This window comes from Stenotrophomonas sp. Marseille-Q4652 (genome assembly GCF_916618915.1).
In the GTDB taxonomy this organism is placed as follows: domain Bacteria; phylum Pseudomonadota; class Gammaproteobacteria; order Xanthomonadales; family Xanthomonadaceae; genus Stenotrophomonas.
Window position 1 is genome coordinate 1 of record NZ_CAKAKE010000001.1, and the last position, 56,348, is coordinate 56,348.

52 protein-coding genes and 1 tRNA gene (1 of these 53 running past the window's edge) are annotated in these 56,348 nt (G+C 66.6%); 30 read left to right on the plus strand and 23 right to left on the minus strand.

The features are described from left to right. On the minus strand, positions 1-518 hold a 518-nt coding region (locus LG380_RS00005), incomplete at its 3' end, for a pyridoxal-phosphate dependent enzyme (protein ID WP_225763009.1). Positions 519-815: 297 nt separating this feature from the next. Here LG380_RS00005 and LG380_RS00010 point away from each other — a divergent pair. The 8 genes from LG380_RS00010 (at position 816) to LG380_RS00045 (ending at position 12,083) form a co-directional block, all read left to right on the plus strand. After that, entirely contained in the window at positions 816-1,799 is a 984-nt protein-coding gene (locus LG380_RS00010) for a LysR family transcriptional regulator (protein ID WP_225763010.1), read from the plus strand. Positions 1,800-1,881: 82 nt separating this feature from the next. Continuing rightward, on the plus strand, positions 1,882-2,319 hold the full coding sequence (locus tag LG380_RS00015; protein WP_225763011.1) for a BLUF domain-containing protein: 438 nt from the start codon (positions 1,882-1,884) through the stop codon (positions 2,317-2,319). Between the two features lie 115 nt (positions 2,320-2,434). Then, on the plus strand, positions 2,435-3,346 hold the full coding sequence (gene cysD / locus LG380_RS00020) for a sulfate adenylyltransferase subunit CysD (RefSeq protein ID WP_225763012.1): 912 nt from the start codon (positions 2,435-2,437) through the stop codon (positions 3,344-3,346). A gap of 14 nt (positions 3,347-3,360) precedes the next feature. After that, a complete protein-coding gene (gene cysN, locus LG380_RS00025; protein ID WP_318780071.1) occupies positions 3,361-5,286 on the plus strand; it encodes a sulfate adenylyltransferase subunit CysN in 1,926 nt (641 codons plus the stop codon). Positions 5,287-5,374: 88 nt separating this feature from the next. After that, positions 5,375-6,463, plus strand: coding sequence for an efflux RND transporter periplasmic adaptor subunit (locus LG380_RS00030; RefSeq protein WP_225763014.1), 1,089 nt, complete (start codon positions 5,375-5,377; stop codon positions 6,461-6,463). Beyond that, a complete protein-coding gene (locus tag LG380_RS00035; RefSeq protein ID WP_225763015.1) occupies positions 6,460-9,585 on the plus strand; it encodes an efflux RND transporter permease subunit in 3,126 nt (1,041 codons plus the stop codon). The genes LG380_RS00030 and LG380_RS00035 overlap by 4 nt, the downstream gene beginning before the upstream one ends. Positions 9,586-9,733: 148 nt before the next feature. Beyond that, entirely contained in the window at positions 9,734-11,251 is a 1,518-nt protein-coding gene (locus LG380_RS00040; RefSeq protein WP_225763016.1) for an alanine/glycine:cation symporter family protein, read from the plus strand. Then, positions 11,244-12,083 (plus strand): TrmH family RNA methyltransferase, encoded by an 840-nt coding sequence (locus LG380_RS00045; RefSeq protein ID WP_225763017.1) that lies wholly within the window; start codon positions 11,244-11,246, stop codon positions 12,081-12,083. The genes LG380_RS00040 and LG380_RS00045 overlap by 8 nt, the downstream gene beginning before the upstream one ends. A gap of 76 nt (positions 12,084-12,159) precedes the next feature. Here the strand turns inward: LG380_RS00045 and LG380_RS00050 are convergent, their stop codons facing one another. The 4 genes from LG380_RS00050 to LG380_RS00065 form a co-directional block, all read right to left on the minus strand. Further along, positions 12,160-13,581: a M28 family peptidase gene (locus LG380_RS00050; RefSeq protein ID WP_225763018.1), complete on the minus strand. Its 1,422-nt coding sequence runs from the start codon at positions 13,579-13,581 to the stop codon at positions 12,160-12,162. A 138-nt stretch (positions 13,582-13,719) separates the two neighbouring features. Beyond that, positions 13,720-14,133: a large-conductance mechanosensitive channel protein MscL gene (gene mscL / locus LG380_RS00055; protein WP_225763019.1), complete on the minus strand. Its 414-nt coding sequence runs from the start codon at positions 14,131-14,133 to the stop codon at positions 13,720-13,722. 51 nt (positions 14,134-14,184) lie between these two features. Then, positions 14,185-14,895 carry a fumarylacetoacetate hydrolase family protein gene (locus tag LG380_RS00060; protein WP_225763020.1) on the minus strand — a complete coding sequence of 237 codons (711 nt, stop codon included), beginning with the start codon at positions 14,893-14,895 and terminating at the stop codon, positions 14,185-14,187. 53 nt (positions 14,896-14,948) lie between these two features. Then, positions 14,949-15,227, minus strand: a complete 279-nt coding sequence (locus tag LG380_RS00065) for a hypothetical protein (protein ID WP_225763021.1) — start codon at positions 15,225-15,227, stop codon at positions 14,949-14,951. 174 nt (positions 15,228-15,401) lie between these two features. Between LG380_RS00065 and LG380_RS00070 the strand changes: the two genes are divergently transcribed. Continuing rightward, on the plus strand, positions 15,402-15,749 hold the full coding sequence (locus LG380_RS00070) for a Rieske (2Fe-2S) protein (RefSeq protein WP_225763022.1): 348 nt from the start codon (positions 15,402-15,404) through the stop codon (positions 15,747-15,749). Between the two features lie 21 nt (positions 15,750-15,770). On the opposite strand, the gene LG380_RS00075 is transcribed toward LG380_RS00070, so the two are convergent. Genes LG380_RS00075 through thiS form a run of 4 tightly spaced genes read right to left on the minus strand, consistent with a single transcriptional unit; the run spans position 15,771 to position 19,414 of the window. Beyond that, entirely contained in the window at positions 15,771-17,618 is a 1,848-nt protein-coding gene (locus LG380_RS00075; protein ID WP_225763023.1) for an SLC13 family permease, read from the minus strand. A gap of 10 nt (positions 17,619-17,628) precedes the next feature. Then, positions 17,629-18,363 (minus strand): tRNA (guanosine(46)-N7)-methyltransferase TrmB, encoded by a 735-nt coding sequence (gene trmB, locus LG380_RS00080; protein ID WP_225763024.1) that lies wholly within the window; start codon positions 18,361-18,363, stop codon positions 17,629-17,631. Beyond that, positions 18,363-19,157, minus strand: a complete 795-nt coding sequence (locus LG380_RS00085; protein WP_225763025.1) for a thiazole synthase — start codon at positions 19,155-19,157, stop codon at positions 18,363-18,365. The genes trmB and LG380_RS00085 overlap by 1 nt, the downstream gene beginning before the upstream one ends. A 56-nt stretch (positions 19,158-19,213) precedes the next feature. After that, positions 19,214-19,414 (minus strand): sulfur carrier protein ThiS, encoded by a 201-nt coding sequence (gene thiS / locus LG380_RS00090; protein WP_225763026.1) that lies wholly within the window; start codon positions 19,412-19,414, stop codon positions 19,214-19,216. 142 nt (positions 19,415-19,556) lie between these two features. On the opposite strand from thiS, the gene LG380_RS00095 reads away from it, so the two are divergent. The 6 genes from LG380_RS00095 to LG380_RS00120 all read left to right on the plus strand — a co-directional run bounded on the left by LG380_RS00095 (position 19,557) and on the right by LG380_RS00120 (position 25,501). Next, the gene (locus LG380_RS00095; RefSeq protein ID WP_225763027.1) at positions 19,557-21,380 is read left to right on the plus strand and encodes an autotransporter domain-containing protein; all 1,824 of its coding nucleotides are present in this window, start codon (positions 19,557-19,559) and stop codon (positions 21,378-21,380) included. A gap of 95 nt (positions 21,381-21,475) precedes the next feature. Further along, positions 21,476-21,549, plus strand: a tRNA-Gly gene (locus tag LG380_RS00100). A 157-nt stretch (positions 21,550-21,706) separates the two neighbouring features. After that, on the plus strand, positions 21,707-22,597 hold the full coding sequence (rimK, locus tag LG380_RS00105; protein ID WP_225763028.1) for a 30S ribosomal protein S6--L-glutamate ligase: 891 nt from the start codon (positions 21,707-21,709) through the stop codon (positions 22,595-22,597). Between the two features lie 220 nt (positions 22,598-22,817). Next, entirely contained in the window at positions 22,818-23,276 is a 459-nt protein-coding gene (locus LG380_RS00110; RefSeq protein WP_225763029.1) for a hypothetical protein, read from the plus strand. Positions 23,277-23,496: 220 nt separating this feature from the next. Next, entirely contained in the window at positions 23,497-24,174 is a 678-nt protein-coding gene (locus tag LG380_RS00115) for a response regulator transcription factor (protein ID WP_225763030.1), read from the plus strand. After that, on the plus strand, positions 24,167-25,501 hold the full coding sequence (locus LG380_RS00120) for a HAMP domain-containing sensor histidine kinase (protein ID WP_225763031.1): 1,335 nt from the start codon (positions 24,167-24,169) through the stop codon (positions 25,499-25,501). Before LG380_RS00115 ends, LG380_RS00120 begins: the two co-directional genes overlap by 8 nt. Before the next feature lie 98 nt (positions 25,502-25,599). Here the strand turns inward: LG380_RS00120 and coaE are convergent, their stop codons facing one another. Genes coaE through LG380_RS00135 form a run of 3 tightly spaced genes read right to left on the minus strand, consistent with a single transcriptional unit; the run spans position 25,600 to position 28,358 of the window. Then, the gene (gene coaE / locus LG380_RS00125) at positions 25,600-26,223 is read right to left on the minus strand and encodes a dephospho-CoA kinase (RefSeq protein ID WP_225763032.1); all 624 of its coding nucleotides are present in this window, start codon (positions 26,221-26,223) and stop codon (positions 25,600-25,602) included. Between the two features lie 7 nt (positions 26,224-26,230). After that, the gene (locus LG380_RS00130) at positions 26,231-27,094 is read right to left on the minus strand and encodes an A24 family peptidase (RefSeq protein ID WP_225763033.1); all 864 of its coding nucleotides are present in this window, start codon (positions 27,092-27,094) and stop codon (positions 26,231-26,233) included. 7 nt (positions 27,095-27,101) lie between these two features. Next, complete coding sequence (locus LG380_RS00135; RefSeq protein ID WP_225763034.1) at positions 27,102-28,358, minus strand: type II secretion system F family protein; 1,257 nt, start codon at positions 28,356-28,358, stop codon at positions 27,102-27,104. Between the two features lie 341 nt (positions 28,359-28,699). Between LG380_RS00135 and LG380_RS00140 the strand changes: the two genes are divergently transcribed. The 6 genes from LG380_RS00140 (at position 28,700) to LG380_RS00165 (ending at position 34,526) form a co-directional block, all read left to right on the plus strand. Continuing rightward, positions 28,700-29,131, plus strand: a complete 432-nt coding sequence (locus tag LG380_RS00140; protein ID WP_225763035.1) for a pilin — start codon at positions 28,700-28,702, stop codon at positions 29,129-29,131. A 66-nt stretch (positions 29,132-29,197) separates the two neighbouring features. Beyond that, on the plus strand, positions 29,198-31,114 hold the full coding sequence (locus tag LG380_RS00145) for a hypothetical protein (RefSeq protein WP_225763036.1): 1,917 nt from the start codon (positions 29,198-29,200) through the stop codon (positions 31,112-31,114). Between the two features lie 17 nt (positions 31,115-31,131). Continuing rightward, positions 31,132-31,551: a pilin gene (locus tag LG380_RS00150; RefSeq protein WP_225763037.1), complete on the plus strand. Its 420-nt coding sequence runs from the start codon at positions 31,132-31,134 to the stop codon at positions 31,549-31,551. A 177-nt stretch (positions 31,552-31,728) separates the two neighbouring features. Next, positions 31,729-32,865: a glycosyltransferase gene (locus tag LG380_RS00155; protein WP_263973770.1), complete on the plus strand. Its 1,137-nt coding sequence runs from the start codon at positions 31,729-31,731 to the stop codon at positions 32,863-32,865. 18 nt (positions 32,866-32,883) lie between these two features. Then, positions 32,884-33,510, plus strand: a complete 627-nt coding sequence (locus tag LG380_RS00160; protein WP_225763038.1) for a class I SAM-dependent methyltransferase — start codon at positions 32,884-32,886, stop codon at positions 33,508-33,510. Between the two features lie 5 nt (positions 33,511-33,515). Then, entirely contained in the window at positions 33,516-34,526 is a 1,011-nt protein-coding gene (locus LG380_RS00165; RefSeq protein ID WP_225763039.1) for a glycosyltransferase, read from the plus strand. A 3-nt stretch (positions 34,527-34,529) separates the two neighbouring features. Here the strand turns inward: LG380_RS00165 and LG380_RS00170 are convergent, their stop codons facing one another. From LG380_RS00170 to LG380_RS00180, 3 genes are read right to left on the minus strand one after another with little or no spacing between them, the layout of a single operon-like run. Then, positions 34,530-35,306: a class I SAM-dependent methyltransferase gene (locus LG380_RS00170; RefSeq protein WP_225763040.1), complete on the minus strand. Its 777-nt coding sequence runs from the start codon at positions 35,304-35,306 to the stop codon at positions 34,530-34,532. A gap of 12 nt (positions 35,307-35,318) precedes the next feature. Continuing rightward, the gene (locus LG380_RS00175) at positions 35,319-36,332 is read right to left on the minus strand and encodes a glycosyltransferase (protein WP_225763041.1); all 1,014 of its coding nucleotides are present in this window, start codon (positions 36,330-36,332) and stop codon (positions 35,319-35,321) included. Further along, positions 36,333-37,769, minus strand: coding sequence for a lipopolysaccharide biosynthesis protein (locus tag LG380_RS00180; RefSeq protein ID WP_225763042.1), 1,437 nt, complete (start codon positions 37,767-37,769; stop codon positions 36,333-36,335). A 58-nt stretch (positions 37,770-37,827) separates the two neighbouring features. Here LG380_RS00180 and LG380_RS00185 point away from each other — a divergent pair, with 58 nt between their 5' ends. Beyond that, entirely contained in the window at positions 37,828-38,910 is a 1,083-nt protein-coding gene (locus LG380_RS00185) for an FkbM family methyltransferase (RefSeq protein ID WP_225763043.1), read from the plus strand. A gap of 13 nt (positions 38,911-38,923) precedes the next feature. Here the strand turns inward: LG380_RS00185 and LG380_RS00190 are convergent, their stop codons facing one another. The 4 genes from LG380_RS00190 to LG380_RS00205 are packed head-to-tail and all read right to left on the minus strand — an operon-like array spanning position 38,924 to position 43,212. Continuing rightward, complete coding sequence (locus tag LG380_RS00190) at positions 38,924-40,087, minus strand: ATP-grasp domain-containing protein (RefSeq protein ID WP_225763044.1); 1,164 nt, start codon at positions 40,085-40,087, stop codon at positions 38,924-38,926. Between the two features lie 10 nt (positions 40,088-40,097). Continuing rightward, positions 40,098-41,144, minus strand: a complete 1,047-nt coding sequence (locus LG380_RS00195) for a Gfo/Idh/MocA family oxidoreductase (protein ID WP_225763045.1) — start codon at positions 41,142-41,144, stop codon at positions 40,098-40,100. Continuing rightward, complete coding sequence (locus tag LG380_RS00200; protein WP_225763046.1) at positions 41,141-42,349, minus strand: DegT/DnrJ/EryC1/StrS family aminotransferase; 1,209 nt, start codon at positions 42,347-42,349, stop codon at positions 41,141-41,143. Before LG380_RS00200 ends, LG380_RS00195 begins: the two co-directional genes overlap by 4 nt. 5 nt (positions 42,350-42,354) lie before the next feature. After that, entirely contained in the window at positions 42,355-43,212 is an 858-nt protein-coding gene (locus LG380_RS00205; RefSeq protein ID WP_225763047.1) for a glycosyltransferase family 2 protein, read from the minus strand. A 156-nt stretch (positions 43,213-43,368) separates the two neighbouring features. Between LG380_RS00205 and pilB the strand changes: the two genes are divergently transcribed. Next, complete coding sequence (gene pilB / locus LG380_RS00210; protein ID WP_225763048.1) at positions 43,369-45,096, plus strand: type IV-A pilus assembly ATPase PilB; 1,728 nt, start codon at positions 43,369-43,371, stop codon at positions 45,094-45,096. Between the two features lie 66 nt (positions 45,097-45,162). Here the strand turns inward: pilB and LG380_RS00215 are convergent, their stop codons facing one another. Together LG380_RS00215 and LG380_RS00220 are read right to left on the minus strand one after the other, a co-directional pair. Continuing rightward, positions 45,163-46,554 carry a sigma-54 dependent transcriptional regulator gene (locus LG380_RS00215; RefSeq protein WP_225763049.1) on the minus strand — a complete coding sequence of 464 codons (1,392 nt, stop codon included), beginning with the start codon at positions 46,552-46,554 and terminating at the stop codon, positions 45,163-45,165. 63 nt (positions 46,555-46,617) lie between these two features. Further along, positions 46,618-48,231 (minus strand): ATP-binding protein, encoded by a 1,614-nt coding sequence (locus LG380_RS00220; RefSeq protein ID WP_225763050.1) that lies wholly within the window; start codon positions 48,229-48,231, stop codon positions 46,618-46,620. 306 nt (positions 48,232-48,537) lie between these two features. Between LG380_RS00220 and sucC the strand changes: the two genes are divergently transcribed. The 3 genes from sucC to LG380_RS00235 all read left to right on the plus strand — a co-directional run bounded on the left by sucC (position 48,538) and on the right by LG380_RS00235 (position 52,498). Further along, the gene (gene sucC / locus LG380_RS00225; RefSeq protein WP_225763051.1) at positions 48,538-49,707 is read left to right on the plus strand and encodes an ADP-forming succinate--CoA ligase subunit beta; all 1,170 of its coding nucleotides are present in this window, start codon (positions 48,538-48,540) and stop codon (positions 49,705-49,707) included. Between the two features lie 27 nt (positions 49,708-49,734). Beyond that, complete coding sequence (sucD, locus tag LG380_RS00230) at positions 49,735-50,610, plus strand: succinate--CoA ligase subunit alpha (protein ID WP_225763052.1); 876 nt, start codon at positions 49,735-49,737, stop codon at positions 50,608-50,610. A 250-nt stretch (positions 50,611-50,860) separates the two neighbouring features. Then, positions 50,861-52,498: an NAD+ synthase gene (locus LG380_RS00235; RefSeq protein WP_225763053.1), complete on the plus strand. Its 1,638-nt coding sequence runs from the start codon at positions 50,861-50,863 to the stop codon at positions 52,496-52,498. A 78-nt stretch (positions 52,499-52,576) separates the two neighbouring features. On the opposite strand, the gene LG380_RS00240 is transcribed toward LG380_RS00235, so the two are convergent. Next, positions 52,577-53,461 (minus strand): outer membrane protein assembly factor BamD, encoded by an 885-nt coding sequence (locus tag LG380_RS00240; RefSeq protein ID WP_225763054.1) that lies wholly within the window; start codon positions 53,459-53,461, stop codon positions 52,577-52,579. Positions 53,462-53,570: 109 nt separating this feature from the next. On the opposite strand from LG380_RS00240, the gene rluD reads away from it, so the two are divergent. The 4 genes from rluD to LG380_RS00260 are packed head-to-tail and all read left to right on the plus strand — an operon-like array spanning position 53,571 to position 56,272. After that, complete coding sequence (gene rluD, locus LG380_RS00245) at positions 53,571-54,560, plus strand: 23S rRNA pseudouridine(1911/1915/1917) synthase RluD (protein WP_225763055.1); 990 nt, start codon at positions 53,571-53,573, stop codon at positions 54,558-54,560. Then, on the plus strand, positions 54,557-55,336 hold the full coding sequence (pgeF, locus tag LG380_RS00250) for a peptidoglycan editing factor PgeF (protein WP_225763056.1): 780 nt from the start codon (positions 54,557-54,559) through the stop codon (positions 55,334-55,336). The genes rluD and pgeF overlap by 4 nt, the downstream gene beginning before the upstream one ends. Further along, positions 55,321-55,863 carry a DUF4166 domain-containing protein gene (locus LG380_RS00255; RefSeq protein ID WP_225763057.1) on the plus strand — a complete coding sequence of 181 codons (543 nt, stop codon included), beginning with the start codon at positions 55,321-55,323 and terminating at the stop codon, positions 55,861-55,863. The genes pgeF and LG380_RS00255 overlap by 16 nt, the downstream gene beginning before the upstream one ends. After that, on the plus strand, positions 55,850-56,272 hold the full coding sequence (locus LG380_RS00260) for a thiol-disulfide oxidoreductase DCC family protein (RefSeq protein ID WP_225763058.1): 423 nt from the start codon (positions 55,850-55,852) through the stop codon (positions 56,270-56,272). Before LG380_RS00255 ends, LG380_RS00260 begins: the two co-directional genes overlap by 14 nt. A 21-nt stretch (positions 56,273-56,293) precedes the next feature. Here LG380_RS00260 and otsA read toward each other — a convergent pair whose 3' ends face one another. Beyond that, positions 56,294-56,348 carry the end of an alpha,alpha-trehalose-phosphate synthase (UDP-forming) gene (otsA, locus tag LG380_RS00265; RefSeq protein ID WP_225763059.1) on the minus strand. The gene runs 1,310 nt beyond the window's last position, so the window shows 55 of its 1,365 coding nt (coding positions 1,311-1,365); the start codon falls outside the window, past its right edge; it ends in the stop codon at positions 56,294-56,296.

A 56,348-nucleotide genomic window follows, 5' to 3' on the forward strand; every position in this document is an offset into this window, starting at 1 on the left:
ACGAAGGCATCGAGCCGGCGCCCGGCGAAATCGCGCAGGATCTCGGCGGCGGTGGTGTTGCGGTGGTAGGCCGGGTTGGCCGGGTTGGCGAACTGGCTGGCCAGGAACCAGCCGTGTTCCCCGGCCAGTTCCCGGGCCTTGCGCACCATGCCGCTGCCCCGCTCGGCGGCGGGGGTCAGGATCACCTTGGCGCCGTAGGCGCGCATCAGCTTGCGGCGCTCTACCGAGAAGGTCTCCACCATGGTCGCGACGAACTTGTAGCCGCGTGCGGCGGCGACCATGGCCAGGGCCACGCCGGTGTTGCCCGAGGTCGCCTCGACGATGGTGTCGCCGGGCTTGAGCACGCCGCGCCGCTCGGCGTCGAGGATGATCGCCAGCGCCAGGCGGTCCTTCACCGAGCCACCGGGGTTGAAGGATTCGACCTTGGCGTAGACGGTGCGTCCGGCCGGGGCGATGCGGTTGAGCCGCACCACCGGGGTATTGCCGATGGTGTCGAGGATGCTGTCGTAGATGGGCATGGGGGTCTCCGGATGGAAGCAGCAGGAGCGATTGTGGAAAGCCGGGCTTCGGACCAGGTGAAGGCGGGCAGCCGGGACGCGGGCCTTGGTGCGGCTGGGCGGTCGCCCGGTGGCGCCTGTGCGCGCGTGCGGGTCGGCGCGAGGGTCGGGCCTGCGTGGAAACATTGACCGTAGACCTGGCAATGGGAGGTGTGAAATGACCTGGGGGACTCGGCTGATCGCTTTCGGTTATAAGTTGGAGCCAGGGCCCGGCCCTAGAGTCATTCCTTTCGCGCGTAAGCCAACGCCTGCCCCACGATGACCCTGACCCAACTGCGCTACCTGGTTGCCATTGCCGACGCCGAGCTCAACATCACGCTGGCGGCCACGCGCGTGCACGCCACCCAGCCCGGCCTGTCCAAGCAGCTCAAGCAGCTGGAGGACGAGCTGGGATTCCTGCTGTTCGTGCGCAAGGGCCGCAGCCTGGAGTCAGTGACCCCGGCCGGCGTGGAAGTCATTGCCCGTGCCCGCGCGGTGCTGGCCGAGGCCAACAACATCCGCACCTATGCGGCCAACCAGCGCCGTGAGAGCCAGGGCCAGCTGGTGCTCACCACCACCCACACCCAGGCCCGCTTCGTGTTGCCGCCGGCGGTGGCGCGGATCAAGCAGGCCTATCCTCAGGTCAGCGTGCACCTGCAGCAGGCCGCCGAAAGCGATGCGCTGGACCTGCTCAGCCAGGGCGATGCCGACATCGCGGTGGTCAGCACCGCCGGCAGCGAGCCCGGCGCCGGCATCGCCATCCCGCTGTACCGCTGGCGCCGGCTGGTGCTGGTACCGAAGGGCCATCCGCTGGACCAGGCCGGCCGCGCGCCGGACCTGGCCGCGCTGGCGGCCTGTCCGTTGATCAGCTACGAGTCCTCGACCCGACCCGGTTCCTCGCTGCAGCGCGCCTTCGCCGACGCCGGACTGGTGCCGGACCTGTCGCTCACTGCGCTTGATGCGGACCTGATCAAGACCTACGTGCGTACCGGGCTGGGCGTGGGCCTGCTGGCGGAAATGGCGGTCAACGCCGCCGACAGCGACCTGCGGGCGTGGCCGGCGCCGGGCGGAATCGCCCACTGCACTGCGTGGGCGGTACTGCCCCGCGAGCGGGTGCTGCGTGACTACGCGCTGGAGCTGGTACATGTGCTGGCCCCGCAGATCGACAAGCGCGACCTGCGCCGGGTGCTCGACGGCAACCAGGCGCCGGACTGGCCCGAGCCGCCCACCTGGGAATCGCTGACCCAGACCATCACCAGCTGATGCCACTGCCGGGATGGGCCGTCCCGGCAGGGGCCGGGACGTTTGTGGCATCCTCCGGCCCTTTCATGGATCGGAACCGCGCATGACCCTTACTGCAGTGGCCTACACCAGCACCGCCGTCGCTGGCCTTTCAGCCATCGATCTCGACCGCCTGCTGGTCGATGCACGGGCCCACAACAAGCTGGTCGGCGTGACCGGTGTGCTGCTCTACGACGGGTTCCGCTTCTTCCAGTACTTCGAAGGCCCGACCGAAGGCGTGGAACGCATCTATGGCCGCATCCGCTCCTCGCGCATGCATGCCGAGATCAAGGAGCTGTACCACGCGCCGGTGGAGCGCACCTGGTTCGGCCAGTGGCACATGGCCTGTCGCCAGACCGGCGGCAGCGTGCTGCAGGAACTGAGCAACGCGCAGTGGAAGCGCGAGGCCGCCTACCTGAGCGAGGACGTCCGGCAGGCCGGTGATTCGGCGGGCATGCGCGCGCTGCTCGAGTTCTGGGAGCGACAGGCGCAGGACGCCTGACTGCGGCGGGCGGGTCGCTGAACCCGCTGGCCACGACCGCTTTCCCCAACCTGCGTCGGACTGTGTGGACGGGGGCGCTGCTATCCTTGCGTGATCCCGTAACGAAGACCCTGCAATGAGCGCCGTGGCCCACTTGTCGCACCTTGACCGGCTGGAAGCCGAGAGCATCCACATCATGCGCGAGGTGGCGGCCGGGTTCGAGAATCCGGTGCTGCTGTATTCGGTGGGCAAGGACAGTTCGGTGCTGCTGCACCTGCTGCTCAAGGCGTTCGCACCGGCGATGCCGTCGATCCCGCTGCTGCACGTGGATACCCGCTGGAAGTTCCGCGAGATGATCGCCTTCCGCGACCGCCGCGCGGCCGAAACCGGCGTGGACCTGCGCGTGCACATCAATCCCGAGGGCGTGGCGCGCGACATCAGCCCGGTCACGCATGGCGCCTCGGTGCATACCGACGTGATGAAGACCCAGGGCCTGAAGCAGGCGCTGGACAAGTGGAAGTTCGATGCCGCCATCGGTGGCGCGCGCCGCGACGAGGAAAAGTCGCGCGCCAAGGAGCGGGTGTTCTCCTTCCGCAACGACAAGCACCGCTGGGACCCCAAGAACCAGCGCCCGGAACTGTGGAACCTGTACAACCCGCGCATCCACCCGGGCGAGAGCGTGCGCGTGTTCCCGCTGTCCAACTGGACCGAGCTGGACATCTGGCTCTACATCTACCGCGAGAAGATCCCGGTGGTGCCACTGTACTTTGCCGCCGAACGCCCGGTGGTCGAACGTGGCGGCACGCTGATCATGGTCGATGACGACCGCCTGCCGCTGGAGCCCGGCGAGGTGCCGCAGATGCGCAAGGTGCGCTTCCGCACGCTGGGCTGCTACCCGCTGACCGGTGCGATCGAATCCGAAGCCGATACCCTGGAAAAGATCATCGCCGAGATGCTGGTCTCCACCAGCTCCGAGCGCCAGGGTCGACTGATCGACCACGACCAGTCCGCCTCGATGGAAAAGAAGAAAGTGGAAGGTTATTTCTGATGGAGCCGGAGCAGATGGCAGACACCACCCCGCAGGCGGCGCCGGCCCCGACCGAAAGCAGCCGTGGCGCCGATCCGGCCGAAGTGGCCGCATACCTGCGCCAGCACGAATCCAAGCCCTTGCTGCGCTTCATCACCTGCGGCAGCGTGGACGATGGCAAGAGCACGCTGATCGGCCGCCTGCTGTTCGAGAGCAAGCGCCTGTTCGATGACCAGCTCAAGGCGCTGGAGGCCGACAGCCGTCGCCACGGCACCCAGGGCGACCGCATCGACTACGCGCTGCTGCTCGATGGCCTGGCCGCCGAGCGCGAGCAGGGCATCACCATCGACGTGGCCTACCGCTACTTCGATACCGAACGCCGCAAGTACATCGTCGCCGACTGCCCCGGGCACGAGCAGTACACCCGCAACATGGCCACCGGGGCCTCCACTGCCGACCTGGCGGTGGTGCTGGTGGATGCACGCAAGGGGCTGCTGCCGCAGACGCGCCGCCACAGCTACATCATTTCGCTGCTCGGCATCCGCCACGTGGTGCTGGCGGTCAACAAGATGGACCTGGTGGATTACGACCAGCAGGTGTTCGAGCGCATCGCCGGCGAATACGCCGCGCTCGCCGCGCAGCTGGGCATCGAGCAGGTGCAGGCGATCCCGCTGTCCGCGCTGGAAGGCCAGAACCTGTCGGCCCGGTCGGTGCACACGCCCTGGTACCCGGGGCCGAGCCTGATCGAGCATCTGGACACGGTGGTCCCGGCCGCGCATGACACCGGCACCGAGTTCCGCATGCCGGTGCAGTGGGTCAACCGGCCCAACCAGGATTTCCGTGGCTTTGCCGGCACCGTGGCCGCCGGGCAGGTGCGCGTCGGTGACGAGGTCGTGGTACTGCCCTCCGGGCGTCGCTCCACGGTCACCCAGGTGCTGGGCCCGAACGGTCCGGTCGACCGCGCGGTCATCGGCCAGGCGATCACGCTGACCCTGGCCGACGAGGTGGACATCAGCCGGGGCGACGTCATCGCCATGGCCAAGGCGCCGCCGGAAGTGGCCGACCAGTTCGTCGCCCACGTGCTGTGGATGGACGACGCCGGCCTGCTGCCGGGCCGCCCCTACCGCATGCAGATCGGCACCCGCACCGTCATCGCCAGCGTCACCGAGATCAAGCACCGGGTCGACGTGAACACCCAGGAGCACCTGGCCGCCAAGCGCCTGGAGCTCAACGAGGTTGGCTACTGCAACCTGTCGCTGGACGCGCCGATCGCCTTCGAGTCCTACGCGCGCAACCGCGCCCTGGGCGGCTTCATCCTGATCGACCGCCAGACCAATGCCACCGTCGCCGCCGGCACCCTGGACTTCGCCCTGCGCCGTGCCGGCAACGTGCACTGGCAGCACCTGGACGTGGACAAGGCCGCGCGCGCCCGGATCAAGGGCCAGACCCCGCGCGTGGTGTGGTTCACCGGCCTGTCCGGCGCCGGCAAGTCCACCATCGCCAACCTGGTCGAGAAGCGCCTGCTGGCCAGTGGCCACCACACCTTCCTGCTCGACGGCGACAACGTGCGCCATGGCCTGAACCGCGACCTGGGCTTCACCGACGAGGACCGGGTGGAGAACATCCGTCGCGTGGCCGAGGTTGCCAGGCTGATGACCGAGGCCGGGCTGATCGTGCTGGTCAGCTTCATCTCGCCGTTCCGCGCCGAGCGGCGGATGGCACGCGAGCGCTTCGCGCCCGGCGAGTTCGTCGAGGTCTTCGTCGACGCCCCGCTGGCCGTGGCCGAGGCCCGCGATGTGAAGGGCCTGTACCGCAAGGCCCGCGCCGGCCTGATTCCCAATTTCACCGGCATCGATTCGCCCTACGAGCCGCCGGAGGCGCCCGAAGTCCATCTTCACGCCGACCGAGGGGATGCCGGGCAACTGGCCGCGCAGGTGCTCAGGGCGCTGGGGCTGGAATAAACGCCCGGCCCCGACCCACCAATGGCACATACGGTCGTCATGTGGCGCCGGCTAGACTCCGGGGTCAACGATTTCACCGGGATTGTTCATGTTGGGACGTACTGCCGCGACCTTCACCGCGGGCATCGCTTTGGCACTGTTGCTGACGGCATGCGCGAAGGAAGGCGGCGGACGGCCGCAGGGCGGCGGACCGGTGGCGGTGACCACCCAGGTCGTGCAGCCAACGGCATGGAACGACACCCTGCAGACGCTGGGTACGGCCAAGGCGCGTGAGTCGGTCACGGTGACCGCCAAGGTCAGCGAGATCATCGAGAAGGTGCACTTCGAGAGCGGCCAGGAAGTGGCTGCCGGTGCCCCATTGGTGACCCTGCGCGGCGATGCCCAGCAGGCCGCGCTGTCCTCGGCGCAGGCCACCTTTGCCGAGGCCGACCGCCTGTATCGCCGCCAGCGCGAGCTGGCCGCCCAGCAGCTGGTGGCGTCCTCCACCCTGGATACGCAGAAGGCCGTGCGCGATGCCGCCGAGGCCCGGGTCCGGGAAATGCAGTCGGACATCGGCGATCGCCGCGTGCGCGCGCCGTTCGCCGGCGTGCTGGGCATCCGCCAGGTCAGCCCCGGTTCGCTGGTCACCCCGACCACCGCCATCGCCACGCTCGACGACATCGCCCGCATGCACGTGGACTTCCAGGTACCCGAGGCCGAGCTTGCCAAGGTGGCACCGGGCAACAAGGTCAGCGGCACCAGCGTCGCCTGGCCGGGCCGCACCTTCGAGGGCGTGGTCACCACGGTCGATGCCCGCGTCGATGAGTCCACCCGCGCGGTCACCGTGCGCGCCGACTTCCCCAATCCCGACCGCGCGCTGCGCCCGGGCATGCTGCTGGACGTGCGCATCTTCCGCCCCGAACGCCAGGCGCTGGTGATCCCGGAGATCGCGGTGGTGCAGGTCGGCCGCGAGTCCTTCGTCTATCGGGTCAAGGACGACGACAGCGTCGAGCGCGTCGACGTGGTCACCGGTGCCCGCCGCGCCGGCGTGGTCGAGATCACCGAGGGCGTGGCCGCCGGCGACCGCATCGTGGTCGACGGTACCGGCAAGCTGCGGCCCGGGGCGAAGATTACCGCCGCCGGGGACGATCGCGATGAGGTTGCCGGTGCTACGAAGCCCGGAGCCGCTGCACGATGAAGCTGTCCGACATCTCGATCAAGCGGCCGGTATTTGCCGCGGTGATGAGCCTGCTGCTGGTGGTGCTGGGCGTGATGTCGTTCACCCGCCTGACCCTGCGGGAACTGCCGGCGATCGACCCCCCCATCGTCTCGGTGTCGGTGGAATACACCGGCGCTTCGGCCGCCGTCATCGAGAGCCGCATCACCCAGGTGCTGGAAGACGCGCTGGCCGGTATCGAGGGCATCGACACCATCAACGCGCGCAGCAACAACGGCCGTGCGCAGGTGAGCATCGAGTTCACATCCAACCGTGACATCGAGGCGGCGGCCAATGATGTGCGCGATGCGGTCAGCCGCGTCGCCGACCGCCTGCCCGAGGAGGCGCGCCCGCCGGAAGTGGCCAAGGTCGAGAGCGACGCCGACCCGATCATCTGGTTCAACATGACGTCCTCGACCATGGACACGCTGGCGTTGAGCGACTACGCCGACCGTTACGTGGTCGACCGCTTCTCCAGCCTGGATGGCGTGGCCCAGGTCCGCATCGGCGGCCGCCAGCGCTATGCGATGCGCATCTGGCTGGACCGCGACCAGCTGGCCGCGCGCGGCATGACCGTCGGCGATGTCGAAAGCGCGCTGCGCAGCGAGAACGTCGAGCTTCCGGCCGGCCGCATCGAGTCGGCCGAGCGCGACTTCACCCTGCGCGTGGAGCGCAACTACGTCGAACCGTCCGACTTCGCCACCATCCCGCTGGGCAAGGGCATTGATGGCTACGTCGTGCGCCTGGGCGACGTGGCGAAGATCGAGCTCGATTCCTCCGAGCGCCGGGCTTACTACCGCAGCAACGGTGAGCCGGGCATCGGCCTGGGCATCGTCAAGACCTCCACCGCCAACGCGCTGGACGTGGCCCGCGGGGCACGCGCGGAGGCCGAGCGCATCGGCGCCACCCTGCCCGAAGGCACCCATATCTTCGTCGCCTTCGACAACACCACCTTCATCGAGGCCGCGGTCGAGCGCGTCTACGCCACGTTGTTCGAGGCGATGGCACTGGTGCTGGTTGTGATCTGGCTGTTCCTGGGCAGCTTCCGCGCCGCGTTGATCCCGGCGGTGACGGTGCCGGTGTGCCTGGTGGCCGCCTTCATCGCGCTGTACGCCTTCGGCTTCTCGATCAACCTGCTGACCCTGCTTGCCCTGGTGCTGTGCATCGGACTGGTGGTGGATGACGCGATCGTGGTGGTGGAGAACGTGCAGCGCCGCATCGACCTGGGCGAGCCGCCGCTGGTGGCTTCCCGGCGCGGCACCCACCAGGTCGCCTTCGCGGTGATCGCCACCACCGCGGTGCTGGTGGCGGTGTTCCTGCCGGTCGGATTCCTCGAGGGCAATACCGGGCGCCTGTTCCGCGAACTGGCGGTGGCCCTGGCCGCGGCGGTGGCGATCTCCGCCTTCGTTGCATTGACCCTCACCCCGATGATGGCCTCCAAGCTGCTCAAGCCGCACAGCGGGCAGCCGCCGAAGGGCATCAACGGCTTCATCAATCGTCACCTGGACCGGCTGTCCGCCAGCTACGGCCGGGTGCTGGATCGCCACGTGCACCGCAGCTGGCTGTTCGCGGTGGTGATGGTGGCGGCGCTGCTGGCCAGCTGGCTGCTGATGCGCGCCCTGCCTAGCGAACTGGCGCCGGCCGAGGACCGCGGTTCGTTCCAGGTCATGATCGATGGCCCGGAAGGCGCCGGCTATGACTACACCGTCAGGCAGGTCCAGGAAGTGGAGGCGATCGTGGGCCGCTTCGTCGGGGACGACAAGCCGATCGCGCGCGCCAATCCGCGCGTGCCCGGCGGCTTTGGTGCGAGCGAGGAAATGCACACCGGCCGCATCAGCGTGTTCCTGCAGCCATGGCGGCAGCGCGACGTCCCGACGGGCAAGGTCGCCGAGTCGCTGCAGAAGGAACTGAACGGCCTGGCCGGCGTGCGCGTGCGCACCCAGGTCGGCGGTGGCCTGGTGCGCAGCTTCGGCCAGCCGCTGCAGATCGTGCTCGGCGGCCCCGAATACGAGGAAATCGCGCAGTGGCGCGACCGCCTGCTCGCACGCATGGCCGACAACCCCGGCCTGGTCGGCGCTGATTCGGACTACAAGGAAACCCGGCCGCAGATGCGGGTCAACATCGACCGCCAACGCGCTGCCGACCTTGGCGTGTCGGTCACCGTGATTGGTTCGGCGCTGGAAACGATGATGGGCTCGCGCCGCGTGACCACCTTCGTCGACGCCGGCGAGGAATACGACGTGCTGGTGCAGGCCGGCCGCGAGGGTCGCGCGAGTCCCGCCGACCTGGCTGCGATCCGCGTGCGTTCGGCCAGCGGCGGGCTGGTGCCGCTGGCCAACCTGGTCACGCTCAGCGAAGTGGCCGAGCCCGGCTCGCTCAACCGCTTCAACCGCCTGCGCGCGATCACCATCAATGCCGGCCTGGCCCCGGGTTACACCCTGGGCGAGGCGATCAGCTGGGTGGAGCAGGTTGTGCAGGAAGAACTGCCCGAATACGCGCAGATCGACTGGAAGGGCGAGTCGCGCGAGTACCAGAAGTCCGGCAGCGCGGTGCTGCTGACCTTCGCCATGGCGCTGCTGGTGGTCTACCTGGTGCTGGCCGCGCAGTTCGAGAGCTTCATCCATCCGCTGGTGATCATGCTCACCGTGCCGCTGGGCGTGCTCGGCGCGTTGCTCGGCCTGTACGTCAGCGGCGGCACGCTCAACCTGTTCAGCCAGATCGGCATCGTGATGCTGGTCGGCCTGGCGGCCAAGAACGGCATCCTGATCGTGGAGTTCGCCAACCAGCTGCGCGACGAGGGCCGCAACGTGCACCAGGCCATCGTGGAGTCGGCACGGGTGCGCCTGCGCCCGATCCTGATGACCTCGCTGGCCACCGTGTTCGGCGCGATCCCGCTGGTGGTTGCCGGCGGCCCGGGCTCGGCCAGCCGCGGCACCATCGGCGTGGTGGTGATCTTCGGCGTCACCCTGTCCACCTTCCTGTCGCTGTTCGTGGTGCCGGCGTTCTATGCGCTGCTGGCGCCGTACACCAAGTCGCCCGAGTCGGTGGCCAACGAACTGGAGCGGCTGGAGAAGCAGACCCCCTCGGTCGGCGGGCACGCCTGACCAACGCCGCTGCTCCGCCGGACCGGCGGGGCAGCGGCAACCGGGTTGGATTTCCCCTTCGCAGCCTGCTGCGGATCGTGGAGAATCAACCGGTCCTCCCGGCCGACGGGAACGATCTTTTCTGATTTCCGCCGACTGGAGAGAGCGCGTGGAAGAATTCGTTACTGCGATCAACGACATCATCTGGAGCAATGCGCTCATCTTCATGTGCCTGGGTGCGGGCCTGTGGTTCACCCTGCGCACGCGGGTGATGCAGATCCGCGGCTTTGCCGAGATGTGCCGCCTCACCGTGGGTGGCAAGAAGTCCGATGCCGGCGTGTCCTCGTTCCAGGCGCTGGCCATTTCCATGGCCGGACGCATGGGTATCGGCAACATCGCCGGCGTGGCCACCGCCATCGCCTACGGCGGCCCCGGCGCGATCTTCTGGATGTGGGTGATGGGCTTCCTCGGCGCGTCGACCTCCTACGTAGAGTCGACCCTGGCCCAGATCTACAAGACCAAGGATGCCGAAGGCCGCTACCGCGGTGGCCCGGCCTACTACATCGAAAAGGCGATGGGGCTGAAGTGGTACGCGCTGGTGTTCGCGTTCGCCACCATCGTCGCCACCGGCCTGCTGCTGCCGGGCGTGCAGGCCAACGCCATCGCCGACAGCGCCAGCAACGTGCTGTGCAGTGCCGCCGGCAGTTGCGATGCGTTTGGTGGCGTGGGCGGCGTGAAGCTGGCCATCGGCATTGCCGTGGCGCTGCTGCTTGCGGCGATCATCTTTGGCGGCATCAAGCGCATCGCCACCTTCGCCGAGGTCGTGGTCCCGTTCATGGCGCTGGCCTTCATCGTCATGGCGATCGTGGTGATGATGCTCAACGCCTCGAAGGTGCCGACGATGTTCGCCGACATCTTCTCCAGCGCCTTCGGTGCGCATGCGGCGTTCGGCGGCATCATCGGCCAGGCCATCGCATGGGGCGTCAAGCGCGGCATCTACGCCAACGAGGCCGGCCAGGGCACCGGCCCGCACGCCGCCGCCGCCGCCGAGGTCTCGCACCCGGCCAAGCAGGGTTACGTGCAGGCCTTCGCGATCTACTTCGACACCATGCTGGTGTGCACCTCCACCGCGTTCCTGGTGCTGTCCACCGGCATGTACAACACCTTCCGCACGGTCAGGGAGAACGGCAAGGAAGCGCTGGAAGCGATCTACACCGGCGTGCCGGGGCTGCAGCCGTCCGAAGGCGCCCAGTTCACCCAGGCCGCGGTGGAGTCGGTGATGCCGGGCTGGGGCGCGGGCTTTGTCGCCATCGCGCTGTTCTTCTTCGCCTTCACCACGATCATGGCCTATTACTACATGGCCGAAACCAACCTGACCTACGTCGCCGGTACCCGCCGCACCCATCCGCTGGCGACCCTGCTGCTGCGCCTGGGCATCGTCGGCATGGTAGTGTTCGGCGCCTTCCACAACGCCAAGATGGCCTGGGCGCTGGGTGACATCGGCGTCGGCCTGATGGCCTGGCTCAACGTCGTCGCCATCCTGATCCTGCAGAAGCCGGCGATGCTGGCGCTGCGCGACTACGAGCGGCAGAAGAAGCTCGGCGTCGATCCGGTGTTCGATCCGGAGGCGCTGGGCATCCGCAACGCCGACTTCTGGGTCCAGCGCAAGGCGAACAACGGTGGTTGATCCCTGGAAATCCGCGCGCCGTCCGTCGGCGCGTCCGCCGCGCGCCACGCCGCTGCCGCCTGCGACCGGTGGTAGTGGCGGTGGCAGCGTGCGCGGCAACGGCGAGATGCGGCTGTACGGCGTCAATGCGGTGCTGGCGATGTTTGCCGTGCGTCCGCAGGCGCTGCGCAAGCTGTACCTGGCCGAGGCACTGATCCCGCGGATGCAGCCGCTGCTGAAGTGGTGCGTGGCCAACCGCGTCGGTTACCGCGTGGTGGAGGAGGGCGACCTCAACAAGCTTGCCGCCACCACCCACCACGAGGGCGTGGTCGCGGACGTGCTGCGGGCCGAGCCGCTGGCGCTGGATGCGTGGCTGGCCGGATTGAAGGACGGCGCGGTGCTGGCGCTGTGGCTCGATGGCGTGGGCAACCCGCACAACCTCGGCGCGATCCTGCGCTCGGCCGCGCATTTCGGCGTGGCCGGACTGCTGCTTCCCGCCAACTCCTCGCTGGCCCTGTCCGGCGCGGCCGCGCGCGTGGCCGAGGGCGGGGCCGAGGCGGTGCCGCTGGTGCGGCTGCCGCCGGCCGAACAGGCCCTGCCGCAACTGCGCGAGGCCGGCTTCCAGCTGGCCGCCACCCTGGTGCAGGGCGGCGACGACCTGTTCGCCGCGCGCCTGCCGCAGCGGCTGGTGTACGTGATGGGCGCCGAGGGCGAGGGCATGGACCGCAGCTTCGCCCAGCAGTGCGAAATGCGCCTTTCCATCCCCGGTACCGGCGCGGTGGAAAGCCTCAACGTGGCCTCGGCCACCGCGGTGTTCCTGGCCATCGGTGCAAGCCGCGCTGCCGGCAGCTGAAGACGCCGGCATTCCGGTCGCCAGGAAAAAACAAAGGCGCCTCCGGGTGCCTTTGTCGTTCACGGCATCTCCCGCCTCATTCCGAGGGCGGGGTGACGTCCTTCGCCTCGCTGCCGAAGTTGCCATCGGCCTCGGCCGCCAGCCACGCGAACACGGTGTAGGCGGCCACGTTCTGCGCCAGTGCCGCGGGATCGATCTTGTCCAGGGTGTCATCGGCGGTGTGGTGCAGGTCGAAGTAATCGCTGCCGTCCTGCGCCAGCCACGCCCAGGCGCCGCCCTTGGCCGCCAGCGGGCTCACATCCGGGCCCGGGCCGCCGTCGTTGGGGGCGTACTCGATGCCCAGCGGCTTGAGGGCCTCGGCGATCTGCCGGGTAGCCTCGCGCGAATCCGCCGGATTCGGCGAGCCGGTGTTGAAGGCATAGATCCGGCCGGCACCGAAATCGCTCTCGGCGGCGATCTGGGTCAGCGCGACCTCGCCGGCCGCGGCGCGCGCATTGGCGTAGGCCTTGCCACCGTGGAGGCCCTGCTCTTCGTTGGCGAAGGCGATCACGCGGATGGTGCGCCTGGGCGCCTGCTTGAGCTTGCCGATCAGGTGGCCGGCGGCCATGGTGATGCCGACGCCGGCGGCGTCGTCGATCGCGCCGGTGCCCAGGTCCCAGGAATCCAGGTGACCGCCGATCACGACCACTTCCTTCGGCAGGGTGCGCCCGGTGATCTCGCCGATCACGTTCTGCGAGGTGTATTCGCCGTTCCAGCCGCAATCCAGGGCCAGGCGGATGCGGGTGCTGCCGCGTGCGACCAGTCGCGCCAGCTGGTTGGCATCGGGCACCGACAGCGCCGCCGACGGGACCGGGGTCAGGCCTTCATCGAAGCGGGTGATGCCGGTGTGCGGGACGCGGTGCGAGTCGGTGCCGGCCGAGCGCATGACAAAGCCGACCGCGCCCTTGCGGATGGCTTCGGACGGGCCCTTGCTGCGCACGGCGCCGCCGTTGCCGTAGTCGCGGCCATCGCGCGATGCCGTCATCTGGTAGTCGACGAAGGCGATCTTGCCCTTCAGCGAGCCTTCCGGCGCGGCCTGCAGCGCGGCCAGGTCGGCAAAGCGCACCACCTCGCCCTCGACCGTGCCACCCGGGCTGCCGCCGAGCGCAGTGATGGTCAGCGGCTGCGCATGCGCCCCCAGCACCTCGGCGCGCTCGCTGCGGCGCTCCCACTTGGGGAAGGTCACCGGCTCGGTCCATACCTTGTCAAAGCCCAGCTGCTTGAACTTGGCCTTGGCCCATTCCACCGCGCGGGCATCGGCTTCGCTGCCGGCCACGCGTGGGCCAACCTCGGTGGTCAGCGATTCCACCACCTTCCAGCCGGTGTCATCGGCCAGCGCCTGTTCGCGCAGCTGTGCGGCGGTGGCCAGCGAGGCCGGCGGCAGCGTGGTGGGCGCGGCGAAGGCCGGGCTGGCCAGCAGGGCGAGGGTGGAGGCGAAGGCAAGGACACGACGACGCATGACGGCTCCGGCTTGGTGGAATTCCCTGACTCTAGCAGCCTGCAGCGCGCGCGCATGGGCGCAAGGTCATGCGGCCCGCAGATGAAAAAAACAAAGGCCCCGGATGTCCGGGGCCTTTGTTTAGTAATGCGGGAATCCTTACTTGCGCAGGTTGTCGCGGATCTCGCGCAGCAGCAGCACTTCCTCGCTCGGGGCCGGTGCGGCCTCCGGCTCGGCGGCCTTCTTGCGGCTTAGGCGGTTGACCACCTTGACCAGCATGAAGATCGCGAAGGCCACGATCAGGAACTGGATGACGGTGTTGATGAAGTCGCCGTAGCCGATCACCACCGCCGGGATTTCGGTGCCGTCGGCGGCCACCTTGGCCGGGGCCAGGGTCCACGCCAGGTCGGAGAAATCCACGTTGCCGATCAGCCAGCCGATCGGCGGCATGATCACCTTCTCCACCAGCGAGGTGACGATCTTGCCGAACGCCGCGCCGATGACCACACCGACCGCCAGGTCGATGACGTTGCCACGCATGGCAAATTCCTTGAACTCGCTGATGATGCTCATTGTTTCTCCTTGGATGGGTCTTGGACCGGCAGCAGCGTAACCCGGGCAGGCTCAGCCGGCGATGCTGCCGTGGCGTTCGGCGACGTTTTCCAGGCGCGCGCTGAAGCGGTCGCCGGGCCTGAGCGCGGACACGCCGGCCGGCGTGCCCATGAACACCAGGTCGCCGGCGCGCAGGGCGAACAGCTTAGAAAGCTCGTGCAGGATCTCCGGCACGTTCCAGATCATCTGGTCCAGCAGCGCCTGCTGGCGCACTTCGCCGTTGACTTCCAGTGACAGGTTCAGCGCGGCCAGGTCCCCAACTTCGGCGGCCGGCACCAGCGCGCTGACCGGCGCGGAATGGTCGAAGCCCTTGGCGATGTCCCACGGACCCCCCTTGGCCTTGGCCGCGGCCTGCAGGTCGCGGCGGGTCAGGTCCAGGCCCACGCCGTAGGCCAGCACCAGCGATCCGGCGGTCTCCACTGGCAGCTCGCCGGCCGGCGCGTCGCGGCCGATCGCCACGACCAGCTCGACCTCGTGGTGCAGGTCGGCGGTGGCGGGTGGGTAGGGGATCTGGTCGTCATGGCCGACGACGATGGCGTCGGCCGGCTTCATGAATAACATCGGGCGGCCGCGTTCGGCGGCCGAGGCCGGGGCGCTGGCACCCATCTCGCGGGCATGGTCGGCGAAGTTGCGGCCAACGCAGTAGATGCGGCGTACCGGGAAGGTGCCGCCGCCCGCCACCGGGATCCGGGGGATGGCGGGGGTGGGAATCAGGTCGGTCATGCGCGCGTCCTCGGTACGGGACGCGCCAGTTTAAAGGATGCGGGCGCGGGTGCTCAGCGCGACATCGGCAGCGCGGCCTTGCGCACCACCTGGTACTCGGCGTCCACCACGCGGTCGCGGCGCTGGGCCGGGGTACGCTTGCGCGAGGACAGCAGCTTCCATGCAACACCGGTGAGGATCATCGCCGCACCGACAAAAACGCCCACGAACACGAGCACGGCCAGGATTGCCAGTCCCAGCAGGCCAACGACAACACGGACGAGCGGATTGCGCGGCTTGCGCGGCTCGAACAGGTTGCGGAGATTGCCGAATTGGAAATATCGCGTCTGCATTGACGGTTCTTTGACAGCGGTAATGGCGGGCAGTATCGGTGCAGGTGCCCGCCATTGAGTGAAAAAACCGTTAACACCTGACCCTTTGCCCATATATTCAATGACTTGCAGGGTCACGAGTTGCCGCGGTGCGACATGCGACAATGCCCCGTCCTCTCCTGCTTCTGGCTGCCCATGTCCGACGTCGCGATCCCGTCCTCCCCGCTTGCCCGCCTTGCCGACATTCCGTCGGAGGGGTTTGCCGAAGCCGAGGTCGTGCTCGATGGCGACGCCGAATCGCTGGTGCTGTACCGCGACGGCGAGGAGGTGCGGGCCTGGCTGAACATCTGTCCGCATGCGGGGCGCCGGCTGGACTGGGCGCCGGGCCAGTTCCTCAAGAGCCGCGAAGGCCATCTGGTGTGCGCCGCCCATGGCGCGTCGTTCGCCCTGTCCGACGGGACCTGCGTGGCCGGTCCGTGCCGCGGCGACACCCTGCGTGCGGTGGCGGTGCAGGTGCGCGACGGCGAGGTCTACCTCGCCTGATCGTGCCGGCCCGGGCCGGACTCAGAACATCAGGTTGACCACCGCCACGATCACCGCGGTGTAGATCAGCGACAGGGGCCCGCCGACGCGCCACAGCACGCGCGGCTGGTAATTGGCCGGGCCGGTGATCATCGAGATGATCGGGTTGGAAGGCGTCATCAGGTTGTTGGATGCCGACAGCGCCACGATCAGCGCAAACGCTGTCGGGTTGCCACCGGCGGCCAGCGCCAGGCTGACCGCCACGGGCACCATCACGATGGTCGCGCCGACATGGCTGATCACCAGCGAAAACGCCGTGGTCAGCAGCGCCAGCGCGAGTTCCAGGCTCCACAACGGGATGCCGCTGGGCAGCTTGTCGATGGTGTGGCCGGCGATCCACGCCGCCGCGCCGCTGGAGTCCATCGCCCAGCCCAGCGGGATCAGCCCGGCCATCATGAAAACGGTCTTCCAGTTGATCGAGGCGTAGGCCTCGTCCATGCGCAGCACGCCGGTCAGCAGCATGCCGGCCACGCCGGTCATCAGGGTCAGCGCCACCGGGATCTTGGACGAGAGCGCCAGCAGGATGGTCAGGGCGAAGATCACCATGGCGATCTTGAACTTTTGCGGCCGCTGCTCGCCCTTGGGGTAGTCGGTCACCACCACGAAGTCGCGGCTCTTGGCGGCCTGCGCCAGGTCGGTCCAGATGCTGTGGAAGACCAGCATGTCGCCCGGACGCAGCTTGACGTTGCGCACGTCCTCGCGGATCACCTTGTTGTCGCGGTTGATCGCCAGCAGGCTCATGCCGCGCTCCTTGCGCAAGCGCAGCTCGGCGGCGCTCTTGCCGATCACGTTGGAGGTTGGCGGCACCACCGCCTCGGAAATGCCGGCGCGGGCCGGGTTGAACAGGTCCCCCAGGTTCTTCAGCCGCGAGGAAAGGCGCAGGAAGTGGTTCTGCGCGAAGTCGGCCACCTGCTGGCGGCTGCCCATCACCCCGAGCACGCTGCCGACCCAGATGCGCATTTCCGCCGGCGGCGCCAGGCGGGTGTCGTTGCCGGTCTTCAGGGCCAGCAGCAACGGCGCGTCGTGCATGGTTTCCGCCTCGCCCAGGGTCATGCCGACCAGCGGGCTTTCGGCGGTGACGGTCAGCTCGAAGACGTCGCCTTCGATGCCGTAGGTGCGGGAGAAGTAGCTGTCGGTACGCGAGGGCGTGACGCCGTCGTTGGCCTGGGCCTCCTCCTCGCGCAGCAGGCGATCGCCACGGAAGCGGAAGTACAGCAGCGAGGCCACCAGCAGGGCCACGCCGATGGGCAGCGGGGCGAACATGCGCAGCGGCTCGATCGTGGCCATGCCCGAGGGCAGGTTGTTGTTGGCCGACACCAGCAGGTCGTTTAGCAGGATCAGCGGCGAGTTGCCGACCATGGTCAGCGCGCCACCCATGACGATGGCCGCGGCAATCGGCAGCAGCAGGCGCTGCAGGGTCAGGCTGGTGCGGCCGGCCAGGCGCGAGGCCACCGGCAGGTACAGCGCCATCACCGACGGGTTCTGCATGAAGGAGGAGTTGAGCCCGGCGATGGCCGTGGTCATCAGCAGCAGGCGCTGCTCCAGCCCGTGCGAACGTCGCAGCAGCCATGAGGCCAGCCGGTTCAGCGCCCCGGTGCGGTCCAGGCCCGCGCCGAGGATGGTGGTGGCGATGATGCTCATCACCGCGTTGCCGGAGAAGCCGCCGAAGATTTCCTCCGGCGCGATCAGCCCGGTCAGGCCCAGCACCACCAGCACCACCAGTGCCACCACGTCGGCGCGGATGCGCTCGAACAGGAACATCGCCATCGTGAAGCCGACCAGCCCGAGAACGAGCTTCATGTCAGTGGTCAGCGTCAGCGCGGTATCCATGGCGGTGCGGTCAGCTGCGGTCGTACAGCAGGTCCCAGACGCCGTGGCCGAGCTTCTGGCCGCGGGTCTCGAAGTGGGTCTGCGGCCGCCACTCCGGCCTCGGCACCGCGCCCCGTGGACCGGCCCGGTTGACCAGACCTTCGGTGGCATCGAGCACGTCCCACATGTGCTCGGCGTACGGTTCCCAGTCGGTGGCCAGGTGCAGCCGCCCGCCGGGGCGGATCTTGCGCACCAGCAGGCTGGCGAACTCCGGCTGCACCAGGCGGCGCTTGTTGTGGCGCTTCTTGTGCCACGGGTCGGGGAAGAAGATGCGCACCTCGTCGAGGAAGCCGTCGGGCACCTCGTTCTTGAGCACCTCCACCGCATCGTGGTGGTAGACCCTGGCGTTGGTCGCGCCATCGGCCCTGAGGTCGTTGAGCAGGCGGCCGACGCCGGGCGCATGCACTTCCAGGCCGATGTAGTCGCGGCTGGTGTCAAAGCCGGCGGCAAAGCGCAGCGCGGCGCCATTGCCGGTGCCGATTTCCATCACCTTGGGGGCGTCGCGGCCGAACATCGCGTTGTAGTCGCGCAGCTGGCCGGTGTAGTCGATGCCGAAATGCGGCCACGCTTCGTCGAAGGCGCGCTGCTGGGCCGGGGTGAAGCGGCCCTGGCGCAGCACGAAGCTGCGCACGGCGCGGTGGCCTTCCTCGACGGTGAACGGCTTGGGCGGCGCCTTGGCGCCGGCGCTGTCGAACGGATTGGTCATCAGCCGATCAGTCCATCCACCGGCGAGGAGGCGCTGGCGTAGCGCTTGCGCGGGATGCGGCCGGCCAGGAACGCCTCGCGGCCGGCTTCCACGGCCTTGCGCATGGCGCTGGCCATCAGCACCGGATTGCGTGCGCCGGCGATGGCGGTGTTCATCAGTACGCCGTCGCAGCCGAGTTCCATCGCGATCGCGGCATCCGACGCGGTGCCGACGCCGGCGTCGACGATGATCGGCACCTTGGCGCTTTCGATGATCTCGATCAGGTTGTACTTGTTCTGGATGCCAAGGCCCGAGCCGATCGGCGCAGCCAGCGGCATCACCGCAGCGCAGCCGATTTCCTCCAGGCGCTTGGCCAGGATCGGGTCATCGGAGGTGTAGACCATGACGTCGAAGCCATCCTTGACCAGGATCTCGGCGGCCTTGAGGGTCTGCAGCACGTCCGGATACAGGGTCTTCTGGTCGCCCAGCACCTCGAGCTTGGTCAGGTTGTGGCCGTCGAGCAGCTCACGCGCCAGGCGGCAGGTGCGCACCGCGTCCTCGGCGGTGTAGCAGCCGGCGGTGTTGGGCAGGATGGTGAAGCGCTCCGGCGGCAGCACGTCCAGCAGGTTGGGCTCGCCCGGGTTCTGGCCGATGTTGGTGCGGCGGATCGCCACGGTGACGATCTGCGCGCCGGCGGCCTCGGTAGCCAGGCGGGTTTCTTCCAGGTCCTTGAACTTGCCGGTGCCGGTCAGCAGCCGGGACGAATAGGTCTTGCCGGCGATGACCAGCGCGTCGTTGGGGGCAGGAGTGTTCATCCGCCGATTATCGCCGATCACGCCGGGCCTTGCCGATGAAACCGGCTGCGACCGGCTCAGCCGCCGCCGAGCGCGTGCACGATCTCTACCACGTCGCCGTCGGCCAGCGGATGCTGGGCGTGGCGGGTACGCGGAACGATCTCGCCGTTGACCTCGACCGCGACGCGGCGCGCGCCCAGGCCCTCGAGTTCGAGCAGGGTGGTGATGGTGGTGGCTTCGGGAATGTGGCGGGCTTCGCCGTTGAGGGTGATGTCCATGCGCGCATTCTCGCATCGCCCGCGGCGGTATTGCCGCGATGCGGCAGCGCAGCGTGAACACGGTCGCCGGCAATGAAACCATTCCGCTCCGTGCGGCCGCGTATGCGCAGGCTGCGGACAGCATCCCTACCAGGAGTCATTGATGGCTTTCCGTCCCACCCGTTCCATGCTCGCACTTGCCCTGGCCCTGGCGGCCGCCCCCGCCCTGGCCCAGTCCCCGTACTCCAAGACCGTGTTCTTCGGTGACAGCCTCACCGATTCGGGCCATTTCCGCCCGGTGCTGGTGCGGCTGGATCCCAATGCCACCCTGGTCGGCCGCTTCACCACCAACCCGGGCTGGATCTGGGCCGAGCACCTGGCCGAGTACTACGGCACCAATGCCCAGGCCAACGGCAACGGGCAGGGCGGTGACAACTACGCCGTGGGCGGCGCCCGTGCCGGCGTGGGCACGGTCGGCGCACTCGGTGCCACGCCGTCGATGAAGACCCAGGCCGCCACCTACCTGGCCGCCAATGGCGGCAAGGCCGACGCCAATGCCCTGTACACCGTGTGGGGCGGTGCCAACGACCTGTTCGCGGTGCAGGCCAATCCGGCCCAGGCCCAGGCGATCATCGGTGCGGCGGTGACCGACCAGATCGGTGTCGTCGGTACGCTGGCCAATGCCGGTGCCCGCTACATCCTGGTGCCGAACCTGCCGGACATCGGCCTGACCCCGGCCTCGCGCGCCGGCGGTGCGATGGCCATGGCGCAGGGCACCGCGCTGGCCAATGCCTACAACACCGCGCTGTACGGCGGCCTGGCGCAGGCCGGACTGAAGGTCATCCCGCTGGATACCTTCACCGTGCTGCAGGAAATCGTCGCCAATCCGGGCGTGTACGGCTTCAGCAATGTCTCCGGTACCGCCTGCCAGCCGCAGGTCACCGCGCAGTCGATCACCTGCAACCCGACCACCTACGTGCGTCCGGATGCAGCCAACACCTACGTGTTCGCCGATGGCGTGCACCCCAGCACCGCTGCGCACAAGATCCTGGGCGACTACGCGGTATCGGTGCTCGAGGCCCCGCGCCTGCAGCAGGTGGTCACCAACTCGCTGCAGAACACCGGTATCGCGCGTGCCGACCAGGTCAGCGGCCACCTGTCCGGTGCCGAACAGGACGGCAGCTACTGGTGGGGCAACGTGCGTGGCGACATGCAGCGCTACGACCATGCCGACCTGTACGACGGCATGGCCCCGGCCGGGCTGTTCGGCATGGACTGGGTGCGTGACGGCGTGGTGCTGGGCGGCTTTGCCGGCTACGGCCGCATGAATGCCGACTTCGGCAACAGCGGTGGCGAATTCAAGCATGCCGAGACCACCCTGGGCCTGTTCGCCGGCTGGTACGGCGAGCGCGCCTGGATCAACGGCCAGGCCAGCTATACCTGGGTGGACGCCGACATCCACCGCCAGGTCAACCTGGGTCCGGCCCGGCGCATCCACAGCGGCTCGGTGGACGGCAGCAACGTCACCGTCGCGCTCGATGCCGGCTACGAGTTCGGTGCCGAAGGCGGCCTGCGCCATGGCCCGGTAGCCGGCGTGACCTGGCAGAAGATCAAGCTCGACGGCTACGCCGAAAGCAACCCGTCGGCCACCGCGCTGGAATATGACGCCCAGGACGTGGATTCGACCGTCGGCCGCATCGGCTGGCAGGTGCGCCTGGACGGCGCAGGGGTGCAGCCGTACGCGCAGCTGACCCTCGACCACGAGTTCGAGAAGGGCGGCGAAGCCACCGCGCGCCTGCAGACCGTGCCGGGCATTGGCAGCTACGCAGTACCGGGCCTGGAGTTCGACCGTGACTACGCCACCGTGGTGCTGGGCGCACGCATCCCGCTGGGCCGCTTCAGCACCAACATCGGCCTGAGCACCACCACCGCACAGAAGGACGCGAGCGACGCCACGCTGTTTGCCACCTTCGGCGGCAGCTTCTGATCCAGCTCCTGCTGGATTGACGCGATGGGCGCCCCGCTTGCCGGCGGCGCCCATTGCCTTGGCGGGTAGCGGCGCATAGACTGCACCTCCGCCGCGCGGGCGTAGCTCAATGGTAGAGCTGTAGCTTCCCAAGCTACTGACGTGGGTTCGATTCCCATCGCCCGCTCCATCCCGGCCTTCCTTCTTCCCCTCATTCGACGAATGCCGGAACGCTGCTCCGCGGCTTGCGCGTGCCCGCCAGTGGGGTGTGGGGCGCCAACGCAGTGCGGGCAGGTTGGTGCCGCGCAGTGCGCGCTATCCTGTGCCGTCCTTTCCGGCATGCCGACATGAAGCTGGCCATCCTCTCGCGCAACAGCAAGCTGTACTCCACCCGCCGGCTGGTCGAAGCCGGGCGCGAACGGGGCCACACGGTCCGGGTGCTGGATCCGCTGCGCTGTTACATGCGCATCGCCGCCGACGGTTTCAGCATGCACTACAAGGGCCGGCCGCTCACCGGCGTGGACGTGGTGATCCCGCGCATCGGCGCATCGATCACCCGCTACGGCACCGCGGTGCTGCGGCAGTTCGAGATGATGGGGGCCTACAGCCCCAATCCTTCCGATGCGATCCTGCGCGCGCGCGACAAGCTGCGTGCCCACCAGATCCTGGCGGCCAAGGGCATCGACATGCCGGTGACCGTGTTCGGCGACAACCCCGACGACACCGATGACCTGCTGTCGATGCTAGGCCCGGCCCCGCACGTGCTGAAGTTGAACGAGGGCACCCAGGGCAGGGGCGTGATCCTGACCGAGAAGACCAGCGCCTCGCGCGGCATCGTCGAGGCCCTGCGCGGGCTGTACGCCAACTTCCTGATGCAGGAATTCATCGGCGAGGCCCAGGGCGCCGACCTGCGTTGCCTGGTGGTCGGCGACCACGTGGTGGCGAGTATGCGCCGGCAGGCGCCGGAGGGGGACTTCCGCTCCAACCTGCATGCCGGAGGCACTGCGTCACCGGCCCAGGCCTCGCGCGCCGAACAGCAGGTGGCCGTGCGCTCGGCCAAGGCGCTGGGGCTGGGCGTGGCCGGCGTGGACCTGATCCGCTCCGACCGCGGCCCGCTGGTGCTGGAGGTCAATTCCACCCCCGGCCTGGAAGGGGTGGAGGCAGTTTGCGGGCAGGACATCGCCGGGCGGATCATCGACCATGTCGTGGCCCGCCGGGCGCGTATGAAGGCCGCGTGAAACAGGTTTCCCGTTCCTTTCTTCCTTTTTAACAATCGCTTAATCGCGCCGGGGGTAAGTTGTCGCCTACCGCAGCTCTGCCCTCCTCAGCAGGAACGGTAATCGGGATGTCGTGACTGGCCTGGGCACTGCCCAGGCCTTTTTTATTCCGTGGGCCGTGCTTGCCAGCCGGGGCCCGAGCTGCCTAGATTGCGACATCACACACGGAGGGGAGGAGCGCATGTTGGGGAAATGGATCGTGGGAACCAGCCTGGCCATGTTGTTGGCGACGGCGGCCATGGCGGCCGAGATCAATGCACAGCAGCCGTTCGCCGAACAGCGTGCGCAGATCGAGAAGGACCTGGGCGGGGATACCTATAGGGAGATTTCTGCCGAGGACCGCGCCAAGGTGATTGCCGCGCTGGAGCGCATGTCCCAGCGGCTCGGGGACGGGAAGCAGCCGCAGGACCTGAAAGGAGCCGACCAGGTCAGCTGGTTCAATGACCAGGAGTTGGTCAACAGCCTGCTGACGCAGGCGCGCGAGGACAGCCGGCTGGTCTGCGAGCGTTACCGTCCGACCGGCAGCAAGATGCCGCAGAACGTCTGCCTGACCGTGGCCCAGCGCCGTGCCACTCGCGAGGAAGCGGTTGACGAAATCCGGCAGATCCGCCGTTCGGGGGGCGAGACCCCCAGTCGTTGACCGGGACTTTTGGACCTCGCGTGGCCTGGTCGCGACGCGGCCGCGTATGACAGGGCCTGTGGGTTGAACGGGTTTTTGACATTCCCTGCAGGCCCACGCCCTCTAATATGTCCACATGAACGCGCGGATGGTCCGCGCTTGCTCGGGGTCAACTCATCGCCTCGCGGTGTGGTCAGTACGACGCATCGCCATGCGACCCCCGACATCCCAAGAGGTCAATGTGCGCATACTCGTAATCGAAGACAACCGGGACATCGCCGCCAACCTGGGGGACTACCTCGAGGACCGCGGCCATACCGTGGACTTTGCCGCCGACGGCATCACCGGCCTGCACCTGGCCGTGGTCCACGAGTTCGACGCGATCGTGCTGGACCTCAACCTGCCCGGCATGGACGGCATCGAGGTCTGCCGCAAGCTGCGCAACGAAGCGCGCAAGCAGACCCCGGTACTGATGCTCACCGCCCGTGATTCGCTGGACAACAAACTGGCCGGCTTTGATTCCGGCGCCGACGACTACCTGATCAAGCCGTTCGCGCTGCAGGAAGTCGAGGTCCGGCTCAACGCCCTGGCCCGTCGAGGCAAGGGCATGCATACCCGGGTGCTGGAGACCGGTGACCTGGAATACAACCTGGACACCCTCGAGGTCCGGCGCCAGGGCAAGCTGCTGCAGCTCAACCCGACCGCGCTGAAGATCCTGCAGGCATTGATGGAGGCATCCCCGGCGGTGGTTACCCGCCAGGAGCTGGAAACCCGCGTCTGGGGCGAGGAGCTGCCCGATTCGGACTCGCTGCGCGTCCACATCCACGGCCTGCGCGCGGTGGTGGACAAGCCCTTCGACGTACCCATGATCCAGACGCGCCATGGCATTGGATACCGCATCGCCGCACCCGATGCCTGAAGCCGCTCCCTCCAGGCGCGCCCGCAGGCGCGGCCGCTACCGCCGCCGCCTGCGCAGTCGAATCATCCTTTCCTTTGTGCTGTTGGGCTTCTGCCTGACGGCACTTTTTGCGTTTGCGACCAACTGGGCGCGGGCACGCGTCGAGAACCAGCTGGTCGAGGACGTGATGAACCGCAACATCGACGAGTTCGCGCGGCGCTACTACACCGACCCCTCGCGAAACCCCGACCTGCCGGTACAGCAGATGTTCGGCCGCGTGGTGAAGAGCGACAAGTTCGAGAGCCTGCGCAGCGAGGAGCCGGACTGGTACGACCTGTCCGACGGTATCCACACCATCCACGGCAAGGACGAGCAGGGCGCGCCCTTCTCCTACAAGCTGGCGGTGCGCAAGACGCCCAACGAGTGGTTCTTCCTCGCCTACGACATGACCCAGACGCTGCGCGGCGAAAGCCAGCTCAAGCGCTCGCTGTACCTGTCGGTGCTGGTGTTCAGTGGCCTGTCGCTGGTGATCGGCTGGTGGTCGGCATCGCGGGTGATGCGCCCGGTGTCGGACCTGGCGGCGCGCCTGCGCGCCTATCGCGGTGGTACCAGTGAGCCGGAACCGCTGGCACCGCGCTTCCCGGACGACGAGGTCGGCCAGCTGGCCGAGGCGCTGGATGACTACTCGGCGCGGCTGACCCAGGTCGTGCAGCGCGACCGCGAATTCAACGCCGACGTCAGCCACGAGCTGCGCACGCCGCTGGCGGTCATCCGCGGCGCGACCGAACTGCTGCTGGCCCGTCCGGGCATGGATGAGAAGGTGGTGCAGCGGCTGCAGCGCATCCAGCGTGCCGAACAGCAGTGCAGTGATCTCATCGGCTCGCTGCTGCTGCTCTCGCGCAACGAGCGCGGGCACGGCTCCAGCAACGTGGCGCGGGTGGCCGAGCAGCTGCTGGACGCCCATCGCGCCCAGCTTGGCGGCAAGCCGCTGGAACTGCGACTGGAAGGCGAGCGCAACCTGGTGGTGGATGCGCCCGAGGCGGCGCTTTCTGTGGCGCTGGGCAACCTGATCGGCAACGCGGTGAAGTACTCGGCCGAAGGTCTGGTGCTGGTGCGGGTGCTGCAGGACGCGGTCGAGGTGATCGACAACGGCCCGGGCCTGAGCGAGGAGGACGCGGCCAACCTGTTCCAGCGCGGTTATCGCGGCACCCATGCCGGGTACTCGCAGGGCGGTGGCATTGGCCTGTCGATCGTCAGCCGGCTGTGCACCCTGTACGGCTGGCAGGTCAGCGTGCGCCCGGGCGAGAACGGTGGCGTGGTGGCGCGGTTGACCTTCAACCCGGCCTGAGCGGGAGCGCCTGGCGCGATGCAGCCGGGCGGTGCGTGTCCATCAGGTCGCTTGCGAGCTGGAGGTGCGGGTCGCCTGCGGGCGGGCCGCGTTTCCGGTCAGGCCGAGTGTTTTGCAGCTGCCAGCTCGCGGTAGAGCCGGTCCAGTTCTTCCACCCGCGCCTGCAGGTGGTCCGGGTGCCCGTCATTGGTAATCAGGTCATCGGCCAGCGCCTTGCGCTGCTCGCGGGTAGCCTGCGCGGCGATCATGCGGTCGGCCAGCCCGGCGTCGATGCCATCGCGCAGCATCAGCCGGCTGTGTTGCAGCGACGCCGGCGCGTCGACCACCACGATGCGGTCCAGCCACGGATACGGCTGGCGGCCACCGGCCTCGGCCAGCAGCGGGATCGCGGCAATCGCATAGGGGCTGCGGGCAGCACCGCACAGCGCCTGCAGGCGGGCGCGGATGGCAGGGTGGGTGATGGCCTCCAGTGCGAGCCGCGCCTCTTGCGAGGCGAACACGTGCTGGCGCAACTGCGCGCGGTCCAGGCTGCCATCGGCCAGCAGCACCTGCGGGCCGAACAGTCTGGCGATCTGCTCCAGCGCGGGACTGCCGGGGGCCACGATCTCGCGGGCAACCAGGTCGGCGTCGGCAATTTCGATGCCCAGCGCCTCGAAGCGGCGGGTGACCTCGCTCTTGCCCGAGGCGATGCCCCCGGTGAGGCCTACGACGAACTGGCTCATGGCGCGGTCAGCGCAGGCCGGCAAAGCCCATGTAGGCGCCGATGATCTGCTCGCCCCAGAAGAAAACGATCCAGCCGGCAATGGCCAGATAGGGGCCGAACGGGATCGGCGTGGCGCGGTCGCGTCCACGCGAGGCCAGCCAGATCGAACCGATGATGGCGCCGACCAGCGAGGACAGCAGGATGATCGGCAGGATGCCCTTCAGTCCGCACCAGGCCCCCAGGGCAGCCAGCAGCTTGAAGTCGCCGTGGCCCATGCCTTCCTTGCCGGTGATCTGCTTGAACAGCCACCACACGGTCCACAGCGACAGGTAGCCGGCCAGTGCGCCCAGCAGCGCCGGCTTGGCCGGCATGTACAGGTTGTCCAGGCTGCCGATCAGGCCCAGCCACATCAGTGGCAGGGTCAGCTGGTCAGGCAACAGCTGCGTGCGCAGGTCGATGCCCGACAGGGCGATCAGGAAGCAGGTCAGCACGATCGCGCCGAAGCCCTGCCAGCCAAAACCGAACTGCCAGACGCAGGCCACGACCAGCAGGGCCGTCAGTGCCTCGACCAGCGGATACTGGATGGAGATCGGCGCCGCGCAATGGCGGCACTTGCCGCGCTGGACCAGCCAGCTGAAAAGCGGGATGTTCTCGTACCAGGCCAGCTTGTGCTTGCAGTTTGGGCAGTGCGACGGCTCGACCACGATCCCCGGCGGCGGCGGCTCGTAGATGTCCGGCTGTTCCAGCGCCTCGCGGGCGTCACGTTTCCACTGCCATTCCAGGCGCCGCGGCAGGCGCAGGATCACCACATTGAGGAAGCTGCCAATCAGCAGTCCCAGTCCGGCCGCGGCGGGATAGCCGAGGCCGGGATGCTGGTCGAGAAATGCCATTCGTTGATCAGACCACAGCTGCGAGCTTGAAGATGGGCAGGTACATGCCGATGACCATGCCACCGACGATGGTGCCGATGAACACCATGATCAGCGGCTCGAGCAGGCTGCTCAGCGCGTCCACGGCGTTGTTGACTTCCTGCTCGTAATACTCGGCCACCTTGAACAGCATCGAATCCAGCGCACCGGCCTCTTCGCCGATGGCGGTCATCTGGATGACCATGTGCGGGAACAGGTTGACCTGCTTCATCGCCATGTTGACCGGATAGCCGACCGACACGTCGTCACGCATGCGCAGCACGGCCTGCTCGTAGACACTGTTGCCGGTGGCGCCGGCGACGATGCCCAGCGCTTCCACCAGCGGTACGCCGGCCTTGAAGGTCACTGCGGTGGTGCGGGCGAAACGGGCGATCGAGCTGTTGTGCATGATCTGGCCGATCACCGGCACCTTCAGGATCAGCTTGTCCATGCCGTGCTGCATCGCTGGCGAGCGCTTGTAGGCAAAGATGAAGCCGGCAATGCTGCCGCCGACGATCAGCAGCATCAGCCACCACCACGACACCATGAAGCGCGAGGCGGCCACGATCATCTGGGTGAAGGCCGGCAGGTCGGCGCCAAAGCCCTTGAACACGTCCTCGAACTGCGGCACCACCCAGATCAGCAGGATCGAGCTGACCAGCAGCGCGACCGCCATGACCATCGTCGGGTAGAACAGGGCCTTCTTGATCTTGCCCTTGAGGGTCTCGATGTTTTCCTTGTAGTTGGCGATGGTCTCCAGCACCGTTTCCAGCACACCAGCGCCTTCGCCGGCGCGGATCAGGTTGCGGTAGAGCTCGTCAAACTGGACGGGGTGCTTGCTTATCGCCTCGTACAGCGAGGAGCCGCCCTCGATGTCGGTGCGGATCTCGCCGACCATCTTCCGCATGCGGGGGTTCTTGTGGCCCTCGCCGATGATTTCCAGGGCGCCGACGATCGGCACACCGGACTTCATCATCGTCGCCATCTGGCGGCTGAAGAAGGCGATCTCCTTGGGCGTGATCCTGGACCCTGCCGAGCCAAACAGCGGCTTGGGCTTGGGCTTGACCACGCTGGGGGTGATCCCCTGGCGTCGAAGTTCCGCGCGCAGCATGTTGGCATTCTTGGCCGACTGCTCGCCCTTCATCTTGACGCCGCGCTTGTCGGTCCCCTGCCAGACAAACGGCTGCATCTGGCTGGTGTTGCGCGACACCGGCTCGCTCTTCATTGCACTACGGGTTACGGCCATCGTCTTCTCCCCACCCCGCGCCATCCCCAGGCCGGGCTATCGCGGCATGGTAGCGGGTTTCTTTCTGGTCGGGCATCCGGTCGCCGTCAATGCGTGCGGGTCGTCACGCCCGCCGCTGGCGTCGGAACGTCATAAACTGACAAAAAAGGTCACTTTGGCACTGATATCGCAATTGCGCCATTCAGGGGCTTCCATTCTGCGTCGTTGCTGCCATCATTCGCGCCGGGGAGTTGGGGAGGTGCTGGGGGATCTGGCACGCTACCTGCTTTGCAATACCCCGCATGGGAGCGGGTTCCATGCCCGTCCTTGTTCACCAATCCAAACCTCTAGGGGATGTACGCATGAAGAAGCAGCAGGGTTTTACGCTGATCGAACTGATGATCGTGGTTGCGATCATTGCCATCCTGGCCGCCATCGCGCTGCCGGCCTATCAGGACTACGTCGCCCGCTCGCAGGTGTCGGAAGCCATGAGCCTGGCCTCGGGCGCCAAGACCGCCGTCGCCGAGTACTACGCTGACCGTGGCGCTTGGCCGACTACGAACGCCGCTGCTGGTCTGGCTACCGCCAACTCGATCTCCGGCAAGTACGTCACCTCGACCACCGTTGGTAACAATGGCGTTATCACCAGCGTGTTCAAGGCTGCCGGTTCGGTCAGTGCCAAGATCGCCAACGCGAACTTCTCCCTGACCCCGTCCGACAACGGTGGCAGCATCAAGTGGACCTGCGGCGGCTCCATCGCCGACAAGTACAAGCCGAGCTCCTGCCGCAACTAATCGTTGCTGCGTGGTGAAGCTGGAAGGGTCGCGCAAGCGGCCCTTTCTTTTTTGAGGGGAGGACGAATGGGGAAGTTGCGCAGACTCTGGCCGCTACTGTTGCTGCTGGCAGTCGGGGCGGTCATTTACTGGCCTGGACTGGGCGGGGGCTTCATCTTCGATGATTATCCCAATCTGATCGAAGATCCGGACTGGAAGATCACCTCCTTGGACTGGGAGTCATTGCGCGCGGTGGCGGGTTCCGGCATCGCCAGCTTCTTTGGGCGGCCCTTGGCGGTACTCAGTTTTGCGCTCAACTACTACCTGACGGGCATGGACCCTGTCCCGATGAAGCTGGTCGGGGTCGTCTTCCATCTGCTCAATACGCTGCTGGTGTATTGCCTGGTGCGGCGACTGCTGGCCGCGGTCCACTTCACCGATGCGACTGTGCGCTGGGGCGCTTGTGCGTTGGCGTTTGTCTGGATGGCCCATCCCCTGCAGGCCTCCACCGTTCTGTATATCGTCCAGCGCATGGAGGTGGGGGCGCTGACCGGCGTGCTGCTCTCACTGCTGGCCTACCTCAAAGCCCGTTGTGCGATGAGCGCGGGCTCCCGGGCTTGGGCATGGTGGGCGGCGGTCGTGCTCGCCGGTCTGGTCGGGCTGGGTTTCAAGGAAACCGCGCTGTTGCTGCCGATTTACGCGCTGGCACTGGAATGTTGCCTGCTGGGATTCCGCGGGGCGAATGGGAGTCGCTCGACGGCGCTGGTTTCGCTCTACACGCTTGGCGCGCTCGGCGCGCTGGTGGTCTTCTGTTGGAAGATGCTGCCGTCGATGCTGGCGCGGGAAGCCTACGCGGTCCGTGACTTCACACTGGGCGAGCGACTTCTGACCCAGTTCGCCGCTTTGGGGCTGTACCTCCGGCAGATGTTGCTGCCGTGGCCGGAGAGCCTCTGGTTCTACTATGACAATTTCCCGATTTCAAAAGGATTGCTGCAGCCCTGGACCACGCTCACGAGCCTGTTGCTGCTGCTGGGCCTGGTCGTAGTTGCAGTGGTCAGCAGGCGGCGCTGGCCGCTGACCTCCCTCGGAATTGCGTGGTTCTTCGCTGCACATGCGCTGACCAGCAATATCGTTCCGTTCGAGTTGGTCTTCGAGCACCGCAACTATTTCGCCCTGCTGGGCATCCTGCTTGCCTGGGTGCAGCCTTTGGCTTGGCTGGGGAACCGGATCAGCCCGGAGATCCGTATCCCGTTGGTCGCGCTGCCGTTGCTGTTCACCGCCGTGATGGGGGTGCTGCAGGTGGCGACGTGGGGGGATCCTCTGCGGCTGGCAACGACTCTGGCTACACGCAACCCGGAATCCCCGCGGGCCGGTTACGAGTTGGGGCGACTACTGTTCGATCTTGCCGGCGGAGACCCCGCCTCCCCGCTGGGGTCGCTGGCCGAGCAGGAGTTCCAGCACGCGGCCAGGTTGCCGGGCAGCTCACCTTTGCCGGAGCAGGCTCTAATCATCCTGTCGTCCAGCCACGGGCGACCAATGGACCCTGAAATGTGGACGCTATTCCGGAAAAAGTTTGAGCGCCGGCAAGCTGGTCCTCAGGAGATCGGTGCGCTCTCGGCCGTTGTGGATTGCCGGATAAGTGCGCGTTGCCAGTTCGAGAGCGAGCAGCCTCTGTTCGAGGTCCTGACAGCCGCCCTCCAGGTAAATCCCCGATCGGCTGTCATCCATGCAATCTATGGCAACTACGCCTTCAACGTCATGCGTGATCCTGAGCTAGCGGTCAGGATGTTGCGGGAGGCGGTTGCGCTGGAGCCGGGGCAGGTGGCCTTCCGTGTGGGGTTGGCGAAATTCCTGTTGGCATTGGATTTGCGTGAATCACCCGAAGTGACGGACACGCTGGCATTTCTCCGGGCGGATGACTCCGGGGGGAAGTATCGGGTCGAACTGCAGGAACTGGAAAGATTGTTGGAAAACGGGGAATCCGAACGCGAGCCGGATCGATGATCATGGGGAGAACGGGGATGACGGAGCAAAAGGGTTTTACGTTGATCGAACTGATGATCGTGGTGGCGATCATCGCGGTGCTGGCGGCAATCGCCTTGCCTGCTTACCAGGATTACGTAGCGCGTGCGCAGGTTGCGGAAGGAATTGGACTGGCGACGGGTGCCAAGTTGGCAATCGCCACCTACTACGGTGAGCGCGGTGAGTTTCCTGCTGGCAACGCTGCGGCGGGAATGGCAGCCGCAGCCTCGATACGCGGACGCAATGTCAGCTCGGTGGAGGTGGATGCTACTGGCACCATCCGGGTTGCATTCTCCAGTTCGGCCAATGCAAAGCTGCACGGTCAGGTGCTCACCATGCAGGTGACCGACAACGATGGCAGTCTGAGCTGGGCGTGTGGCGGATTGAATCCGAAGTATCTCCCAGCAAGCTGCAGATGAGCGCCAGCTTCATCAACCCGAGCAGGGCTTTTTGCCTTCGTGAGCTATTTCCTGACCGGGTGCTGCTTGGCACTCAGCCAACCTGGTATGTCTGAAGAAATGCGCGGCAGTAGGCCCACCGTCCTGGTTTTAGCCTCTACCTATCCAAGGTGGGCCGGCGATCACGAACCAGGCTTCGTGCACGAGCTCGCACGCCGGTTGACAGATCGTTTCCGTGTGGTGGCGTTGTCCCCGCATGCTCCGGGCGCCCTGCAGCATGAGACCCTGGATGGAGTAGAGGTAATCCGTTACCGCTACGCCCCGGAGGCGCTGGAGACGCTGGTCAGTGGTGGTGGCATTACCACCAACTTGCGGCGGAGCAAGTGGAAGCTGTTGCTGGTCCCGAGCTTCCTGCTCGCCCAGATGTGGGTGGCTTGGCGGCTGCTCAGGCGCGAGCGCATCGATGTGGTGCATGCGCACTGGCTGATTCCGCAAGGGTTGATCGCCGCTCTGCTGCAGCGCCTGCCGGGCGGCAGGCTGCCCTTGGTCGTTACCTCCCATGGCGCGGACCTGTTCGCCCTGCGTGGCCGTTTGCTGGCTGCACTGAAACGCCATGTCCTGCGCCGCTCGTCTGCGGCGACCGTAGTGAGCAGCGCCATGCACCAGCCGGTTTGCGCATTGAGCGCGCAACCGGCGCAGGTGCATGTCATGCCAATGGGAGTGGACCTGCGCAACCGGTTCACTCCGGTCGACGGGACTCAGCGCTCCCGCAGCGAGATCCTGTTCGTCGGGCGCCTGGTGGAGAAAAAGGGGCTGCGCCATCTGATTGCGGCCATGCCACTGGTGCTGCAACGGGCGCCCGATGCCTGCCTGACCATTGCCGGATTCGGGCCGGAGGAGGCCGCGCTCAGGCACCAGGTCCAGCAGTCAGGGCTGGCAGGCAACGTGAGCTTCGTCGGCGCCGTTCCGCAGGCCGGACTGGCAGCCCTGTACCGCCGTGCCACGGTATTCGTGGCGCCCTTCGTGCGGGCAGGGTCCGGGGATGAAGAGGGGCTGGGCCTGGTCGTGGCCGAGGCGGTTGGTTGCGGTTGCCCGGTGATTGCTGGCGATGTGCCGGCCGTGCATGAACTGCTGGGGAAGTGGCCGGATCTGGTGGTGGATCCACAGGATCCGGTGGCCCTGGCCGAGAAGATCGTCGGCATGCTGGAGGGTGGCCCAGAGGTGGGGCGGGTGGCGGAGCAGCTGCGCCAGGAAATCCTGTCCCGTCTGGACTGGCAGCAGGTTGCCGATGGTTATGCGCGCCTGCTGTCAGGCACCATTGAATCGCGTTCTTGAAATGTCTTCGGGGCTCCCATGAAATTTCTCGGCAAGTGGTTTCCGCTGTTGTCCTTCAAGGGCTCAGGCGATTACTGGCGCAGGCGCTATCGCTACGGAGGCGACTCCGGTGTGGGGTCGGGCGGTCAGTCGGCCCGCTACAAGGCAGATGCCCTGAACCGCTTCGTCGCCGATCGCGATATCGGCAGCATCATCGAGTTCGGGTGCGGGGATGGGCGCCAGCTCGAACTGGCACGCTACCCGCAGTATCTGGGCGTGGATATCAGCCCGGAAGCAGTGGCGCTGTGCCGTGGGAAGTTCCGCGCCGACGCCCGCAAGGCGTTCATGCTGCTTGATGAGTTCCAGTCACAGCGGGCAGAGCTGACCCTGTCCCTGGATGTGATCTTCCATCTGGTCGAGGACGAGGTATATCACGACTACCTAGAGCGCCTGTTCGCCAGCACGACGCGGTACGTTGCCATCTACTCGACAGTCACGGAGTCGAGCCGAAAGACCTTGCCCCATGTGCGCCACCGTGGCGTGGCCGACGATGTCGCCCGTTGGTTCCCCAACTTTGCAAGGTTGCACGACTACGAAGCCAGCCTGCCGGTACCGGGGGATGACTGGGACAATGGGGCACGGTTCCTGTTCTACGCCCGTACTTGAACGAGATGAGTCTCCCCCGGATTTCCGCCTGCATCGCCAACTACAACGGCGCCGGCCTGTTGCGCGACTGCCTGGACTCGGTGCTGGCCCAGCAGGTGGCGGCCGAGGTGGAGATCATCGTGCACGACGATGACTCCAGCGATGACTCGCTGCAGCTGCTGCGCAGCGACTTTCCGGAGGTGCGACTGATCTCCTCGGACAGCAACGTCGGCTTCTGCGTTTCCAACAACCGCATGGCCGACGTCGCCACCGGAGACTACCTGCTGCTGCTCAACAACGACGCCGCACTGTTGCCCGGGGCGCTGGACGCTTTGCTGTCCGAGCAGCAGCGCATTGGGGCGCCCTGCATCCTCAGCCTGCCCCAGTACGACTGGGAAAGCGGCGCGTTGGTGGATCGCGGCTGCCTGCTCGACCCGTTCTGCAACCCGGTCCCGAATCTCGACCCGGCCCGGCCCGAAGTGGCCTATGTGATCGGCGCCTGCCTGTGGATCCCGCGCGGCCTGTGGCGCGAACTGGGCGGATTCCCGGAAGCGTTCGGCTCGATTGCCGAGGACCTGTACCTGTGTGGTGGGGCGCGCCTGCGCGGGCTGGCGGTGCGCTGTGTTGAAGCCGGTGGTTACCGTCACCGCCAGGGCGCCAGTTTCGGCGGCAATCGTGCCGATGGCGGGTTGCGGACGACGTATCGACGGCGTGCCCTGAGCGAGCGCAACAAGACCTGGGCGATGCTGGCCTGCACCCCGGGATGGACCGTGTGGCCGCTGGTGGTGCTGCACCTGTTGCTGCTGCATGCCGAGGGGGCGATTGTCTCCTTGGTGCGCAGGGATGCACGCCTCTGGCGGGAGGTGTACCGCCCGATCCTGCCGAGCTTGCTCGCCACCGATGCGGAGTGGAAGTCCCTGCGGCAGCGCCTGCAGGCGGCCCGGTGCACGACCCAACGGCGCTGGTGGCAGGTCTTCGTCTGGATGCCGCGCAAGCTCACGCTGCTGTGGCGGTATGGCATGCCCACGCTGCGCTGAGGGTCAGCCGGGCTTGCGGAAGAGGAAGAACGGCTCGGCCGGGTTGACGCCGACTTTGTTCGGTTCGGCGTCCGCCAGCAGTTCCTCGTGCCCGCGCACATGGGACTGGAACCCGGCAGCGGTGATCCGCTGGAAGATGTCGCGGCCGAACAGGCGTACATGGTCTTCCTGGCCGTGGGCATGCAGGCGTGCCTGGTCGGTGTCGATCCCGGGATCGGACCAGGTGGCGTGCAGCTTGCGGCTGTACGGGGTCTGCAGGATCGCGTAACCGCCCGGAGCGAGGATCCGGAACAGCTCGGACAGTGCCTTGCCATCGTCGGCAACATGCTCCAGAACGTGGTTGGCGATGACCAGGTCGACCGAAGCGGAAGCAAGCTCCATGTCCAGCATGTCGATCCGCAGCACTTGCGGTGACTGTGGGTAGAGGTCGCAGGCGGTATAGCTGGCGGGGCCCGCCTCCTTCAGCCAGCGCGGCAACCGTTTCTCCGGCGCGAAGTGGAGGATGGACTTGCCCTTGATCCACTCCAGCAGGCCACTGGCGCGCAGGTACAGCAACAGGTGACGTTCGCGGTCGTGGGCACCACAGCGCGGGCATTCGAAGTGGTCGACGTCACTGCCCACCACCTCTAGCGTGAGCATCAGCGGCGCCACTCCGCGCGAACCATTGCGGTAGGGCATGAAGCGCCAGACACGGTGATTGCACATCGCGCAATGGCGGCGGCCACCCGGTATCCAGCCGGCAAGGGCATAGGGCAGGACTTTCGTCAGTTGCAGGGCCATCGGCTTCCAAGATCAGTGGCGGTAGAGGACGTGGCGAAGGTGCCGCGCAAACGGCAACTGCGAGGTGAGGATTCTCGTGGTCATCCGGACGATGTTCCATGCCGCCATGCCGCTGGTACGTAGCGGCCCGTAGGGAGAGGCTGCATAGATTCGTGCGGCCCAAGTGCGTAGCAGGGCCGGGTCACGGGCGGCGACGGCCCGGAAGCACACCCGGCGCAGGAAATCGGCCAGCCCTCTTGCGTAGTCAGCGTCGCTTACCGCATCACGCGGCACGCTCTGGATGGCCCGCCAGTACAGCTCCCGCACCTTGTCGTTGCTAGTGGCCACCATCGATCCACTGGTGCCAGCCCGATAGGCAGCCAGCGGTTCGCCAATGTGGCTCAGCGGGCCATGCTGAGCCAGTACCAAGTGGATCTGGTAGTCGATGTACTCGTGGTCGATGGCCAGCAAGTGCGTGGCCAGCTCCGCGCGGTACAACATGGTGCTGGTGTTGAGGTTGTTGCCATGCCGCAGCAGGGAGGCAAGGTCGACTACGGCATCGCCCAGGTCATTGAAAAAACCGGTTGGCTGGTCATCTGCGCTCACCGTATAGGCATTGCTGTACACCGCAGCGTGGTCCGGATGCTGGCGGATCAGTTCGACCTGGCGCGCCAGCTTTCCCGGCAGCCAGTAGTCATCGCCGTCGAGCTGGGCCAAGAGGCTGCCGCGCGCGGCGCGCAGCAGGCGCAGGTAATTCCGATAGGCCCCGACGTTGTTGTCGGCGGTGATGACGCGCACGAGAGAGGGAAATCGTTGCTGCAGGGTGAGGGCAACCTGCAGGCTGTCATCCTTCGAGCAATCTTCGCCCACCAGGACTTCGAACTCGAAATCCACCTCTTGGGTGACAGCGCTCTCAACGGCTTTGGGCAGAAAGGCGGCATGGTTGTAGGCCAGTACCAGCACGCTCACCAAAGGCTTGCCCACCAGCTGCATAGCATCGGAATGTTCGATCGTCCGATGGATGGACAGGGTGTCGGGCGCCGGCACTCACTTGCTCCCGCTGGTAGGTAGGATCAGACCCTTGGCATCACGCCAGGCATTTGTTTGCATTCCGGCCATCAGGGCCAGGTACGCCAGTCCGCCAAGCCCGCCGAGGGTTATGAATTTAAGCAGGGGAGGGGCTTCCCAGTCTTGAGAGAGAACCGCTGTTGCGCCGATGATGATGAGGGAGCAGAGGATCGGTGGGCAGGCATCCCGTAGCTGGGCCAGCATGCCGTACCCAAGGAGCTGCCTGGAGTAGTACACATTGATCCAAAGCCCCAGCAGGGAATGAGCCAGCTGGGAACAGGCCAGGCCAAGGACGCCGTACTGCAGGCCGACGAGCATGAAGATAATGCCCGTGACCTTCTTGGCCAGTTCCAGGCGGAACATCAGTCGGGCATGGCCTTGGGCCATCAACGTGTGCAGGTTGATCATGTGTAGTGGATGGAGCAAGCCGGCCAGGGCCAACACCTGCAGCAACGGAACCGCCGGCCCCCATTGTGGGCCGTAGAGCAGGGCAACGATCGGCTCGGCGAAGGCAGCCAGGGCCAGCATGGCAGGTGCGTAGCCGAGCATCATCACCCTAGTCGAAAACTGGATGCCTCGGCGCAGTAGCTGCTGGTCGTTCTGTGCCCGCGAGAACAGGGGTAGGGCCACGCGGGCGACAAGACTGTTCATCAGCGAGGCTGGCAACTGCCGGGTATTCTCGGCGAAAGCGTAGTGCCCTAGCGGGACGGCCCCGAGACCCTTGCCTATCAGCAGGGTGTACAGGCGGATGTAGAACGTCTCCATCAACTGGGAGGCCAGATGATAACTACCGAAGCTGCCGAGCTTGCGTACGGACGACCAGCGGAATACCAGCGCGGGGCGCCAAGGGTGAAGGCACCAGAGCAACAGGGTCGTTATCGAGGCCATGCTGACAATCTGTGCAGCAAGGGCCCAGATGCCCGCGCCCTGCCACGCCAAGGTGATGGCTAAGGCGCCAGAAGTAATGGCGCCGACGCCCCCGGCAATTGCTTGGGTGCGGAATTCGAGCTTCTTGGTAAGCAGGGCGAAGTGGATCGAGCCGCAGGCACCCGCCAGCACGGCAACGGCAACGAGGCCGGCGAACATCGTCAACCGAGGTTCGTTGAAGAATATCGCAAGCGCTGGGCCGAAGCAGGCCAGTGTGGCTGCGAGCACGATGCCGAGGGCGAGATTGCACCAGAACACGGTAGACTCATCGGCGTGATCGGTGTCCTGGCGCTGGGTAAGTGCAGCCGAGAACCCGCCATCGGCCAGCACCGCTGCTAGTGCCACAAAGACCGCGAGCATGGTTGCTACCCCAAAGTCACTAGGGGACAGCAAGCGAGCAAGCACCAGTGTGGTGGCGAACTGGATCCCCTGGCGGGAAAGTGCATCGCCAGCGCTCCACAATGATGCACGCAGGGCTTGGCGCTTCATCTCAACCCCATCCATTACGTCGACAGATCGTGTCCCGAAGACTACAAGTAGCTGCCGCATGAACCTCGAACGCACTGTGGAACTGGCGTTGTGCAAGGACGGCTCGCCGGACGCGGCAGCAGTAGCGATCCTGAGTGGGAACTGTGTGCGGCGTTACGCCCTCGGCAAGAATCCGGAAACCCTTGCACTGCATGCGTTGGCTCCGTTGGACGGGGTGATCGATGACCGCTGTGGCGAAGGGGAGAGCTGGCACGGAATTCCCGTATTGCGGACGGCCGAAGCCGATAAGGCTGCAGGGGTAGTCAGTTGCTCGACCTCGATCCAGCCGGTGGCCGCCATTGACCACCTGCGGGCAGCAGGTTTCAAGTATGCCGCAAGCTATGCAGGTGTAGTGCGTGCTGCGGGGAGTGCCCTGCCATTGCCGGCTTTCGTCACTTCGCAGCGTATGGAGCTGGCAGCGCACCTACCGGCATGGCAGTCGATCCACGACGCCTTGGGCGACGAGGAATCCCGACAGACCCTGCTCGACGTGCTTGGTTTTCGCCTCAGCGCCGATCCTGAGTACATGCGCAGGTACTCCGTGCGTATTGCCGAGCAGTACTTTGAGGATTTCATGCAGTACAGCAACGAGGTTTTCGTTGATGCCAGCGGGTATGACGGCGATACGACAGAAGCTTTTGCTGCTCGCCATCCTGACTACCGAAAAGTGCTGTTCTTTGAACCTTCCGCGCGAAACATGGCATCGGCGCGTCCCCGCCTGGCGCGACTGCGCGACATTGAGTTTTTCCCACTTGGTCTGTCCGATGCACGGGAACTGCTGCGTTTCAATCCGGAAAGTGGCTCGGCATCTTCGGTTTCCGAATCGGGTAGCGAGCAGATCTGCTGTGACACCCTCGATGCTGTGGTGAGTGAGCCTGTTTCCTTCATAAAGATGGATCTTGAAGGCTGGGAAATGCCTGCCCTGCGGGGCGCTGCCGGGCACATAGGCAATGACCGCCCGAAGCTGGCAATCGCCATCTACCACAACGCCGAGGACCTGCGACTGGTCTATCAGTTCGTAACCGAATTTGGCCACGGCTACCGGACGTACCTGAGGCACTACACCCAGGGTTGGTCGGAGACCGTGCTGTTCTTCTGCTGAACGCGGGTAAGGGTCAGGCTTGGCCGGGGTAACCATCCACTACCGTGTACAGCTCGCGTCGTAGTGTGCATTGGTAGAGGTCGTCAAGTGCCTCGGGGTCAGGCTCGGTGCAGAAGATCACCGCGATCCTGCATGCGGGGCTGGCCTGGAGCCGATCGCCGACCAGACCGAGAGGAACCCATCGTTCAATGGCAAGCGGCCGCCGGAAGCTGACATGGGTGAGGTTCTGCGCTGTCGGCACGGTGATCGTATGACGCAGGACCGGTCGCGACTGCCCAATAGCCCGCGTGCTAACCGGCTGGCCCAGGAAGGGTTGCGCGTAGGCCTCGGCATACCGGAAACCCGTGGAAAGCTCGATCAGCTGGCTGTAGAGGTCGCCCGGGCAGCGCCGGGTTACTTCAATCAGCCGGATGCCGTCCTTGGTCGCGATGAACTGCGTATGCACGAGGCCATCGACGAGGCCGAGGCCACTCGAGAGGGTTTCAATGCACTGGCGCAGGATCTGCCGGAGGAGAGGGGCATCGTGCAGTACGTGGCTGGTGTCCACCACGAACGGATTTGCCGAGCCGTCTTCCCGGACCAGGAAGTCCTCGATGACGCGCTGACCGGTGATAAAGGCAGAGTGACTATAGAGCTGCCCTTCCACGTACTCCTCGAGCAGGCATTCACCGCTGGGCGAAATGCTTCGAGCATGTTCGACGGCGATTGCCGCCGCCCTGTCGGAGTATTCGCGGATGACGCTTATTCCCTTGCCGCTGAAGGCATCGACGGGCTTGACGATCAGTGGGCTTCCCTGAGCCGCATCGGCATCGGTAAACACCCTTGGCACCGGCAGACCAAGGTGTTCGGCCATCTGGCGGAAGCGAGCCTTGTGGTTGATCACCTCCGCTGCATGCGGAGAATCGATGCCGGGGAACTGGCCGCGGCCAGCCATCACGCAGGAAACATAGGAGCGGTCAGTGCATCCCGGCACGATGAAGTCAAAGCCTTGGGTGTCTATGAGTGCTGCAAGCGCCGCTGTATCCGAATAGTCCAGTTGCCAATAGCTACTCGCGGCTTTGGCCAGGCAGTCGTGGGGGTTGCCACCGACGACGTGGACCTCATGCCCGCCACGAAGCAATGCCTGGTAAATGGGGCCGGAGGAAAAGTTGGTATCTACGAGCAGCACCTTCGCCACGTGGAAATCCTCAGGTGTAGACCAGGGTCCGCTCGGCCGCAGACCGTGCGATGGCTTCGGTGATCTCCAGGTTGCGCAGGCCATCGATGGCGGAGACCAAGGGAGTGGCGGTGCCGCGGATTACTTCGACAAAATGTTGCAACTGGCAGGCCAAGGGCTCCTCTCGCGACACCTCAAGGACCTCCTCGTCGAATGGCTCCAGCCAGGATGGTTCAATGCCATCGCGGTAGCGCTTCATCCGGAAGGTGGGCACGGAGAGGGACCCTTGTGTCCCAGCGATGAAATAGCAGTCCTCGTCGGGATACGTTGGGTAAACAGGGTTTTCCTGTGAGGTCTGTTCCCAGCTCCGGGCGCAGGCGGCCGTGTCAGAGAGGATGAACGTGCCCAACGCGCCGTTCTCGAACATGAGGTTGATTGCCACGGTGTCTTCAACGGCAAAGCCTCGTACTGCGGAGGACGAGAGCGCCTGCACCGCCTTGATCTCCCCGCACAGGCTACGCAGGTTGCCGACCTCATGGATCAGGTTGATGAGGATGGGGCCGCCACCGAGCTGGGTGCGCCATGGGCCAGCAGCAAAGTAGCTCGATGGCTTGTAGAACTGTGCGCTGCCCATCACCGAAACCACGCGGCCGAGCTGTCCGGACTGGACGATAGCCCTCGCTCTCGCAAGGACAGGGCTGTATGTCCGGTGGTGCCCAACCAGTACCGGTGTTCCATGCATGGCGGTCAACTCGGCCAGCTTTGCTCCTTCGCGTACCGAAGCCGCGATGGGCTTTTCGATAAGGACGGGAATCCCGGCTTCAATGCAGAGTCTTGCCTGCTCTCCGTGGAAAATGTTCGGCGAGGAGACAATGACACCGTCGAGCGGAACACGATCCATGCATAGCGCGAGATCGTAAAACAACGGCACATTGTTGTCGTTTGCGACTTGGTGGTTTGGAGCATGGTCGGGAGCAACGATCGCAACCAGTTCGCAGTCCGGGTCTTCCTTGATCAGGCGGATGTGCTGCTTGCCGATTAGGCCAGGCCCGACCACAACGAACTTGAGCTTCCTCATGTCATTGCCCGGGTTTCGAGAGCGTTGGGTCGACCAGTTTCGCCAGTCGCAAGGACATGGAGAATGTCGGCTGTCAGGGCAATGGCGCCTTCGGCCAGATGCCCGTTGGGAAGGACAACGATCCTGGAAGCTACCGATTCGGTATTGGGAAGCAAAAGGCCCGCATGCGGGAATAGGTCCCGATAGGGCTGCATCCCGTGGCAGCCGGGCCAGAAGTACTTGCGGGCGAGGATGTTCTCCGCGTGCAGCACGGCGATGATCGCGTCGCGGTCCACCGGGAACGTGTCGCCGATCTCCAGGACCACGTAGTGGTGGCTGTTGCGCTCGACCGGGTCGTAGTCGAGCAGGGTGATGCCGGGGATCCCCGCGAGCGCACGGCGGTATTCCCGGTAGTTGCGGCTGTTCGTGTCGAGCACGACGTCCAGTCCATCCAGATTGGTCAGGCCCATCGCCGCGCAGACCTCGATCATCTTGCCGTTGGTGCCCGGGTGGATGACGTTGTCGTAGCCCTTGAAGCCGAAGTTGCGCATCAGACGCATGGCCTCGGCCAACTCGTCGTCGTTGGTGGTGACAGCGCCACCTTCCATGGTGTTGAAAGCCTTGGTGGCGTGGAAGCTAAAGACCTCGCACGCACCAAAACTGCCGATGCTCTGGCCCTTGTAACTGCTGCCGAACGCATGGGCCGCATCGAACATCAGCTTGAGTCCATGCTGGTCGGCAATGGCCTGCAGTTCGTCCACCGGGGCCGCCCGTCCCCACAGGTGCACGCCGATGATCCCGGTGGTGCGCGGGGTGATCATCCGGCGGACTGCGGCGGGATCAATGTTGTGGGTGGCTGGGTCGATGTCAGCGAAGGCGGGAGTGATCCCCTGCCAGTAGAGCGCATGCGCGGTAGCCACGAAGGTCCACGAAGGCACGATGACCTCACCCTCCAGGCCCAGCGCCCGGATGGCGATTTCCAACGCGATGGTGCCATTGCACATGGCGATACAGTGCTTGACGCCTAGATGCGCGGCGATGCGCTGTTCGAACTCCTGCACCATGGGGCCGTTGTTGGTCAACCACTGGTTGTCGAGGATGGTCTCCACGCGCCGGAGGAATCCGTCGCGGTTGCCGATGTTGGGGCGACCGACGTGCAGCGGCTCGGCGAAGGCCGGGGACGCTCCATTCACGGCAAGGTCCTGCGGACTACGGATCTTCTTCATGCAGGTCACGCATCGCGCCGGTATGTCAGGTTGGTGATCTGCTCGGAGATCAGCCCGATCAGGAAGATGATGACCGACGCACTGAACAGCAGGGTGCTCATGTTGGTGAGCCGGTGCATGGTGGCGAAGGTGTAGCCGTAATAGCCCAGGCCAATGGCGAAGAATGCTGCGGCGATGGGGGCGAACAGCTTCAGCGGCGAGAACAGGGTGGCGATCTTGAAGATGATCAGCAGGAAGCGGATGCCGTCCTTGATCGGACGGATGTGGCTGCCGTTGCCCACCCGCCTGGCCACCGGTATCGGCACGTAGGCCACCGGATAGGCGCTGCGGAAGAAGGCCATGGTGCTGGTGGTCGGGTAGCTGAAGCCATTGGGGAGCAGGTGCAGGAACTCGCGGAACCGGTCCGCCCGCGCCGCGCGGAAGCCCGAGGTGAGGTCCTTGATCTCATGGCCGGTCATGCGCGTGGCCAGCCAGTTGTAGAAACCGTTGGCCAGGCCGCGGTGGAAGTTGGCCTGGCCGCTGCCGTCGCGGGCCCCGACCACCATGTCGTAGCCCTCGTCGAGCTTTTCCAGCAGCAACGGGATGCAGGCCGGGTCGTGCTGGCCGTCCGCGTCCATGAACACCAGGATGTCTCCACTGGCTGCTCGGGCGCCGCGCTTGATCGCCGCGCCGTTGCCCATCGAGTAGGGACTGCGCAGTACCCGGGCGCCATGATCGGCGGCAACCACAGCGGTTTCATCGGTAGAGCCGTCGTCGACCACGATCAGTTCCGCGTCGGGGAACTGGCCGCGCAGGGCCGGCAGGGTCTTGCGCAGGCCTTCGGCCTCGTTCTTGGCAGGCAGGATGATGCTTAGACGACTCAAAACCGTTCCCCGGAAATCCCCGGTGGCCATGGTAATGCCTGCCGCCAGAACGCGGAACGCCAATGGTCACACCTGGCGAAAACCATGATCCCACGGTGAGACCGACAGGGTTTTGCAGTACCCTTTTGTGTAGCCCAAGGGGGAGCCAATCCTTATATGAACGCGATGTCCGCCAATCTTGTCGGTATCACCGGTATTGCCCGTCGTCTGGTCCAGGACGGGGCAATCGACGAGGCGGCGGCACGCACCGCGATGGCCCAGGCCACCGCCGCCAAGGTGCCCCTGGCGCAATGGTTTGCCGACAAGAAGCTGGTGACGGCGGCGGAGCTGGCCGCGGCCAACGCGGTCGAGTTCGGCATGCCGCTGTTCGACGTGTCGGTGTTCGACTCGGCGCAGAGCGCGATCAAGTTGGTCAGCGAGGAGCTGCTGCGCAAGCACGTGGTGCTGCCGCTGTTCAAGCGCGGCGGCAAGCTGTTTGTCGGTACCAGCAACCCGACCCAGTCGCTGGACGAGATCAAGTTCCACACCAACCTGGTGGTGGAGCCGATCCTGGTCGACGAGGACCAGATCCGCCGCACGCTTGACCTGTGGCTGGCCAGCAATGACAGCCTCGGTGACACCTTGGGTGGCGATGAAGATGGCATGGGTGACCTCGACGTCTCCGCTGGCGACGAGGACATGGGCGGCGGTGGCGACGCCGGCGTTGATGCCAAGGGCGACGACACCCCGGTGGTAAAGTTCGTCAACAAGGTGCTGGTCGATGCGATCCGCAAGGGCGCCTCGGACATTCACTTCGAACCTTACGAGGACGACTACCGCGTCCGCTTCCGCATCGACGGCCTGCTCAAGAACGTGGCCAAGGCGCCGGTCAAGCTCAACCAGCGCATTGCCGCACGCCTGAAGGTGATGTCGCAGCTGGACATCGCCGAGAAGCGCGTGCCGCAGGACGGGCGCATCAAGCTCAACCTGTCCAAGAGCAAGCAGATCGACTTCCGTGTCAGCACGCTGCCGACGCTGTTCGGCGAGAAGATCGTGCTGCGTATCCTCGACGGCAGCGCGGCCAAGCTGGGCATCGACAAGCTCGGCTACGAGCCGGACCAGCAAAAGCTGTTCCTGGAGGCGATCCACAAGCCTTACGGCATGGTGCTGGTGACCGGCCCGACCGGCTCGGGCAAGACGGTGTCGCTGTACACCGCGCTGGGCATCCTCAACGACGAGACCCGTAACATCTCCACCGTAGAGGACCCGGTGGAAATCCGCCTGCCCGGCGTCAACCAGGTGCAGCAGAACAACAAGCGCGGCATGACCTTCGCCGCCGCGCTGCGCTCGTTCCTGCGACAGGATCCGGACATCATCATGGTCGGCGAAATCCGTGACCTGGAGACCGCCGAGATCGCTATCAAGGCGGCGCAGACCGGTCACATGGTGCTGTCTACCCTGCACACCAATGATGCCCCGCAGACCATCGCGCGCCTGATGAACATGGGCATCGCGCCGTACAACATCACCTCCTCGGTGACCTTGGTCACCGCCCAGCGCCTGGCCCGCCGACTGTGCAACAGCTGCAAGAAGCCGGTCGAGCTGCCGGCCAACGCGCTGCTGGCCGAGGGCTTCACCCAGGCCCAGATCGACGCCGGCATCACCCTGTTTGAACCGGTGGGCTGCGACGAGTGCACCGAGGGTTACAAGGGTCGTACTGGCATCTACCAGGTGATGCCGATGACCGACGAGATCGCCGCCATCGTGCTGGAAGGCGGCAATGCGATGCAGATCGCCGAGGCGGCGCAGAAGATCGGCATCAACGACCTGCGCCAGTCGGCTCTGCTCAAGGCGGGCCAGGGCATTACCAGCCTGGCCGAAATCAACCGCGTGACCAAGGACTGACCGGTCCCGCACCTGGAAAAAAGGCCCGCGAAAGCGGGCCTTTTTTGTTTGCGGATATGGGGAAGCTCAGTCCATCCCCAGCTTCTTGAGCTTGTAGCGCAGCGCCCGGAAGGTGATGCCGAGCTGGGCGGCGGTCTTGGTCTTGTTCCAGCGGTTCTCTTCCAGCGCCTTCTGGATCGCCGCGCGCTCCATCTGCTCGATGTAGGAGGGCAGGGCGGCGCTGGCCGGATCGATGTCGACCACGGCTTCCTGCATCGGGCCGGCCGGTGCGCCGGCCATGCCGGCACGGGCAACCGGCGGGTGCGGCAGGCGCAGGTCGCTGGCGCCGATGGTGTCTTCCTCGGCCAGGGCCAGGGCGCGCTCGAGGATGTTCTCCAGCTCGCGCACGTTGCCCGGGAACGAATAGCTGGCTAGCGCCTCCAGTGCGGACGGCGACAGCAGCGGGGTGGGACGGCCGTGGCTGCGCGCCAGGCGGGTGAGGATCGAGGCGGCCAGCTGCGGCAGGTCGCCGCGACGCTCGCGCAGCGGCGGCACGCGCAGCTCGATCACGTTGATGCGGTAGTACAGGTCGTGGCGGAAGCGGCCTTCCTCGACCAGCAGCCCCAGGTCCTTGTGGGTGGCCGAGAGGATACGCACGTCCACCGGAACTTCGGTGGAGGCGCCGACCGGGCGCACCGACTTTTCCTGGATTGCCCGCAACAGCTTGACCTGCATCTGCAGCGGCAGCTCGGCCACTTCGTCCAGGAACAGGGTGCCGCCGCTGGCGGCCTGGAACAGGCCCGGCTGGTCGGCATGGGCACCGGTGAAGCTGCCCTTGCGATGGCCGAAGAACTCGCTCTCCATCAATTCGGTCGGGATCGCGCCGCAGTTGACCGGCACGAACGGACCGGCCGCACGCGCGCCCTGCTCGTGGATGGTGCGGGCGACCAGTTCCTTGCCCACGCCGGACTCGCCCCAGATGTACACCGGCGCCTGGCTGCGCGAGACCTTGGTGATGGTGGCGCGCAGTTCGCCCATGGCCGGCGAGTCGCCGAGCAGGCGCGCGGCCTGTTCCGGCGGCGGCGGGGGCGGGGCGGGACGCTCGCTGTTGTTGAGCTCCAGCGCGTGCTTGACCAGGCCGCGCAGCACGGCGATGTCCACCGGCTTGCTGACAAAGTCGAACGCGCCGGCCTTCAGCGCTTCCACCGCCAGGTCCATGCTGCCGAAGGCGGTGATCATCGCCACCGGCGTGCGCGGGTAGTTCTGCGAGATCTCGCTCACCAGCTCGATGCCGTTGCCGTCGGGCAGCCGCATGTCGGTGATGCACAGGTCATACGGATTGCTCGCCAGCAGCTCGCGTGCCTCGGCGAGGTTGGCGGCGGTGCTGATGCGCAGGCCCATGCGACCGAGGGTGAGGACCAGGAGTTCGCGGATGTCGCGTTCGTCGTCGACGACAAGGGCGCTGCGTGTTTCGTTCATGAATAGAAGATAGCCGAGTGAAGCGAATGTCTACAAATGGAAGGAGCGCCGGGTACGGCCGGATCAGGTGGACAGGATCGCGTGCGGCGCCGGCAGGACCACCCGGAAACAGGCGCCGCCGGCCGGCACCGGCACGTATTCCAGGCGCGCCTGGTTGGCGCGGCAAAGTTCGCGGGCGATATACAGGCCCAGCCCGGTGCCGTGCTCGGAAGTGGTGAAGAACGGGCGGAACAGCTGCGCCGCCACCGCCTCGGGAATGCCCGGGCCGCGGTCCATGACATCGATGATGGCGTTCTTCTCCAGCGTGGCCACCCGCAGCCGCACCCGCGCCGGGTCCTCGGCGATGCGCCCGTACTTGAGTGCGTTGTGCACCAGCGCGGTGAGGATCTGGTACAGGTGGTTGGGGTCGACCAGGGCCTGCACCGACGGCTTGTTGATGATGGCTTCCAGGCTGTCGGTCTCGATCGACAGCGTCTGCCGGTACTCGAGCACGAAGCGCCGGACGAAGGCCACCAGGTCGATGTTTTCAGGATTAGCGCGCTCGCGCCGGGCCAGGCCGAGCACGCTTTCGACGATGCCGTTGGTGCGCTGGCACTGCTGGTGGATGATCTGCAGCAGGCGCCGGTCGGCATCGCCGATGGCGCTGGACTCCTCCAGCAGCTGGGTGGCGTAGTTGATCGCCGCCAGCGGGTTGCGGATCTCGTGGGCCAGGCTGGCCGAGAAGCGCCCCAGCGCGGACAGGGTCAGCGACTCGGCGCGGCGCGAAACCACGGTCGAGTCGTCCAGGAACACCAGGGTCAGGTCGCTGTCGGCCAGCAGCCGGGCAAAGCGTGGCTGCACCTCCGGCTGGTCGGGGCTGAGCTGCAGCGGGGTCTCGTCCTGGTTCCAGCCGTTGCGCCAGCGCTGCAGCCGCCGCGCCAGCTCGGGGGCGACCCGCAGCAGGCTCAGGCCGCCTTCGGGCACCTCGCCGTCGCCATCGCCCAGCAGCAGCGAGGCGGCCTCGTTGGCCAGGGTGATGCGGTTGTTGGTGTCGACCACCAGCACGCCGGTGCGCATGCGGCGGATGATGAGCTCGTTGATCTCGAACAGGTTGGCGACCTCGGCCCCGCGCCTGTCGGCCAGCTGCTGGTTGCGGCGCGCGCGCTGGCCGATCTGGCAACTGATGTAGGCCATGGCCAGGTAGGAGGTGACGAACATCGCCAGTTCGGCCACGGTGCGCGTGGCCTGGGTGCCTTCCAGCGCCTGCCAGACGTACTCCAGCACCATCGCGCCGCTGGCGATCGCCGCGATCGACAGGCCGCGGGAGAGGGGCAGCAGCATGGCGGCGGCGGCGACGTTGAACAGCAGCGACATCGAGATGCCCGCGCTTGCCCCGGGCATGGCATGGATCAGCAGCATGGCCGCGACGATGTCGGCTATCACGCTCCACAACACGATGGTCTGCAGCCAGCGCTCGTTGCGTCCCCAGAACAGCAGTGCCAGCGCCACTACCAGATACGCGACGGAGACCACGTGGGCCAGCGCCGGCACGTGTGCCTCGCCGACGAACATGTCCAGCGGGCCGAACAGCAGCGCCGCGATCAGCGAGGCGACCAGGGTGCGGTAGAGGGCGAAGAAATACAGTTCGCGCCGCGGTATCGATTCGATGCGGTCGATCAGTGAAGCACTCGGTGACACGCCGGAACTCCCCTTCAGGCTGGGACGAGTATAGGCGTGCCCGGGCAGCGGGCAGCGCGATGCGCGCGGTGGCCGGCGGGGCCCGGCATGCGCAGCGCCCGGCGCGATGCCTGGGGCCCGGTGTGACGGGGTGGCCGCAAGTTGCTGAAATCCGGCCGGAAATGTGCCGATTCCGGCCATTTGTACAGTCTTCTTTTGCGCCCGGGGCCGGCCTCGGCCACAATAGCGGGCCCGCTTGCGACCACGCCTGCGCCCTTCCAGGGCCGGTGGACCAGCCTGCGGTCGTTCCTATTCCCACGGTGACGCATGAATTTCCACGAATACCAGGCAAAACAACTGCTTGCCGAATACGGCATCCCGGTCCCGGCCGGCAAGGTCGCCGCGACCCCCGAAGAGGCCGTCGCAGCCGCACAGTCGCTGGGCGCTGGCCCCTGGATGGTCAAGGCGCAGATCCATGCCGGTGGTCGCGGCAAGGCCGGCGGCGTCAAGTTCTGCAAGACCGTCGATGACGTGAAGGCAGCTGCCGCCAAGATGCTCGGCACCAGGATGGCCACCTACCAGACCGCCGGCGTCGAGCTGCCGATCAACCTGGTGCTGGTGACCACCGCCGGTGAGATCGTCAAGGAGCTGTACCTGTCGGTGCTGGTGGACCGTGGTACCCGCACCATCAGCTACATCGCCTCGTCCGAAGGCGGCGTGGAGATCGAGCAGGTGGCTGCCGAGACCCCGGAAAAGATCCACACCCTCAACGTCGATTTCGTCGAGGGCGTGCAGGGTTATCACGGCCGTGACATCGGCTTCAAGATGGGCCTGACCGCCAAGCAGGCTGGCCAGTTCGCCAACATCATGGTCAACCTGTACCGCCTGTTCAACGAGAAGGACCTGTCGCTGGTCGAGCTGAACCCGCTGGCGATCCTGGACGACGGCAACCTGTACGCGCTGGACGGCAAGTTCAACAGCGACGACAACGCCAGCTTCCGCCACAAGGAGCTGGTCGCGCTGCGTGACAAGTCGCAGGAAGACGAGACCGAAGTGACCGCTTCGGAGCTGGACATCAACTACGTCACCATGGACGGCAACATCGGCTGCATGGTCAACGGCGCCGGCCTGGCCATGGCCACCATGGACGTGATCAAGCTCAACGGCGGCGAGCCGGCGAACTTCCTGGACGTGGGCGGCGGTGCCAACAAGCAGCGCGTGATCGAGGCCTTCAAGCTGATCCTGTCCTCGGACAAGGTCGAGGGCATCTTCGTCAACATCTTCGGCGGCATCGTCCGCTGCGACATGATCGCCGAGGGCATCATCGCCGCGGTCAAGGAAGTGGGCGTCAAGGTCCCGGTCGTGGTCCGCCTGGAAGGCACCAACGTGGAAGAAGGCAAGCAGCTGCTGCGCGACAGCGGCATGGCCATCATCCCGGCTGACAACATCAACGACGGCGCCAAGAAGGTCGTTGAAGCGGTCAAGTCCGCTGCCTAATCCACGTCACCGAACCAGGAATTACCCATGAGCGTTTTGATCAACAAGAACACGAAGGTGATCGTGCAGGGCTTCACCGGCCAGCAGGGCACCTTCCACGCCACCCAGATGATCGAGTACGGCACCCAGGTCGTCGGCGGCGTCACCCCGGGCAAGGGCGGTACCACCCACCTCGAGCTGCCGGTGTTCAACACCGTGGCCGATGCCGTGCAGGCCACCGGTGCTGACGCGTCGGTGATCTACGTCCCGCCGCCGTTCGCGGCCGACGCGATCCTCGAAGCCGCTGCTGCCGGCATCAAGGTCATCGTCTGCATCACCGAGGGCATCCCGGTGCTGGACATGCTGCGCGTCAAGAACGTGCTGACCCGTTCGTACCCGGAAACCGTGCTGATCGGGCCGAACTGCCCCGGCGTCATCACCCCGGGCGAGTGCAAGATCGGCATCATGCCGGGCCACATCCACAAGCCGGGCAAGATCGGCATCGTGTCGCGTTCGGGCACGCTGACCTATGAAGCCGTCAAGCAGACCACCGAAGTGGGTCTGGGCCAGTCGACCTGCATCGGCATCGGCGGCGACCCGATCAACGGCCTGAACTTCGTCGACTGCCTGAAGCTGTTCAACGAAGACCCGCAGACCGAAGGCATCATCATGGTCGGCGAGATCGGCGGCGACGCCGAGGAAGCCGGTGCCGAGTACATCGCCAAGTACGTCAAGAAGCCGGTCGTCGGCTTCATCGCCGGTGCTTCGGCCCCGGCCGGCAAGCGCATGGGCCACGCTGGCGCCATCGCTTCGGGCGGCAAGGGCACCGCCGAAGGCAAGTTCGCCGCGATGGAAGCTGCTGGCGTCAAGACCGTCCGTTCGCCGGGCGACCTGGGCGCGGCCATTGCCGAGCTGGTCAAGTAATACCTCGTTCCCTCGTGGAACCGGAAAGGCCGCCTTCGGGCGGCCTTTTTTGTGCGCGTGGATTGACGGTGGCGCCAGTGAATCCACCGCATGCGCTGCAGTCGCGGCAAACGCTGTGTGTCATCACCGGCCATGAACCGGCGGGCACGGTGATTCTGGAATAATGGGCGCAGCGGGAATGCCGCCTGTGCCATCGGTGGTATGTCCCATCTTCCCGATCCGGGAAACCCCAGGAGCAAAGGCAACCGACATGTCCCAATCCCTACGTATCGCGATGGCCCAGTTCGACTTCCCGGTCGGCGCCGTGGCGCAGAACGCCGAGCGGATCACCGCGATGATCGAGGAGGCGCGCGACGAGTTCGGCGCCGACGTGGTGCTGTTCCCGGAGCTGGCCCTGTGCGGCTATCCCCCCGAGGACCTGCTGCTGCGCCCGGGCTTCCTGCATGACTGCGACCAGGCGCTGCAGCGCATCGCCAGGGCCACGGAAGGCATCGTCGCGGTGGTCGGCTGGCCGCAGGCCGCCGGCAGCGTGGTCTACAACGCCGCCAGCGTGCTGCGCGATGGCCGCATCGACCTGACCTACCGCAAGCGCGAACTGCCCAACTACGCGGTGTTCGACGAGCGCCGCTATTTCGATGTGGATCCGGACGGCGAAGACTGCGTGTTCGAGGTCAACGGCGTGCAGGTCGGCCTGCTGGTCTGCGAGGACCTGTGGTTTGCCGAACCGCTGGCCGGCACCGCCAAGGCCGGCGCGCAGGTGGTGCTGGTGCCCAACGCATCGCCGTTCGAACGCGGCAAGCACGCCCAGCGCGATGCGCTGCTGGCCGAGCGCTCCCGCGAAAGCGGCTGCGCCATTGCCTACCTCAACGTGGTCGGTGGCCAGGACTCGCTGGTGTTCGATGGCGCCTCGGTGGTGGCCGATGGCGACGGCACCGTGCATCCGGCCGCCGCCGCCTTCACCGACCAGTGGCTGGTGGTGGAGTTCGACGCCGAGCAGCGCAGCTTCCTGCCGCGCGAGTGGGTCGACGACGGCGACGAGAGCATGGACGCGCTGGCTTGGCGCGCGGTCACCCGCGGCCTTCAGGACTACTGCCGCAAGAACGGCTTCCAGAAGGTGTGGCTCGGCCTGTCCGGTGGCATCGACTCGGCCCTGGTGCTCGCGATGGCGGTCGATGCGCTGGGCGCGGACAACGTCACCGCCGTTCGGCTGCCCTCGCGCTACACCGCCGACATGTCCAACGACCTGGCCGCCGAGCAGTGCCGGGCGCTGGGGGTGAAACTGGAGGCGGTGTCGATCGAGCCGGTGTTCGAGGGCCTGATGCAGGCGCTGGGGCCGATGTTCGAAGGTCGCGAGGCCGATGTCACCGAGGAGAACCTGCAGTCGCGCGCGCGCGGTGTCATCCTGATGGCGCTGTCCAACAAGTTCGGCGGCCTGCTGCTGACCACCGGCAACAAGAGCGAGTACGCGGTCGGCTACGCCACCATCTACGGCGACATGTGCGGCGGCTATGCCCCGCTCAAGGACCTGTACAAGACCGAGGTGTTCGGCCTGGCCAAATGGCGCAATACGGTCGGCGGTGCCCCGGTGATCCCGCCGGCGGTGATCAGCCGCCCGCCCTCGGCCGAGCTGCGCGCCGACCAGACCGACCAGGACTCGCTGCCCGCCTATGACGTGCTGGACGGCATCCTGTACCGCTTCGTCGACCAGGAGCAGTCGCGCGAGGAGATCGTCGCTGCCGGTTACGCGGCCGAGGTGGTGGACCGCGTGCTGCGGCTGGTGCGGGTCAGCGAGTGGAAGCGGCACCAGGCCGCGCCCGGGCCGAAGATCTCGCGCCGGGCCTTCGGCCGCGAGCGTCGCTACCCGATCAGCAACGGCTACCAGGGCTGACCCGGGCATCCGGGCCCGCCAACTGGCGGACATGAAAAAGGCCCCGCGAAGGGGCCTTTTTCGTGGATGCCGTCCAGTTTACTTGCGCGACATGGTGGCGTTGCGCTGGCCGGTGGCCGCCGAGCGCTCGCCGGCGAACGGGTTCAGCTTGCGGATCATCCACGGGTACTTCGGCCAGTCGCCGCTCAGCCACGGATGCTGCGGCTGGTTCATCTCCAGCACGCGGCGGGCATCGGCGGCCAGGGTGTCGTTGCCCAGGCGGGTGTAGGCCTCGCCCAGCACCGCCACGGCGTCGTACTGGAACGCGCTCTGCGGGTAGGTTTCCAGCAGGTAGTTGGCGCGGCCGGCGGCCGAAACGTAGGCGTCGCGGCGCAGGTAGTACAGCGCGTTGTCCAGCTCGTGCTGGGCGAATACGTCGGTCAGCTGGCGCATGCGGTCGCGCGCGTCGGCGGCGTAGCGGCTGTTCGGGTAGCGGTCGACGACGATGTTGAAGTCGGCATAGGCCTGGCGCGGGGCCGACAGGTCGCGGCGGCTCGGGTCCAGCGACCACACCCGGCGCAGGAACACCGTGTCGCGGTTGGCATTGGCCAGGCCGCGCAGGTAGTACAGGTAGGCGATGTTGCGGTGGGTCGGGTAGGTGCGGATGAAGCGGTCGATGCTGGACACCGCGTCGTCGTGCTTGCCGGCCTTGTACTGGGCGTAGGCGGTCTCGATCATCGCCTGCTCGGTGTACGGGCCGTACGGGTACTGGGCCTGCAGGCGGCGGAAGCTGGCTTCGGCGCCGGACCAGTTGCCGCCCTGCATCAGCTTGTGGCTCTTTTCGTAGAGCTGTTCGACCGGCATCCCCTCGTCGGGGTTCTTGTCCTTGGTGTTGCGGCCACAACCGGTGGCGAACAGGGCCGTGACCAGCAGCAGGGCAACGAGGCGGACGGGCGCGGACAGCAGGACGGAGCGTCGGATCATGTGGGCTGGGCGGGACGCGGCAGGAATACGAAGCGTCGATGATAGCCTAGTGGCCTGTCCAGCGACTGACTCCTGCCGCCGGACCCCGATTCTCCCTATTGCAGCCCCCATGTCCGATACCCGATCCAACCCGTCCCTGCAGGCCGTCGTGCCTGATTCCGCCGCCGGCCGCCGCTTTGACGCGGTGCTGGCCGAGCTGTTCCCGGAGTTCTCCCGTTCTCGCCTGACCGAATGGATCAAGTCCGGGGACGTGCTGCTGGACGGGGAGCCGGCGCGCCCGCGCGACCCGGTCCGCGGCGGCGAGGTGGCCACCGTGAATGCGGTGCTCGATACCCAGACCCACGCCGAGCCGGAGGACATCCCGCTGGACGTGCTGTACGAGGACGAGCACGTGTTCGTGATCAACAAGCCGGCCGGACTGGTCGTGCACCCGGGCGCGGGCAACGCCACCGGTACCCTGGTCAACGCGCTGCTGTTCCGTGACCCGTCGCTGTCGGCGCTGGCCCGCGCCGGCATCGTGCACCGCCTGGACAAGGACACCAGCGGCGTGATGGTGGTCGCCCGTACCGTGCAGGCGCAGACCGCGCTGGTCGAACAGCTGTCCGCGCGCGAGGTGCACCGCCAGTACCTAGCCGTGGTGGTGGGTGCGCTGGTCTCCGGCGGTACCGCCGATGCGCCGATCGACCGCCACCCGCGCGACCGCCTGAAGATGGCCGTGCGCGAGGACGGCAAGGACGCGGTCACCCATTACCGCCTGCGCGAGCGCTTCCGCGCCCATACCGCGCTGGAATGCCGCCTGGAGACGGGCCGCACCCACCAGATCCGCGTGCACATGGCCCACCTCAAGCACCCGATCATCGGCGACCCGTTGTACGGCGGCGCGCTCAAGCTGCCGCGCGGCGCCAGCGACGAGCTGATCGCCGCCCTGCGTGGCTTCAAGCGCCAGGCGCTGCATGCCGAGACGCTGGAGTTCGTGCATCCGGTGACCGGCGAGACCGTGCGCAACACCGCCCCGGTGCCGGCCGACATGCTGGCGCTGATGGCCGCCCTGCGCGAGGACAGCCAGCGCTTTGCCGAGCTGGAGCGCGGCCGGCGATGAACGACGTTGCGCCCTGGCTGTTGGCCGACTGGCCGGCGCCGCCGGCCGTGCAGGCGCTGACCACGCTGCGCCACGGCGCCGGGGTCTCCGGGCCGCCGTTCGACCACTTCAACCTGGGCAACCGCAGCGCCGCCGACGGGGATGATCCGCAGCGGGTCGAGCGCAACCGGCAGTTGCTGGTGCAGCTGGCCCGGCTGCCGTCGCCGCCGCACTGGCTGCGCCAGGTGCACGGCACCGAGGTGCTGCGTTTCGATGCGCCGCCCACCGCAAGCGGCGTGGCTGCCGAGCCAACCGCCGATGCCGCGGTGACCTCGGTCCCGGGCGTGGTGCTGGCGATCCTGACCGCCGACTGCCTGCCGGTGGTATTCGCTGCCCGCGATGGCTCGGAGGTCGCCGCCGCCCATGCGGGCTGGCGCGGGCTGGCCGATGGCGTGCTGGAAGCGACGGTGGCGGCGATGCGCACGCCGCCGTCGCAGGTGCAGGCGTGGCTGGGCCCGGCCGCCGGCCCGGCGCTGTACGAAATCGGGCAGGACGTGTTCGACGCCTTCGTCGGCCGGGATCCGATGGCGGAAGCCGCGTTCGTGGCCACCCGTCCCGGCCACTGGAAGGTGGACCTGCCGGCGCTGGCGCGGCTGCGGCTGCAGCGTGCCGGCCTGTCAGTCGATGCAATCAGTGGTGGTCGGCACTGCACCCTGGCCGATCCACAGCGGTTCTACTCGCACCGGCGCGACCGGCGCACCGGCCGCCTGGCGACCCTGGCATGGATCAGTTGCTGAGCCAGCCGCTGTTCGCCCAGCTGCTGGGCCCGGCCTTCGTCCGGCTCGAGCCGCCGGTGCGTGCGCTGCATGATCGCCATGGTACGTGGCGCTATGCCGGACAGGTCCGCGTGCGTCGCGGCCAGCACTGGCTGGTACCGGTGCTGGCGTGGGGCGCGCGCCTGCCGCCCAGCCACGAGTCGCTGCCGACCACGGTGGAGTTCAGCGCCAGTGCGCGCGGTGAGCGCTGGGCTCGGCGTTTCGGTCGCCATCCAATGGGTTCGCGGCTGTGGTTTCACCAAGGTCGGCTGCGCGAGCAGCTGGGCGCGGTGCGCTTTGAATTCGCTCTGGACGAACGCGACGGCGCGATCCACTGGCAGGCACGGCGGGCATGGCTGTTCGGCGTGTTGCCATTGCCCTCCGGCTGGTTTGCCAGCGTGCGCTGCCGCGAGTACGCCGTCGCCGGCCGCTACACCTTCGAGGTCGACGTGTCGTTGCCGTGGGTCGGCCCCTTCATCCATTACGAGGGACAGCTTGAGCCAGCCTGAGCTGCCTGCCGCCTCGCCGGCCATCATCGTGTTCGATGGTGTCTGCACCCTGTGCAATGGCTGGGTACGGTTCCTGCTGCGTTTCGACCGGGCCCAGCGCTACCGCTTCGCGGCGATGCAGGGTTGCAATGGCCGCCAGTTGCTGCAGTCCCACGGAATGGATCCCGACGACCCGGTGTCCTTCCTGGTGCTGGAAGGCGGCAAGGCCTGGACCGATACCCGAGCGATCATCCGCGTGCTCACCAGCCTCGGCGGGCCGTGGCGCGCGGCGTCGATCCTGCGGCTGGTTCCGGCTGCAATCCGTGACCGGGCCTACCGGCTGCTGGCGCGTAACCGCTACCGCTGGTTCGGCCGCCATGACCGCTGCATGCTGCCGCCGCCCGGGCAGGCGGCGCGCTTCCTCGACTGAGCCCCGCCTGCGCGGCGCCCGTCACTCCTCCAGCGCGGCCAGATAATCGCGACGCCAGCGGTTGATGTCGAACTCG

What these genes read in the sequence shown, in the direction of transcription:
- LG380_RS00010 (WP_225763010.1), top strand. Translation starts at nt 816, where the DNA reads ATGACCCTGACCCAACTGCGCTACCTGGTTGCCATTGCCGACGCCGAG.
- LG380_RS00015 (WP_225763011.1), top strand. Translation starts at nt 1,882, where the DNA reads ATGACCCTTACTGCAGTGGCCTACACCAGCACCGCCGTCGCTGGCCTT.
- cysD (WP_225763012.1), top strand. Translation starts at nt 2,435, where the DNA reads ATGAGCGCCGTGGCCCACTTGTCGCACCTTGACCGGCTGGAAGCCGAG.
- cysN (WP_318780071.1), top strand. Translation starts at nt 3,361, where the DNA reads ATGGCAGACACCACCCCGCAGGCGGCGCCGGCCCCGACCGAAAGCAGC.
- LG380_RS00030 (WP_225763014.1), top strand. Translation starts at nt 5,375, where the DNA reads ATGTTGGGACGTACTGCCGCGACCTTCACCGCGGGCATCGCTTTGGCA.
- LG380_RS00035 (WP_225763015.1), top strand. Translation starts at nt 6,460, where the DNA reads ATGAAGCTGTCCGACATCTCGATCAAGCGGCCGGTATTTGCCGCGGTG.
- LG380_RS00050 (WP_225763018.1), bottom strand. Translation starts at nt 13,581, where the DNA reads ATGCGTCGTCGTGTCCTTGCCTTCGCCTCCACCCTCGCCCTGCTGGCC.
- mscL (WP_225763019.1), bottom strand. Translation starts at nt 14,133, where the DNA reads ATGAGCATCATCAGCGAGTTCAAGGAATTTGCCATGCGTGGCAACGTC.
- LG380_RS00060 (WP_225763020.1), bottom strand. Translation starts at nt 14,895, where the DNA reads ATGACCGACCTGATTCCCACCCCCGCCATCCCCCGGATCCCGGTGGCG.
- LG380_RS00065 (WP_225763021.1), bottom strand. Translation starts at nt 15,227, where the DNA reads ATGCAGACGCGATATTTCCAATTCGGCAATCTCCGCAACCTGTTCGAG.
- LG380_RS00070 (WP_225763022.1), top strand. Translation starts at nt 15,402, where the DNA reads ATGTCCGACGTCGCGATCCCGTCCTCCCCGCTTGCCCGCCTTGCCGAC.
- LG380_RS00075 (WP_225763023.1), bottom strand. Translation starts at nt 17,618, where the DNA reads ATGGATACCGCGCTGACGCTGACCACTGACATGAAGCTCGTTCTCGGG.
- trmB (WP_225763024.1), bottom strand. Translation starts at nt 18,363, where the DNA reads ATGACCAATCCGTTCGACAGCGCCGGCGCCAAGGCGCCGCCCAAGCCG.
- LG380_RS00085 (WP_225763025.1), bottom strand. Translation starts at nt 19,157, where the DNA reads ATGAACACTCCTGCCCCCAACGACGCGCTGGTCATCGCCGGCAAGACC.
- thiS (WP_225763026.1), bottom strand. Translation starts at nt 19,414, where the DNA reads ATGGACATCACCCTCAACGGCGAAGCCCGCCACATTCCCGAAGCCACC.
- LG380_RS00095 (WP_225763027.1), top strand. Translation starts at nt 19,557, where the DNA reads ATGGCTTTCCGTCCCACCCGTTCCATGCTCGCACTTGCCCTGGCCCTG.
- rimK (WP_225763028.1), top strand. Translation starts at nt 21,707, where the DNA reads ATGAAGCTGGCCATCCTCTCGCGCAACAGCAAGCTGTACTCCACCCGC.
- LG380_RS00110 (WP_225763029.1), top strand. Translation starts at nt 22,818, where the DNA reads ATGTTGGGGAAATGGATCGTGGGAACCAGCCTGGCCATGTTGTTGGCG.
- LG380_RS00120 (WP_225763031.1), top strand. Translation starts at nt 24,167, where the DNA reads ATGCCTGAAGCCGCTCCCTCCAGGCGCGCCCGCAGGCGCGGCCGCTAC.
- coaE (WP_225763032.1), bottom strand. Translation starts at nt 26,223, where the DNA reads ATGAGCCAGTTCGTCGTAGGCCTCACCGGGGGCATCGCCTCGGGCAAG.
- LG380_RS00130 (WP_225763033.1), bottom strand. Translation starts at nt 27,094, where the DNA reads ATGGCATTTCTCGACCAGCATCCCGGCCTCGGCTATCCCGCCGCGGCC.
- LG380_RS00135 (WP_225763034.1), bottom strand. Translation starts at nt 28,358, where the DNA reads ATGGCCGTAACCCGTAGTGCAATGAAGAGCGAGCCGGTGTCGCGCAAC.
- LG380_RS00140 (WP_225763035.1), top strand. Translation starts at nt 28,700, where the DNA reads ATGAAGAAGCAGCAGGGTTTTACGCTGATCGAACTGATGATCGTGGTT.
- LG380_RS00145 (WP_225763036.1), top strand. Translation starts at nt 29,198, where the DNA reads ATGGGGAAGTTGCGCAGACTCTGGCCGCTACTGTTGCTGCTGGCAGTC.
- LG380_RS00150 (WP_225763037.1), top strand. Translation starts at nt 31,132, where the DNA reads ATGACGGAGCAAAAGGGTTTTACGTTGATCGAACTGATGATCGTGGTG.
- LG380_RS00160 (WP_225763038.1), top strand. Translation starts at nt 32,884, where the DNA reads ATGAAATTTCTCGGCAAGTGGTTTCCGCTGTTGTCCTTCAAGGGCTCA.
- LG380_RS00165 (WP_225763039.1), top strand. Translation starts at nt 33,516, where the DNA reads ATGAGTCTCCCCCGGATTTCCGCCTGCATCGCCAACTACAACGGCGCC.
- LG380_RS00170 (WP_225763040.1), bottom strand. Translation starts at nt 35,306, where the DNA reads ATGGCCCTGCAACTGACGAAAGTCCTGCCCTATGCCCTTGCCGGCTGG.
- LG380_RS00180 (WP_225763042.1), bottom strand. Translation starts at nt 37,769, where the DNA reads ATGAAGCGCCAAGCCCTGCGTGCATCATTGTGGAGCGCTGGCGATGCA.
- LG380_RS00185 (WP_225763043.1), top strand. Translation starts at nt 37,828, where the DNA reads ATGAACCTCGAACGCACTGTGGAACTGGCGTTGTGCAAGGACGGCTCG.
- LG380_RS00195 (WP_225763045.1), bottom strand. Translation starts at nt 41,144, where the DNA reads ATGAGGAAGCTCAAGTTCGTTGTGGTCGGGCCTGGCCTAATCGGCAAG.
- LG380_RS00200 (WP_225763046.1), bottom strand. Translation starts at nt 42,349, where the DNA reads ATGAAGAAGATCCGTAGTCCGCAGGACCTTGCCGTGAATGGAGCGTCC.
- pilB (WP_225763048.1), top strand. Translation starts at nt 43,369, where the DNA reads ATGAACGCGATGTCCGCCAATCTTGTCGGTATCACCGGTATTGCCCGT.
- LG380_RS00215 (WP_225763049.1), bottom strand. Translation starts at nt 46,554, where the DNA reads ATGAACGAAACACGCAGCGCCCTTGTCGTCGACGACGAACGCGACATC.
- sucC (WP_225763051.1), top strand. Translation starts at nt 48,538, where the DNA reads ATGAATTTCCACGAATACCAGGCAAAACAACTGCTTGCCGAATACGGC.
- sucD (WP_225763052.1), top strand. Translation starts at nt 49,735, where the DNA reads ATGAGCGTTTTGATCAACAAGAACACGAAGGTGATCGTGCAGGGCTTC.
- LG380_RS00235 (WP_225763053.1), top strand. Translation starts at nt 50,861, where the DNA reads ATGTCCCAATCCCTACGTATCGCGATGGCCCAGTTCGACTTCCCGGTC.
- LG380_RS00240 (WP_225763054.1), bottom strand. Translation starts at nt 53,461, where the DNA reads ATGATCCGACGCTCCGTCCTGCTGTCCGCGCCCGTCCGCCTCGTTGCC.
- rluD (WP_225763055.1), top strand. Translation starts at nt 53,571, where the DNA reads ATGTCCGATACCCGATCCAACCCGTCCCTGCAGGCCGTCGTGCCTGAT.
- pgeF (WP_225763056.1), top strand. Translation starts at nt 54,557, where the DNA reads ATGAACGACGTTGCGCCCTGGCTGTTGGCCGACTGGCCGGCGCCGCCG.
- LG380_RS00255 (WP_225763057.1), top strand. Translation starts at nt 55,321, where the DNA reads ATGGATCAGTTGCTGAGCCAGCCGCTGTTCGCCCAGCTGCTGGGCCCG.